Origin of the sequence: Neisseria oralis, assembly GCF_045062685.1 — a bacterium.
GTDB classification, from domain to species: Bacteria; Pseudomonadota; Gammaproteobacteria; order Burkholderiales; family Neisseriaceae; genus Neisseria; species Neisseria oralis.
The window spans coordinates 1-54,056 of the sequence record NZ_JBJGEB010000012.1 but is presented as its reverse complement, the minus strand read 5'-3'; the positions used below and the strand labels follow the sequence as shown (position 1 = coordinate 54,056).

Genomic DNA, 54,056 nt, shown 5'->3' with positions numbered 1-54,056 from the left:
GGGGGGGGGAGGGCGGTTTGACGAACCGGATTCTTATTCCTGTCGATGGGTGTCGGTGCATGATTGTTTGTTGCGGCAAAGCTGCCTCCCCGTTTTCCGCAACGGATGGCGGGGAGGCAAAATGCGGCGGCGGATAGGCCTGAGGCCGTCTGAAAACCGCTTTAATCCGCCTTCGGCCTGATATACGCCTTTTCCGAACCGCTGCCGAATTTCAATTCGGGCAGGCATTTTTGTTGCAGACCAAGTTTGGCTAATACCTCTTCGCTACGAGAGGTAGTACGGAAACGGTAACGGGTTTGTTTTCTGCCGTTTTTGGTTTCCTCAGTCATTGTTTCAAAGCCGTCCACTTCGTACGCGCTGACAACAGCGTTTTGCAGCCCGGTATGAACACCGATAACGTATTTCACTTTTGAAGCGACGTCTTTACCGATAACCCAGTTGCCCAACGTACGCGATTTGAGGTTTGCATCGTCTTGGTTGTTGAAACGGTAGTCTAATTCTTCGTCAGTGTCTAAATCGAAAGCATTGTGGATTTTGATGACGAGAATCAGCTCGTTGGAGTTGATCTCATCAAGTGGGAGAGGGGAGAATCCAAAGCGGCGATCCAGTTTTTCTACGCTAATACCACCCGGACCATGTCCAGCAATTTTATTTTTGAGTTTTTTACCCAAGACAGATTTAACAAAATGAATTAAGGTAGATTCGGCGGCTAGCGCTTCGACTTCAGTCAGATGATAACTGATGATATAGCGACCGAGTTTCTTGCATTTGGAAATGGCTTTGAGTTTCCGATCGACAATCTCGCCGGAGACTGGGTCTTGTGAACGACTAGCAACCCATTCATGCTCGAAGATACGATTACCGCAGCCTTTGCCGATGTAGAGGATTTTGTCTTTTTTTAGGTCGGTCAGACAATAGACGTAAAATCGACGCTCGCCGTTATTTAATACGGAAAGGGTTGAATCTGAAAATTTTTTTATTTTTGCAGCCATTTCAAGTATCTCCTGTGTCGGTTACAGCAAGTCGGATTTTTCAGACGACCTGTCTGACGGAAAGCCGGCAGGCCGTCTGAAACCATTGGTTTCACTCCTTGTTTACCACGCTGCCGAAGGCTTGGATAATCGGCTCCAGCAGCGCGTGTTTGGTTTTCAGCGCGGCTTTGTTGACCACCAGCCGGCTGGAAATATCGGCGATGTGTTCGACCGCTTCGAGGCCGTTGGCTTTGAGCGTGTTGCCGGTGGACACCAAATCGACGATGGCGTCGCTCAGGCCGACCAGCGGCGCGAGTTCCATCGAGCCGTACAGCTTGATGATGTCCACATGCACGCCTTTGGCGGCGAAATGCCCGGCGGCGATGTCGGGGTATTTTGTCGCGATGCGCAGGCGGCTGCCGGGTTGCGAGGCGGCGGCGTAATTGAAACCTTTGCGGACGGCGACCATCATGCGGCATTTGGCAATCTGCAAATCCAGCGGCTGATAAAGCCCGCTGCCGCCGTGTTCGATTAAGACGTCTTTGCCCGCAATGCCGAAGTCTGCCGCGCCGTATTGGACGTAAGTCGGCACGTCGGTGGCGCGGACGATGACGAGGCGGATGTTGTCCCGATTGGTGCCGATAATCAGTTTGCGCGATTTTTCAGGCTCCTCGGCGGGAACGATGCCCGCGGCGGCCAAGAGCGGCAGGGTTTCTTCAAATATGCGCCCTTTGGACAGGGCGATGGTCAATGCGTTTTCGGTCATGTTCTATCGCTTCGGGACAAATGTCGGAAAAAGAGGGCGGTTGTCAAACAGGCCGTCTGAAACAACGAAGAAGGTTCGTTTTCAGACGGCCTGTTCAAAGTCAGAGCAGCGTTTTGATGTCGGCGGCAATCGCGGCCGGTTCGCTGCCGTAGGGTTCGAATACGGCGACATCGCCGTTTTTATCGACCAGATACGCCCCCGCCGTGTGGTCGACCAGATAAGTATTGCTGTCCGCACCCTGATTCACTTTGGCCGACACCACGCGGTACTGCTGTTTGATGACGGGCAGGCTTTGGTCGCCGGTGGCGGTCAGTCCGATAAAGTCGGGATTGAACTGCTTGGCGTATTTGCCGATGACTTCGGGCGTGTCGCGTTCGGGGTCGACGCTGACGAAGGCCACTTTCACGTCTTTGGCTTGGTCGCCGAGCTGCTTCAACACGTCGTTTTGGGTCAGAAGCTCGGTCGGGCAGACGTCGGGGCAGTTGGTATAGCCGAACGACAGCACCACCACCTTACCTTTCAAATCACTCAGGTTAAACGGTTTGCCGTCGCCGTCGGTCAGCGTGAAATCGCCGCCGATGTCTTCTTTGCGCAAATCCGTACCGTGGAGCTTGCCGTTGGCGGCGGGCGCCGCAGGAGCGGAAGCAGAGGGGGCGGACGATGCCGACGTACCGGATGCGGCGGGCGCGGCGGCATCCTGTTTCGGTTGGCAGGCCGCCAGAGCGGTTACGGCGAAGACGCCTGCAAGTAAATTTCGGACTGTGATCTGCATGGGTTTCTCCTGATAATGTTCAAAGGGGAAATACTACTGAATAATTAGTCGGTAAGACAGTGTACCGCTTTTATGGAATCGATGCAGTGATTATGCTGTTTTTTCTGAAAAAGATACAGCGTTCCACGACATGCGGGAAAAATACCTGTTTACCGGTCGGCTGGGAGGTGGAAAAAAATTTTTTAAAACACGCGGATACAATAAAATTCTAAAAAATGGCGCAAAGCTCTTTACAACGCTGCGGATATGGCTATAATAGCGTCTTCTTCACCTGCCCAGGTGGCGAAATTGGTAGACGCAGGGGACTCAAAATCCCCCGCCGCAAGGTGTGTCGGTTCGAGTCCGACCCTGGGCACCAAATTCTAAAAAACGGCTGCTTTTTTGGCAGCCGTTTTTTATTGCCTTTCGCAACCACCCACCGTTCCGACAATGGGGAACATTCGAAAGCAGGGGCGGTCTGTGTTTATCATCGGCGGCCGGCTGTTGGACATGCCGTCTGAAAACGGAAGATTGGTTAAAGGATTCGGCTGAATGCAGGAAAGAAAATTGTTCGGAAAATTCAGACATGCGGCGAAACTGTCGCTGGCCGCGGCGGCTGCGGCCGTCATGTTGGCCGGTGCCGGATGCGACCCTGCCGTCGTCAAACCCGAAAAACCGTCGAATCGGGCCGAAGGTGGGAAAGACGGGGCGGGCAGGGGGCGGATTCCTGCCGTTGCGGGTAAAGACAACGGTTTGATGCTCGATATTGCCCGCCATTTCTATTCCGTACAGGTGATTAAGAAATTTATTGATTCCGTCGCGGATTCAGGCGGCCGTTTCGTTCACCTGCATTTGTCGGACGATGAAAACTATGCTTTGGAAAGCGCAATATTGGGACAGACGGCGCAAAATGCGTTGATTTCAGACGGCATTTACACAAATCCTCACACGGGCAAACCGTTTTTAAGCGACGCACAGCTTGGCGAAATCGTCCGTTATGCGCATTCCCGCAATGTGGAGCTGATTCCGGAAGTGGACAGCCCCGCGCATATGGCGGCGGTGTTCAGGCTGCTGGAACAATACCGCGGCAAGGCGTATGCGCGTTCGTTGAAATCGAACGGCGCAGATGCCGAAATCGATATGGACAAACCGGAAAGCATCGCCTTTGTCGAGTCGCTGATTGGGGAAGTTTCCGGAAAATTCAAATACGGCAAACGCTTCCATATCGGCGGTGACGAATTCGGTTACAGCAGGGACAGTAATTCTGAATTTGTCCGCTATGCCAACCGTTTGGCCGGTTTCGTCCAGTCCAAAGGATTGCGCGCTCAGATGTGGAACGACGGTATCATCAAGCCGACGATGAAAAAATTGAACCACAATATCCAGATTACGTACTGGAGCTACGATGGGGATACGGAAAATCCGACGGCGAAAAAATACCGTAGAAAGCTGCGGGCAAGTATGCCCGAACTGATAAACGAAGGTTTCAGCGTATTGAATTACAATTCTTATTACCTGTATTTTATACCCAAGGAAGACCTGCCGCGTTCCGGAGACGGAAGGTTTGCCGCCGAAGATGTGCGGAAAAACTGGCATCTCGGCGTATGGGACGGTGATAACCATCAAAACGCCATCCGCAATCCGGATAAGGTGCAAGGTGCGGCGGTGGCAATTTGGGGCGAAGACGCACCTGCTTTGAGCGGGGAGGCGATTTTCGAGCACACGCAGGATTTGCTGCGGGCCGTGATGACCAAAGCGAATAAGGCTTCGGCTGAAAAGCAGTAAACAAGCCGAACGGTTCGGTGAGGCCGTCTGAAAACCGTGTCCGGACGATACGGTTTTCAGACGGCCTTGTTGTTACTGCCGCTTTATTTGGCATAGGACATGTGCCTTCACATGCAAAATGAAACAGTAACCGTTGCGCGGAATGTTGACAATCGTAAGCGGGGCTTGAAATCCGTATTTAAAATTATCCTATAAAAATCAATGCATAAAATTCATATTTTAAAAATATTGTTAAAGGATGAAAGTTTTTGCCTTGATTGGGAAGGCCGTTTGCGTTATCGTTGAGACTCCTTTTTCGATAAACTCTGAGTGTTCACTCCAATTGTCCGGGCTTCCGATTGTCACCGTGTTCCCGCAATGCGCGTACCCTAAACCGCTGCTTGCCGGACTTGCATTACAGGTGCTGTGGTGAGGCGGCTGCCCCTCTTGGTTTGATACCGTACAAAAGAGGTTGATATGCAATTATCCGGCGCACAAATCATCGTGCAAAGTCTCAAAGCCGAGGGCGTTGAATACGTTTTCGGTTACCCGGGCGGCGCGGTTCTCGAAATCTACGACGCAATTTTCCAACTCAATAAATTCAAGCACATCCTGGTACGTCACGAGCAAGCGGCCGTACATGCGGCGGATGCCTATGCTCGCGTCAGCGGCAAGGTCGGCGTGGCGCTGGTAACGTCCGGTCCGGGTGCGACCAATGCGCTGACCGGTATCGCCACAGCGTATTCGGATTCCATCCCGCTGGTTGTGATTACCGGACAGGTCGGCACGCCGTCCATCGGTACGGATGCGTTTCAGGAAGTGGATACCGTGGGCATTTCCCGCCCGTGCGTAAAACACAATTTCCTCGTAACCGACATCAACGAGCTGGCGGTTACCTTGAAAAAAGCCTTCCAGATTGCCGCCAGCGGACGTCCGGGACCGGTGGTCATCGATGTTCCGAAAGACGTTACGCAGGCGATGGCGAAATTCAGCTATCCGCAGGAAGACATCTTTATCCGTTCCTATCAGCCGGTTGTCAACGGCCATACGGGGCAAATTAAGAAAGCGGTGCAGATGTTTGCTTCGGCCAAGCGGCCGGTGGTGTATTTCGGCGGCGGTATCGTTTTGGGCAATGCAGCACAGGAATTGACCGACTTCGTCCGTATGACCGGCGCGCCCTGCGTGGGTACGCTGATGGGGTTGGGTGCCTATCCTTCCAGCGATCGCCAGTTCTTGGGTATGTTGGGGATGCACGGTACTTATGAAGCCAACCTTGCGATGCAGAATGCGGACGTGGTGCTGGCGGTCGGTGCGCGTTTTGACGACCGTGTGGTTTCCGTTCCGTCCAAATTTTTGGAAAAAACCAAAAAAATCATCCATGTCGATGTTGACCCTTCCAGCATTGCCAAGCGTGTGAAAGTGGATATCCCGATTGTCGGCAACGTGAAAAACGTGTTGGCCGAAATGAACGGCCTGCTGAGCAAACGGGAATCCGCCGCCAACCGCGACGGTTTGGACAAATGGTGGAAAAACATTGAAAAATGGCGCGCGCGCGACTGCCTGTGGTTTGACAACGACAGCGAAATCATCAAACCGCAATATGTGGTGCAGAAACTGGCGGAAATCACCGGCAATTCGGCCATCATCACGTCAGATGTGGGTCAGCACCAGATGTTTGCCGCCCAGTATTATCCGTTCCAACGTCCGCGGCAATGGCTCAATTCGGGCGGCCTAGGTACGATGGGTGTCGGCCTGCCTTACGCGATGGGCGCCAAACTTGCTGCACCGGAGCAAGATGTGTTCTGCATCACGGGTGAAGGTTCGATTCAGATGAATATCCAAGAATTATCGACCTGTTTTCAATATCATATTCCAATAAACATTGTAACGTTGAACAACGGTTATCTCGGTATGGTGCGCCAGTGGCAGGAACTGTATTACGGCAACCGCGAATCCGAGACCTATTTCGACTCTCTGCCCGATTTTGTGAAGCTGGCGGAAGCCTATGGCCATATCGGCATCCGTGTGGACAAAAAATCCGATGTGGAAGGCGCGTTGCTCGAAGCCTTGAATCAGAAGGATCGGTTGGTTTTCCTTGATTTCCTGACCGATAAAAAACAGAACGTGCTGCCTATGGTGGGCAACGGCAAAGGTTTGGACGAAATGGTATTGCCGCCGCATATGCGCGAAACCGAGGCCGACAGCGACGTTAACGATGTTAACGACCGCGATTACGATACAAGGAGCGTGCCATGAGACACATCTTATCTATCCTGATGGAAAACGAATCGGGCGCGATGAGCCGCGTGGTCGGATTGTTTTCGGCACGCGATTACAATATCGATTCGCTGGCCGTAGCCGCCACCGAAGATAAAACCTTGTCGCGCATGACCATCGTTACCCACGGCGACGAAACCGTCATCGAGCAGATTACCAAGCAGCTCAACAAACTGGTGGAAGTCGTCAAAGTCGTCGATTTGAATGAAAGCCGTTTCGTCGAGCGCGAGCTGATGCTGGTAAAACTGCGGGCGGCAGGCAAAGACCGCGACGAATTTCTGCGTCTGACCGAAATCTACCGCGGCAGCGTGGTGGACGTTACCGACCGCAGCTACACCATCGAAATCACAGGCTCGAGCGAAAAGCTGGATTCGTTTCTGGAAACGGTGGGCCGCGCCCAAATTCTGGAAACTGTGCGTACAGGTGCGGCCGGTATCGGTCGCGGCGAGCGCATTTTGAAAATTTAAACAAACCTTTCAGACGGCCTTCAAGCATGTCGAGGCCGTCTGAAAAAATGGGAAATCATTAAAAGTTAAGTAAGGAGAGTTTTATGTCCGGCATAAAAATTGTCGCACTGGTTACCGTCAAACCCGAATACACAGAAACACTGGCAGCCCAGTTTAAAGAGCTGGTGAAAGCCAGCCGTGCGGAAGCCGGCAACATCAGCTACGATTTGCATCAGGAAATCGGCAATCCCAACCGCTTCGTATTCGTGGAAAACTGGAAGTCGCAGGCCGCGATTGACGAACACAACGCCAGCGAACATTTCCAAGGCTTCGTCAAAGCCATCGACGGCAAAACCGACAATCTGGAAATCGTATTGATGAACGAACTCTCCGTTTAATTGACTTCAAACCTATTCTTCACTAAAGGAAAAACAATGCAAGTTTATTACGATAAAGACGCCGACCTGTCCCTGATTAAAGGTAAAACCGTCGCCATCATCGGCTACGGTTCGCAAGGCCACGCCCACGCTGCCAACCTGAAAGATTCGGGTGTGAAGGTGGTAGTCGGCCTGCGCCAAGGCGGTTCTTGGAAAAAAGCCGAAGCGGCCGGTTTCGAAGTATTGTCCGTGGCCGATGCCACCAAAAAAGCAGACGTGGTGATGATTCTGTTGCCCGATGAAAACCAGCCTGTTGTGTACAAAAACGAAATCGAGCCTAACCTGAAACAAGGCGCGGTACTGGCTTTCGCCCACGGCTTCAACGTCCACTACAACCAAATCGTGCCGCGTGCCGATTTGGACGTGATTATGGTTGCTCCCAAAGGCCCCGGCCACACCGTGCGCAGCGAATTCCTGAAAGGCGGCGGCGTACCTTCCCTGATCGCCGTTTACCAAGATAAAAGCGGCAAAGCCCGCGACATCGCACTGTCTTACGCCGCAGCCAACGGCGGTACCAAAGGCGGCGTGATTGAAACCAACTTCCGCGAAGAAACCGAAACCGACCTCTTCGGCGAACAAGCCGTATTGTGCGGCGGTGTGGTCGAACTGATCAAAACCGGCTTCGAAACCCTGACCGAAGCAGGCTATGCGCCCGAAATGGCCTACTTCGAATGCCTGCATGAAATGAAGTTAATCGTTGACCTGATTTACGAAGGCGGCATCGCCAACATGAACTACTCCATTTCCAACAACGCGGAATACGGCGAATACGTTACCGGCGTGGAAGTCATCAACGACAAATCGCGCGAAGCTATGCGCAACGCCTTGAAACGCATTCAAACCGGCGAATACGCCAAAATGTTCATCCAAGAAGGTGCCGTCAACTACGCCAGCATGACCGCCCGCCGCCGCCTGACTGCCGACCACCAAATCGAAAAAGTCGGCGCGCAACTGCGCTCCATGATGCCTTGGATTGCCAAAAACAAACTGGTTGATTTGGATAAAAACTGATTTTGGATTAAATCTGCTTGAAAACCTGTCCGAATATTCGGACAGGTTTTTTTGTTTGCAGCAAGACGACACGGATAAAGTGTCAGGCCGTCTGAAAAGTAAATCGGGGGATTTTCAGACGGCCTGATAACGTTTGTTTTGGCATAACGTTTTGCTCAATAACGAAAAGAATACAGAATAATTTAAACAAATAATGAAACTTTTCCGATTAATAGCGTTGAACTTAGATTCATGTAATCATTAAGTATTATTGCAAAATTCGGAATAGGCCTTAAGCTTTATCAGATTGATTTATATCAAATTATGGAGAATAGATGATTCATATAATAAGATTGTCAAGAGTATCGATTTATCGGGAACGATTATGTCCTGTTGGAAGATGGGCGGCATTAAGGGCCGTTTGCAGCATGTCGTAAGCACGTTGCTGGCGGTGTTGGGGCTGTTGGTATGTTGCGTACCCGCCTACGCAGAGCGACTGCCTGAATTTTTGAACAAGGTACAGCCGTCGGAGATTTTCCCGTCGGCCGACCGTTACGGCAAGCCGGAAGGTAAGCCTATGGTTGCGCGTGTCTATAAAGGAGACGAGCAACTGGGCGTGGTATTCATTACGACGGACGTAGTCAATACCCGCGGCTATTCCAGCAAACCGATTGATACGATGATCGCGCTGTCGAACGACGGTACGATTGCAGGCGCCAAACTGGTGGCGCATAACGAGCCGATTATGTTAATCGGCATCCCGCAATCGCGTGTCGACAAGTTTATTTCCAACTATGTCGGCCTGAATTTCCTGAAAACACCGCCGAAACCCGGTGTCGCGCCTGCCGACATTATCAGCGGCGCGACCGTAACGTTGATGGTGATTAACGACAGTATGCAACGGTCGATTAAAGCCATTGCACATCAGTATAAATTAGGTACGGCTGATGCCGCCGTATCCGCGGCTCCGGCAGAAGCATCGGGTGTCCAGCAGGCGGCTGCTTCGCAAGCGCAAGTACAGACCCGCCCGCGCCGCGCGGTTAATATGGACAAGCAGGACATTCAGTCATGGCAGGCATTGCTTGATCAGAAAGCCATTGCCAAACTGCATATGACCGTAGACGATGTCAATAAACTGTTTGCTCAGAACGGTAAACAGGGTTCGGCCGAACATGCGGAGCCCGGTCCGGGCGACGACATTTTCATCGACATGTATGTGGCGCTGGTCAGCCAACCTTCCATCGGTAAAAGCCTGTTGGGAGAAGACGGCTGGCAGAACCTGCAAAGCCGTCTGCAACCCGGGCAACAGGCCATTATGGTGGCCGGCGAAGGTCGGTATTCTTGGAAAGGTTCGGGCTATGTGCGCGGCGGTATCTTCGACCGCATCGAAATCATACAGGGTGAAACCAGCTTCCGTTTTGTCGATTCGCAGCACGAACGCCTGATTGATTTGGCTGCCGAAGGCGCGCCGCATTTTAAAGAAGTATCGTGGTTTGTCATCCCTGAAGGCGTAGAGTTTGATGCTGCGGAACCTTGGCGTATCCAACTGATGATTCAGCGCGTGCTGAGTGTGAACGACAAAGCGTTCGTTACCACTGATTTGGATTACGAACTACCCAAAGGCTATTATGTTGACGATCCCAAAGCGCCTCCGGTAGAAATTGCCGCACCGGTCGAAACACCGGCGGCTCAGGCTGCTTCAGGCGTAGAACCCGGCGCGGGTATTGCTGAGGCGGCAGCCGATGACGGTGTGTCCAACCAATTATGGAAACAGATTTGGGAGGCCAAGCGCGGACAGATTGTCGTCGTGGGTATTGCATTGACGATTTTGCTCTTGGTGTTCTTATTCCAAGACGTCATTGTGCGCTACGAAAAATGGTATGACCGTTTCCGCCTGTGTTTCCTGACTTTCACATTGTTTTATATCGGTTGGTATGCCCAAGCTCAGTTATCGGTGGTAAATACACTTACCCTTTTTTCGGCGATTCTGACCGATTTCCATTGGGAGTTTTTCCTGATGGATCCGATAGTGTTCATCCTGTGGCTGTTTACTGCGGCGACCATGCTGTTATGGAACAGGGGAACGTTTTGCGGTTGGCTGTGCCCGTTCGGCGCATTGCAGGAACTGACCAACCGTATTGCCAAAAGATTCGGCGTGAAACAAATTACCGTGCCGCATCTGCTGCACACCCGCCTGTCTGCCGTCAAATACGTTATTTTCTTCGGACTGTTGGCGATTTCACTGTATGACTTGGGCGTTGCCGAGCATTTCGCCGAAGTGGAACCGTTCAAAACAGCAATTATCCTGAAGTTTGTGCGTGACTGGTGGTTTGTGTTGTTTGCCGTGATTTTGCTGGTGGCAGGGCTGTTTATCGAACGCTTCTTCTGCCGTTATCTGTGCCCGTTGGGGGCGGGAATTGCCATTCCTGCGCGGTTCCGCATTTTCGACTGGCTGCGCCGTTATAAAATGTGCGGTAATCCCTGCCAGATATGTACTCACGAATGTCCGGTACAGGCGATTGCGCCGGAAGGAGACATCCATCCGAACGAATGTATCCAGTGTCTGCACTGCCAGGTTATGTACCATCACCAGACCCGCTGCCCTCAGGTAGTGGCGACGAATAAGAAAAAACAGAAACAGGCTGCTGCCAAAGCCGATTCAAAAGAGCAGCAGGAGCCGGAAGAGCAGGTGGTTCAGTTTGTGAAACCCTCTGCCAAGAATATAGCAGTAGATAATTAAGAATTTTTATCCACAACGGTAGGCAGTCTGAAAAAAGGCCGATTACCGAATTTTATCCAAGGAGAGTTGTATGTCAGACGAAAAATTAGAACAAAATGGTTTAAGCCGCCGTTCATTTCTAGGCACGGCCGCAGCTTCCGGCGCCGGTCTTGCCGGTGCGGGCCTGCTGGGCCTTGCCGGCTGTTCTAAAAACGAGGGTGGCGACAAAGGCGCGGCTTCAGGTGCCGCATCTGCCGCCAAAACAGAATCACACGGAAAACCCGGTGAGCAGACTTCCGAAGTCGGTCCGGGCGAACTCGACCAATACTACGGTTTCCTGTCGGGCGGTCAATCGGGCGAAATGCGCTTGATCGGCGTACCTTCCATGCGCGAACTGATGCGTATCCCTGTGTTCAATATGGATAGTGCGACCGGTTGGGGACGCACCAATGAAAGCCTGAAAATCCTGAATGCGACAAATACGCCGGAAACTAATCAGTTTCTGAAGGACAGCGGTTTGCGCTGCTATCCTAACGGCGACCTGCACCACCCGCATTTGTCGTTTACCGACCAAACTTACGACGGCCGCTACGCCTATGCCAACGACAAGGCCAACAACCGTGTCTGCCGCATCCGTCTGGATTTCATGAAAACCGACAAAATCACCGAAATCCCTAATGTTTCCGGCGTACACGGCCTGCGTCCGCAACGTTATCCGAAAACCGGCTATGTCTTTGCCAACGGCGAACACATCGTGCCGGTAAGCGGTGTCGGTACTTGGAACGACCCGAAAACTTGGAATGCCGTTTATACCGCAATCGACGGCGAAACCATGAATATCGCATGGCAGGTATTGGTGGACGGTAACTTGGATAACGGCGATGCCGACTACCAAGGCAAATACTCCTTCTCCACCTGCTACAACTCCGAACGCGCCCTGACCGTACAAGGTGCTTCTTCCAACGAGCAGGACTGGTGCGTAGTCTTCAATCTTGCCGCCATCGAAGAAGGCATCAAAAAAGGCGACTTCAAAGAAGTCAACGGTGTGAAAATGCTGGATGGCCGTGCCGAAGCCAAATCCCCTTATACACGCTACATCCCTGTTCCGAACTCTCCGCACGGCTGTAATGCCTCCCCTGACGGCAAATACATTATGCTCAACGGTAAACTGTCCCCGACCGTTACCGTCTTGGACGTGAGCAAGCTGGACGACCTGTTCGCCGGTAAAATCAAAGAGCGCGATGTCGTCGTGGCGGAACCGCAGTTGGGTTTAGGCCCGTTGCATACTGCGTTTGACGGACGCGGCAATGCTTACACTACGCTGTTTATCGACAGTCAGATGGTGAAATGGAATATCGACGACGCCATCAAAGCCTACAAAGGCGAGAAGATTGATCCGGTCAAACAAAAACTGGACGTTCACTACCAGCCGGGCCATAACCACACTACGATGGGCGAAACCAAAGAGGCTGACGGTAAATGGCTGGTGTCTTTGAACAAATTCTCCAAAGACCGTTTCCTGAACGCCGGTCCGTTAAAACCCGAATGCGACCAGTTAATCGATATTTCCGGTGACCAAATGCGTTTGGTACACGACAATCCGACGTTTGCCGAACCGCACGACTTGTGCTTGGTTGCAGCATCCAAAGTTCATCCGAAAAAAACATGGGACCGCAAAGATCCGTGGTTCTGGGAAGATGCCGTGGAACAGGCTAAAAAAGACGGTGTGGAATTGGAAAAAGCTTCCAAAGTCATACGCGAAGGCAACAAAGTCCGCGTGTACATGACCGCCGTCGCGCCTGCGTACAGCGTCCCGCAATTCGAAGTGAACCAAGGCGACGAAGTAACCGTATATGTAACCAACGTCGAAACCATTGAAGACCTGACCCACGGCTTCACTTTGGAAGGCTACGGCATCGCGATGGAAATCGGCCCGCAGGCTACCCAGTCGGTAACCTTCAAAGCCGTCCGTCCGGGCGTGCACTGGTACTACTGCCAATGGTTCTGCCATGCACTGCATATGGAAATGTCAGGCCAGATGATTGTTAAGCCCAAATAATTCCGGTTTGCTGGCTTAAACAAGCAGGCCGTCTGAAAAGACTTGGATTTTCAGACGGCCTCTTTATAGTAAAGCCGTTTGGCAACAGGCGGTTTTGCTATAATGCCGACGCTTTTGAGAACGCGCTTATCGGTTCGGCCGTAATGAAGCCTACCTTTGTGTTGCGGTATCTGCCTGAGGCCGTCTGAAAAACAGAGAAACTATCTATGCACACACCATCCTGTCTCCACCTACGGCAACGTACCGCCTTGATATTTATGCTCGGCGGTCTGTTTCAGACGGCCTCTGCCGCAGTCGTCTCCGTTCCGACCGGCAGCAATCTGGCAGAAGCCGTAGCCCAAGCCCAAGCAGGCGATATCCTGAAACTGGCTTCGGGTGTGTACAAAAACAAACTTTATATCGACAAACCCCTGACCATCGAAGGCCCTGCCGACCGCTCCGCCAAAATCCAAGGCGACCGCAGCGGCCGTACCATTGCCGTACACGCTCCCAACGTTGTTTTGCGCAATCTGACCGTTACCCAATCCGGCCTCAGCCTGCCCGCAATGGATGCAGGCGTATATCTTGAAGAAACTGCTGCCAATGCCTTGGTGGAAAACAATAATATTCTGGAAAATTCGGTAGGCGTGTACCTGCATGGCCCGAAAAACGCGATGGTGCGCGGCAATAAAATCGTCGGCGACACCAAATTGCGCGTGGCCGAGCGCGGCAACGGCGTAACCGTTTGGAACGCGCCCGGTTCGCAGGTGGTCGGCAACGATATTTCGCAGGGGCGCGACGGTATTTTTTCCAATACCAGTACCAACAATACCTATAAAAACAACCGCTTTTCTCACCTGCGTTATGCCGTGCACTATATGTACACCAACGATAGTGAAGTCAGCGGCAATATTTCCGTGGGCAACAACATCGGCTATGCCCTGATGTTTTCCGACCGCCTGAAAATATATGGCAATATCGCCGTCGGCAGCCGCGACCAAGGCATCATGCTCAACTATGTCAACTATTCCGACGTTGCCGACAATGTGATTTACAAAGCTGACAAATGCGTGTTCGTGTATAACGCCAACTACAACAACCTGCACGGAAATTATTTTGAAAACTGCAATATCGGCATCCATTTCACCGCCGCCATCGAAGGCACGAAGCTGACCGATAATTCCTTCATCAACAACGAAAGTCAGGTCAAATATGTCAGCACCCGCTTTCTCGACTGGGGCGAAGGAGGCCGAGGCAATTACTGGAGCGACAACAGTTCGTTCGACCTAGACGGCGACGGCTTCGGTGACAACGCGTACCGTCCGAACGGGGTTACCGACCAAATCATTTGGCGCGCGCCTGTTGCGCGGCTGTTGATGAACAGTCCGGCGGTCAGCATCGTCAAATGGGCGCAGTCGCAGTTTCCCGCCATCCTGCCCGGCGGCGTAACCGACAGCAAGCCGCTGATGAAACCGTTTGTCAATAAAACCATGACCAAGTATCAGGCAATGAAAGACCGGTTAGTCAAGGAAGCACAGTCGCAGAAATCGGAATGGAATAGCGCAGGAAACGGCGCAATCAGCGGCGGCGGAATGTAGCTGCTGCGGCGCAACATCCGCACGCCAACCAGTCTTTGCTTTCAGACGGCCTGAAGGCCTGCCGGGGCCGTCTGAAAAAACAATCCATACACAAGGAAACATTCATGAGCACCAACCACGTCGAGTTGAGAAACGTTACCAAGCGTTTCGGCGAACAACGTGCCGTCAACCAAGTCGATTTGGTATTGAAGGCAGGGGAGAGCGTGGGTCTGGCCGGACATAACGGCGCAGGCAAATCCACCATCATCAAGCTGATTCTCGGTCTGATTACGCCGAACGAAGGCGAGGTCATGCTTTTGGGCGAGCGTACGGGCAGCAAGGCGGGCGCGCAGGTGCGCGCCCAGATCGGTTATCTGCCCGAAACCGTCGCGCTGCATCCTTCGCTGACCGGCATCGAAACGATGGCGTTTTATGCCAAACTGAAAAAACAGCCGCTGGCGAAAAACAGGGAGCTGCTGGAGCGCGTCGGTATTTTACAGGCCGCAGGCCGCCGCGTGGGTACCTATTCCAAAGGGATGCGCCAGCGTCTGGCGTTGGCACAGGCCCTGCTTGGCGAACCGAAAGTATTGTTGTTCGACGAACCGACCACCGGCCTCGACCCTGCTTCGCGGCAGATGTTTTACGAAGTCGTGCGCGAACTTAACGGCAAAGGTGCGACAGTATTGCTCAGTACGCACGCGCTGGCGGAATTGGACGGCCATGCCGACCGCATCGTGGTTATGAGGAACGGCGTCAAAGTCGCCGACGGCAGCATGGACGAATTGCATATCCAAAGCGGGCTGCCGCTCACCGTAACCGTGCGCCTGAAAGAGCAGATGCCGCTGTCTGAATGCTGGCAGCATTCAGACGGCCTCCTCTACCGCGCGCAGTGCAAAGCGGAAGAGCGCATGGCGCTGTTGGGCGAACTGGGCGATTTGAGCCGTCTCGACTATATCGACATCCACACGCCGACGCTGGACGATATGTATGCACAATTATTGAAAAGGGAAGAAGTATGAACCCCGTTTGGATTATTACCGGCAAAGAAGTGCGCGACAGCCTGCGCAACCGCTGGGTGTTGGCCGCCACCATGCTTTTGGCCGCGCTGGCATTGTCGCTCGGTTTTCTGGGCAGTACGCCGACCGGTTCGGTTAAAGTCGACCCGCTGACCGTAACCGTCGTCAGCCTCTCCAGCCTGTCGATTTTCCTGATACCGCTGATTGCCATGCTGCTTTCCTATGATGCGCTCATCGGCGAAATCGAACGCGGCACGATGGCGTTGCTGCTCAGTTACCCCGTGTCGCGCGTGCAGATTCTGGCCGGAAAGTTCATCGGCCACATCATCATCCTTACCCTCGCCACCGCAGCAGGCTACGGCTTGGCGGGCATCGCGTTGCAACTGGCCAACGGCGGCATCGACATCGCCGCATGGAAACCCTTTGCATTGCTGATAGCCGCCAGCGTCGTTCTCGGCGCGGCGTTTCTGGCGATGGGCTATGTTATCAGTGCCAAAGTCAAAGAACGCGGCACGGCGGCGGGTGTCGCTATCGGCGTATGGCTGTTTTTTGTGGTGATTTTCGATATGACCTTGCTGGGCGTTTTGGTGGCCGATAGCGAGCAAACCATTACCGCGCCCGTGGTTGAAGGTATTTTGCTGCTCAATCCGGCCGATATTTACCGCCTGCTTAACTTGACGGGTTACGAAAATACCGCTATGTATGCAGGTATGGCAGGGTTGAGCGAACAAATCAGCCTGACTGTCCCCGTTTTGTTGGCTGCACAGGTACTATGGGTTTTTGTCCCGCTGGTTCTGGCGGCATGGATTTTTGGAAGGCGACAGATATGAAGAAAACCTTATCGGCACTTTTTACCGCATTGCTGCTGGCGGCCTGCGGCGGCAAAAGCGAAAATACCGCGCCGCCCGCACCGCAGCAGATTACCGATGCTTCGGTCGGTCACTACTGCACCATGAACCTTTCGGAACACAACGGCCCGAAAGCGCAGATTTTCCTGAACGGCAAACCCGACCGGCCCGTCTGGTTTTCCACCATCAAACAGATGTTCGGTTATACCAAACTGCCCGAAGAGCCGAAAGGCATCAGCATGATTTATGTAACCGATATGGGCAAAGTTACCGATTGGACAAATCCGAACGCCGACAACGCATGGATAGACGCGAAAAAAGCCTATTATGTGATTGAAAGCGGTTTTGTCGGCGGTATGGGGGCGGAAGACGCGCTGCCGTTTGCCGACAAGGCGCAGGCCGAGAAATTTGCGCAAGAGAAAGGCGGCAAGGTCGTCAGTTTCGACGAAATGCCGGAAGCCTATATCTTCAAATAGGCCGTCTGAAAACGCGAAAGCCATGCTGGTTCCAGTCATGGCTTTATGTTTTATGGTCATGCGGCCGTATCTTTGCATTTTGAAAATTTAAAACGGAAAACCGATGAACACTCCTTTGACCCGCCGCCGTTTCTTTGCCATCGCCGCCTTTGTCGCGGGCGGAGCCTTGCTGCCGTTCGTATGGAAGCGACGGCAACAGGGACATGGTGAAACCAAACCGGCCGAAGACGGAGAACCAATCGTTTGGAAAGGCATTGCCTTGGGTTCGGGAGCGGAACTGCGTTTGTACCATACTAACCGGAAAACCGCCGAACTGCTGGTCGGCAAAGTGTTGGCAGAAGTGGCGCGTTTGGAAAAAATATTCAGTCTCTATCGGGACGACAGCCTGATTAGCAAGCTGAACCGTGAAGGCCGTCTGAACGATCCGCCCGCCGATATGCTGGCCTTGTTGAGCTTGAGCAGCGATATCCATAAGATGACTAAAGGCGCGTTCGATCCGACTATCCAGCCGTTGTGGGACATGTATGCCGGCTATTTCCGCCGCCATCCGAATACGGAAACCCCTCCGCCTCAAAGTGAGATTGAGAAAGCATTGGGTTTGGTCGGGTTTGATAATGTCCGTTTCGACAACCGGACTGTTGCGTTTGCCAAAAAAGGCATGGGCTTGTCGCTCAACGGCATCGCACAAGGCTATATCACCGACAAAGTCGTCGAGTTGCTGAGGAAAAACGGCATCAGGCGCGCGCTGGTCGATATGGGCGAAATCCGCGGATTTGATTTGGATAAACGCCATACTTGGCAGGTCGGCATCCGCAATCCGTCGGATGAAGAAAAAGTATTGCTGACCGTACCGCTGCAAAACGAAGCCTTTGCTACGTCGGGCGGTTACGGTACGACGATGGACGAAGCGGGCAGGTTCACACATCTTTTTGACCCGCGCACAGGTGTCAGCACGCCGCGTTACCGCAGCATCAGCGTAATGGCGGCGACGGCGGCGACGGCGGATGCGTTGTCTACCGCGTTTTCAATAATGAATGAGGCGGATATTCAGACGGCCTCCCGAGCGGCGGGAGCAAAAACCTGGCTGGTTATGCCGGACGGTTCCCTGCAAACTATAGGTTGACCGAAGGCGGAAAGCGGGGCCGTCTGAAAATTGAGTTGTCAGACTGCCCCAATACTGTTTTCCCTGTTTAATTGCTGGTAAATTCGAGTTAAACGGGCTTGCCTGTCGAAGCGCATATTCATAATAATGTTCGACAGATTATCTGTATGGTACAGGTAACGTTTACAGGAGCGAATACATGAAAGTAAAAGCTTTACTGGCGATTGCCGCCGCCTTGGCCTTAAGTGCCTGCGTGGTAGCCGACGATCCGTATTACGACGATTATTCGCGTGAAAACAGCGCGCGCGATTACGACCATTACGACCACGGCCCGCGTTACCGTGACAGAGACGATAGGGACTATCGCGATTACCGTGATGACCGACGTTCCCGCAGAAACAGCCGGATTGATTCGAAATTCAATTGCGAAAACGGCCTTTCCGTCCAAGTCCGCAGCCTGAGTCCCGACCGTATCGAATTGCGTCTGGACGATAAACGCGCCGTATTGTCTTCGGACGTATCCGGTTCCGGCGAACGCTATACCGCCGGCAGAGGCTTGTTCGGCAAAGGTGCGGAATGGCATCAGAAAGGCGACGAGGCCTTCTTCTCGTTTATCGATCCGTACGGCAACAAAGTGGACACTTCCTGCCGGGCCCGTTAATAATATCGCTTTGGACGCTTAGGCCGTCTGAAAAGGAAAAGCACTTTGCAGTTTGCTGCGGAGTGCTTTTTGTATGCCTGCCGTTTGTTAGATGATGTGAGACCGTGTCGTATATCGGTACAATCCGGCAACAAAAACCCCGTACGGCTTGCTCCGTACGGGGTTTGCTGTTATAGCGGCTTCAGCAGCAGCGGCCGTTGCCGTTGCTCTTTATCCGGCAGTAGTCTACAAATTGGCTCCTCGTCATGACCGGCGCGTTCGGATTGTGTTTGCGCTGTTGCGCGACGTAACGGTCATAGTCGGGGATGCCGGCCATGTAGTTGGCGGCGATGCAGGCGTTGCGGTAGGCCTTTTTCAGACGGCCTACCAACGGATGTTTAAGCAGCCGTTTCATTGTTCTGTACCTCGTCGCGGTAGACTGCGGGGATTTCTTTGGCTGTCGGCCATGCAACTTTGCGGGCTTTAAGGGCAACCACCAAACCGTAGATGGCGACGAACAGCACCACCAGCATGAAGGCGGCGCACAAACCGGAGTTGACATAATCGTTCAGCACGATTTGCCCCATCTGCGAAATGTCTTTGGCAGGAGACAAAACTTGTCCGGCTGCGGCTGCCTCGCGGTATTTCGCGGCATGTGCCAAGAAGCTGACGCGCGGATCGTCGTCAAACAGTTTTTGCACGGAAGCCACGGCAGTAGTAACCAGCAGGCCGATGGCAGGGATGATGGGAACCCAGATAAAGCGTTCTTTTTTCATCTTCACTAAAACTACCGCCGCCATAATCAGCGCGATACCCGCCAGCATCTGGTTGCCGATGCCGAACAAAGGCCAGAGCGAATTGATGCCGCCCAACGGGTCGGTTACGCCGGTGTAGAGGAAGTAGCCCCACGAACCGACGGTCAGCAGGGTGGCGATTACGTTGGCGGGCATACCGCCGGTGGTACCCAGCGATTTGGAGAATGTGCCCAGCAGGTCTTGGAACATAAAGCGCGAAGTACGGGTACCCGCGTCAACGGCAGTCAGAATGAACATGGCTTCAAACAGCAGCGCGAAGTGGTACCAGAAGGCCATCATTGCTTCGCCCGGAATCAGTTGGCTCATGATGTGCGCCATACCTACGGCCAGAGTCGGCGCACCGCCCGCACGGGACAAGATGGTGTGTTCGCCCACTTCTTTGGCGGTATTCAGCAGGGTAGCCGCATCGACCGGAACCTGAAGCTGGTTGGTAATCACTTGGGCTGCGTTTGCGGCGTCGGTACCGATTAAGGCAGCGGGGCTGTTCATGGCGAAGTACACGCCGGGCTCCAGCACGCAGGCGGCCGACAGGGCCATAATCGCCACGAAACTTTCCATCAGCATACCGCCGTAACCGATAGCGCGGACGTGGGTTTCGTTTTCAATCATTTTTGGCGTCGTACCCGAAGAAATCAGCGCGTGGAAGCCGGATACCGCACCGCAGGCGATGGTAATGAACAGGAACGGGAACAGTCCGCCTGCAAATACCGGGCCGCTGCCGTCTATGAAGTGGGTAACGGCAGGCATTTTCAGCTCGGGGCCGACGATGATGATGCCGACGGCCAAAGCCAGAATCGTACCGATTTTCAAGAAAGTGGCCAGATAATCGCGCGGGGTCATCAACAGCCATACCGGCAGCAGCGAAGAAATGCCACCGTAAAGCATGATGCCGATGGCAAGCTGCACGCCGTCCAAATTGAACCAGTTGCCGATAGGGCTTTGGGCGACATGGTTACCGAAAATCACTGCGCACAAAAGGCCGGCAAAACCGAAAATCGAAATTTCGCCGATGCGTCCCGGACGGATGAAGCGGGCGTAAACCCCCATAAACAGCGCGATAGGCACGGTTGCCGCAATGGTAAACGTACCCCACGGACTGTGGGTCAGTGCTTTCACCACAATCAGGGCCAACACGGAAGTGATGATGATCATAATCATCAGGATGCCGATGGAGGCGATGATGCCCGCAGTCGTTCCCAACTCTTGTTTGATGATGTCGCCCAGCGATTTGCCGTCGCGGCGCATCGAAATAAACAGCACCATCATGTCCTGAACCGCACCGGCCAGAATCACGCCGAAAATAATCCACAGCGTACCCGGCAGATAACCCATTTGCGACGCCAGCACGGGGCCGACCAGCGGACCCGCACCAGCAATGGCCGCAAAATGGTGGCCGAACAAAACTTTTTCATTGGTCGGAACATAATCCACACCGTTGTTGTGGCGTTCCGCCGGCGTCATGCGCCGCGCATCGAGTTCCAAAATGTTTTTACAGATATAGAGGCTGTAAAAACGGTAGGCGATGCAATACACCGAAACCGCAGCGACGACCAGCCATACCGCACTGATGTGCTCGCCGCGGCTCAAGGCCAAGGTGGCGAAGGCGATTACGCCCACCAGCACCACCAAGCCCCATATCAGAAACGATTTCAACGCTTTCATGATAAGTCCTCTTAAGGGTTAGCAAGTAAATATAAAAATTTAACAAACAGAAAGTTAGGCATATGTTGCAAATGGAAATCTGCATGGATGCAAGATAATATCCCATTTTCTGCAAATGTTAACATATTACGCTGGTAAAAAAGCAATATCAATGCTGGAAACTGAGGAAAGTCAAATTTATACGGGAAACTGTTGAAAACGTTTGCATTTCTTTACGATGTGTGATTACGGACGGTTACAGCGTTTCAGACGGCATCGAAGTAAGGCTGGCTGTTATAATGCCGTCTGAAATTTATATGGAAGACGCCAAACCATGTCCCGACTGCCTCTCCGCCGCCTTTCCGTTGCGCCCATGCTCGATAGGGGGTATATATATATTAATATGTTTTTACTCAAATACTTGTAAATGCACTTTTATATATGGTGGCAGTATGGGGCATTACAAAAAAACTTTCATGATTGAGTTAGAGTATCAAAATTCTGAAAATCTGATTAGCAAACAAAATAGCGCATCTTGAATGATGCGCTATTTATTCTTCTGTTTCTTTCATATCTGGCGTTCTCTAGATTTAGATATTGCCTCTATCATTTTTGCCGTCCGCAAAGTATCAATTGCTCCTTCCATGAATTTTTTCTGGTCTTTTACTGCGTCATTAGACATGCTTTGAATAAATTCAAAAGTTAATGCCGCCATCAAGTCTGGAAGGGTGGAGTCGTTATTAAGATTGATTGAAGGTAATTCTACTTTCATACTGCCGTCGATCACACTAATTTTGAAAACGTATTCTTTCATTTTATTCATTCCTCATTTATTGATTCATCTTTTTCCAGTTTTCTTGCGCTTCTTGTTCGCGCAGGTCGAGCCATTCGGCGATGGCAGCAAGACTGACGAACAGGCCGCTTTTCTGGCTGTCTTCGCTGCTGATAACCGGCCACGGCAGGGTTTGGGTTTTTGCGCGGCGTTTTGCGCGTTCGATATTGATATGCGGCATCCAGTCGGCGACAGCTTGTTCAAGCGTGATGTGTGTTTTACCGTAAATAAGTAATAGACGTTGTTGTGTCGGTAGGTTTTCCATTTGCTTTACCTTCGTTTCTGATTTTCTCTGCGTATTCTGCGGCGGATTCTTGCGTTTTAAATTCTTGCAGGACTTTTCCCTTACGGCGGAATCCGGCATTCATTTTCGTCCAGTGCTTCTTGTTGTATTGCGGAAGCATATATTGGATGACTTGCCATTTTCCGTCTTTATATCGGTAGCCGATGTTGGGCTGATTCACGGTATCTGCGTAATGTATGCGGTGGCTTAAACTCATTTCCCGAATTCCTTTTGAGTATATTTATAAAGTAGTTGTTTGATGTCGGCGGGTAAATCTGTGTTGATATGGTTCATTCGGATGCGCTCGATTTCTTCTTCGTTTTCGATTTCGAGTATGTCTGCATTTTTGCTGTATATCGCGCATTCGTGCGGTACCAGCGTTTGCATGATTTCTTCCGCCAGCGGGTTTCCCAGTTGTTTGCGGTTGTACTCAAGCTGGGAAAACCGTATCGGACATTGGAAATTGAGCTTGCAGGTTGCGCATTGGCTGTCGAACACACTGCCTTCTGTGCTGTTGGCGAAGTATGCCATGTCGTCCCCCTAGTCGTTGTATTCGGTTAACGAACTGCCGCAATCAGGGCAGCCACATTCTGCTCTCGGACGATTCATTGTGCTGCACATCTCAATTTTTCTTGTGCACTCCCATTTCACAATATGACGTACTTGTCCGTTTTTCTCATCGTCCCAGCCGTTTTCTTTTATTTCGTAACATCCGACGCGGTATTGAGAAATGCCAGTGATAGTCCCTTTCTTCATTGCACCGTACATATATTCAACTTCTGTTCCTATTTCTAACGGCGGCTGGATATTGTTGGTTTTAATCCATTCTTTTTCTGCATCTTGTAAAGCGTTTCCAATATGAATGTCGAATTCATCCAATAATTGAACGGTTTCAGCAGTAATATCCCAGCCTTCACATTCCAAGTCTTTTGCCAACTCAAATCCGTCTTTATGCCTTGCAAAATGTTTTACAAGATGTTCAACTAAATCTTCTGATTCAAGGTATTCAGGAAGTGAATCGATGTTCTCTCTTACAAATACTTCTGCTGCTGCTTCGATGATTTGCTTATTAATTTGAGGGCGTGGCGGTTTAAACATTGTTGTTCTCCTTAGTTTGAATTGAATGTTTTTTATGTCCGATCATAAAGTCGAACCCGTTTTCTTCAGCTTCTTCTTCAGGCTGTAGGTAGCCCGCAGGCAGTCTCTGCCGATACTGTCACACGGCATTAAATCCGACTTTTTGCAGGCGCATTCGGCGTGCGGGTTGTATAGGCCGTCGTAGTTGTTTTTTTCTACATAATCGGCAACGATTTCTATCAGTTTCATGATTTTTTGCTCCATTTGAAAAAACGTTTGAACCATCTCACTTTGCCGGGTACCGGCAATTTCATAACTACTTCCCCTTCGTACACTGCGGCGGCCTGCGCCCTGATTTTCCGTTTGGCTTCATCGGGGCTGTCCGCCCAGATAGACGTCGACCACTTGCGGCCGCCGAAGACATAGCTGAATGTGTATTCGTTTTTTGCGCTATTCATTCAAATCTTCCTCGTGTTTCAATCTTGACTTGTTTTGATTTCGTTAATAAATATTGGATGGAAATCCAAAAGAGTTTGAACTTCTACCGGATCGGAATCAGCAGTTTTAATCCAAAATGAGATTCCCTCCGTCTCCCATTCTTCAACACGTTCCCAGCCATCCTACTCGTTGTAGTAGTGCCTTGCGGCAATTTCAGCAAGATATTCAGGGGTAGAATCAGTTGTTTCATAGATATCCAATTCAATTGCGCTATCTTCTTCAAATTCTCCATGCTTAGATGGCATATATAAAAGTTTCATTCTTTCCCTCCGTTGGTTGTTTCAGGCGGCATTAATCATCATCTCGGTTTAAAAATTCTAGAATTTGGTTGATTCGCTGTTGTACTAAAATTTCGGTGGTTGTGATGATGACAGCGGCCAGCAGAAAAATAATTAATGCAGCGGCGGCGACGGTGGTAATTAATTCCATTTTAAATATTCCTTTTGGTTTTATTCATAAACAATCCCGCGCATACGTTCTTCGTCGGTCATGCGGGCGTAGGTGTTTTCAAGTTCGATAACGGCGAAGTCGGCGGCGTCTTGTTGCTCGCGTATGATGCGCTGGGCTTCGGTCTCGTGTTGATATGCAGGTTCTGTTTCGGTGGTGCAGGCTGGCAGTATGACTGCCAAGGCTGCGATGAGTAATGATTTCATTGTTTTCTCCGTAGGCCGTCTGAGATTCAGACGGCCTTTATTACTAGCAAGCGTTAAAACTCTTTGCGGCGGCAATCGAAAACGGGGCGGCTTCTAAAACTGAATCGCTTAGGGTTTTGTTTTCGGCTTCAATGCGGAAATCGACCATTTCTTTAAATTTTCTTAAAACGTGCTTTCTGGCAGATTCCAGTTCTTTAATGGCGTTTTCCATGCCGATATGCTTTGCCCGCTCTTTATCAACCGTCATTCTTGCGACTGCGTCGAATACTGCTTTTCGGGCGCGGCTTGCTTCGGGTTTCAGATATTGGGCAACTTGGTTTTGTTTTTTCATGATGGTTTCCTTTTGGTTTGTTGTTTCGATGGGTGTATTTAAACATATTGTTTAATATAAAGCAACATAATGTTTATATATTTTGTTTAAAAATTTTAAACATATTGATTTTAAATAGACTTTATTTTCACAGGCACAAAAAAACCGCCTGAATGGCGGTTTGTCATGAAAAAGAAAACCGCCCTAGGGCGGTTCGGTATTGTTATGAGTGGTAAGGAAGCCAAGTAAAAAACAGAGGGTGGCTCTCGGAGATAATATGGCTGTGCGTTTTCATTCTTACATAAATACGGTCGCCGTCTGAAACGGGAAGGCCGCTAACTGTTTGGTGCAGCATGAATGAAACGTTTTCTCCTGTACCGCCGCCGTCATACGGCGGGATTTCAAATTCGGAAATTACATCGTCGTTGCGAACAATTTCTAAAAAGGTTGGTTGGGTTTGCAATGCTTGCATGTACCCGCCTTCGGCGGAAAATGAAATGGACAGGCATAGACGACCTAAAATGAATTGTTGTGTCGGAATATGGCATTCGTCGGTAAAAATTCCTATTAGGCTGTATTTGTCATTTTCCGCATGGCGGATGATTTCATCGCAATAGTGGACATTTAGGTGGATCATGCCTGCTCCATGTATTCGTACTGCTGTTCGAACGCCGCACGAACCTCAAGCGGGGAAACGCCTAATGCGTTTGCCAGTTTTTGTACAGTCTCATTATGCAGGGATTGTTTGCTGTTTTCGATGCGGGACAGATAGGGTTGACGCAATCCTGCGGCGGCTGCCAATTCAGACTGGGTAAACCCCTTTTTCATCCTCAGGCTGACAAATGTCTCCCCGCCTGCTTTGCGGGTTATTTTATCGGCAATTTTCGCCGCCGCCCTGTCCATCGCTGCTTTGCGGCGCGGATTTTTCCGCACATGTTCAATATGCTCTGCGGCGGGGGTAGTGTTGGGGCTTATCGGTTTGACGCATTTAATCTGCCCGTTTATACGCAGGCAGTTTATGTGGGTAACGGGAGTGGCAGGTGTTGGTGTTGATACTATACATGCGGCAACAGCAATGGTAAGAGTTGCTCCCATTGGAACCCACGTGCCGTTAGTTTGAGTATAGTTCTTCATAGTCTTTGATGATCCGTTGTGTAATGGGATGGTCTAACTGATAGTTGAATTTGTCTGTATTCTTATTTACAACAGCCAATATATCTATGCGGCGGATATATGCGCCGTTTGGCTGTTTTTCATGGCATGGTGCGTAAATTATTCTGTATCCGGCTGCTTCTTCGCTGCCAAATCGGACGCGCAAAACTTTGATGTCTTTTTTCCATAATGACAATATGGGTTTTACTTCCAAATCAAGCGGGCCTATGGGTTCGCCATATTCTCTGAAGTATTTGTTTTCGTATAAGCCATCAAAAATAGCAGAGTTCGCCTGAATCATCTCAATGACGGCATCGAGATAACCGACCGCTTCTTCGTCTTTTTCAAAAAAACGGTCTAAATCCTGCTCGGCGTTAAAGTGGACGGTCAGCTCCATGCGTGCCCTTTTGTATATATTATATCTTTTTAGTTATACCGCGCAATACGCGGTAAAAAATCAGTCGTCCAAGTATCTTAATCCATCACACTCCACCAGAAAACGCGGCCGATGATGTTTATATCGGCCGCGTCCGCCTCTTCGTCGGGGTAGGCCTCGGCATTGTAACTTCTGATGCGTATTTTGTTGCCGGGCAGCTTCTGAAGAATCTTTGTGCGTAACAGCCCGCCGTGGTTGACGGCGTAGATTTTCCCGTCTTTTACGGTTTTGTCGGCGGTATTTATACCCAATGTTGCGCCGTCAGGAAATACAGGCTCCATGCTGTCGCCGTCGGCGCAGACGCAGATCACGGCGGCGGGGCTGATACCGTGCCGCCGAAGTGTTGCTTTTGAGAAACGCAGCTTGTAGCCGTTGTAGTCTTCGATGTCGTCTGAAAAGCCGTTGCCCGCCGCTAAGTGGATGTCTTTGTAGAAAGGGACTTCGCAATCGTCGCCTGATAGCGGGGTGCGGCTGTCCCATGCGTCCACCGTGCCGATAACGGTTGCGTTCGATTCGGGTGTATGTGAGCCGTCCATAGAACCGGTTCCTGTTTCAAGCCATTCAACTGAAGCGCCTATTGCTTTTGCCGCTTCTATTAGCCCTTTTGATGATACTCCGCGACTTTCCCAGTTGTTCAAGGTTTGCGGCGATGTGTTTAAAAATCTGGCTAAATTTGATTGTCCTGTGATTCCTTTAAGTTTTTCGGCTGCTTCGTAGAGTCGTGCGGTTTTTTCGTTCATTTCAATCTCCCAATGGCTGTTTATTTTCCAACATTTAAACAAAATGTTGTTACACAACACTTGCTTTTTTTCTAAACGTAGTGTTTAATATAAGAGTGGATTTTAAACAAAGAGTTTAATATGAATAAGAAAAAACAGATTGAACATGACAAAAATCTTTTGAAATCAATAGGTAGTTGTTCATCAATAGCTAAACGGCTAGGGATAAGCCAGCAGCGTGTATCGAATTGGAACAGGCGCGGGATTCCTGCGGCTGTAAAGCTGAAGTACCCAGATTTATTTTTAAATTCGTCCCCAGAAAACGGGGTGGAATAGCCGATTTCCTGCCTCTCTGATATTTCCCAGTCAGAGATTTTTACGGCGTTTAACGCCGCCTTTTATACCGCCTGCCTGCCTCAAGGGGGGGGCAGGCCTTTTTGTTGCCTTATAGAACAGGTTTCCAAAATGGAAAACGATAAAAATCAATCACTTTACGAACAGGCCGAACAATGGCTGAAAACGCTTTATTCGGTACATGTAACGGAATCTGCAATCGCGCGGAGGTTCGGTATCGGTATTTTTGAAGCAGCGGCGCTGGCCGAATCGCTGGAAGCTGCCGGAATACTGGGCTACGAATGTCCGCCGTTCGGGCAGCGGGAAAACCGTGTCCGCCGTCGTGGAAAACGTAACAGGAAGGCCGTCTGAAATGAACAAGCTGGATTTTAAAGGTGTGGCCGATGCGGCGCTGAACTCTGTTGACAATTTGTTAAGCGAGTGGCTGCCGGGCGGCAAATACAAAGGTCATGAATTTTTCGCATTGAATCCGACGCGGGCGGATAAATCGTTGGGGTCGTTTGCGGTTAATACGCATTCGGGCGCGTGGGCGGATTATGCAACCGGCGACGCGGGCGGCGATTTGGTCAGTTTATACGCTTATTTGTTTTGCGGCGGCAAACAGGGTGATGCGTTGCGTCAGGTGGCCGAACGGCTGCGTATCGGCGGATTTGAGCCGGTAGCGCGTACGGAATGGGACGGCAGCCCCAAAACGGGCGGCAAATCGAAGCGGAACAGTTGGACGCCGATTGCACCGTTTGCGGAACACTTGTTGCAGAATTTGAACGGCGCGAAGGTATATCGTTACTGCAAAAAAGACAGTGTCGATTCGCTGCGGGCGGTGTATCGAGATGCGGCGGGCAGGCCGTTGTGTGTGGTACAGCGGTTTACCGACGATACCGGACGGAAGTCCGACTTGCCGTTTGTGTGGGCGAAAAACAGCGAAGGGGTTGAACAATGGTGTAACCGGCGGTTGCAAGACCCGCAGCCGCTGTTCGGGCTGGATGCCTTGGCGGCGAAGCCGTCGGCGCGGGTGCTGATTGTTGAGGGCGAAAAGTGCAAGATGGCTGCCGAAAGTTATTTTGACTTGAAGGACTGGGCGGTCATTTCATGGCTGGGCGGCTGCAACGGTTGGGGAAAGGCCGATTGGTCGGCGGTATCGGGCCGTGATGTACTGTTGTGGCCCGACTGCGACAGCCAGCGCGAGAAATTGAGCAAGGCCGAAGAGGCGGCGGGCGTGAAGCCCGAAGACAAGCCGTATCTGCCGCGTTCTGAGCAGCCGGGTATGAAGGCGATGCTGGGTATTGCGGAAAAGCTGCTTAAACAGGACTGCACGGTGCGGATCGCAAATATTCCCGACGCGGGATATTGGCCGTCCGGCTACGATATTGCCGATGTGATTCAGGATACCGAACCGCTGGTATCGGTGCGCGAGATGTTGGATACCGCCGTGCCGTATCCGTTTACGGAATCTTCTTTGGAATCTTCTGTGCCTATGGCGTGTGATTTTTCACACGCGGCGGAATCGGGGGATTCGGGGGTGGAAATGCCGTCTGAAGACGATGATGGCAATCCGACAAAACGGCTGGCCGCGCTTTTGGAAGGGTATGCGCAAATCGGACTGAAGCAGAAAGTCTTGAATCTTGATACCTGCGAAACATTTACGGTAAAGCAGCTTGAAAAGCTGTTTGGCAAAACGGCGGTGGCGACTTGGTTTAAGTTGGACGCGCGCAAGCAATTGGGCGATGTTGAGGCGGATATTTATCTGAAACGCAAAAAGCTGGAAATTTCGGCGACGGTGGACGATGAATTTAAAGACGCGCTGAACCGTTATATTTATCTGGACGGCACGACCGATGCGTTCGACCGCAATCTGAAGCGCATCGTGTCGCTGGCGGCGGTCAATGCGGCGATACCCGACCGTTATCAAGACTGGGGCAAGTCGCCGCTGCGGCTGGTCTGCCCTATGAGCAATTACCATTTCGACCCGGCAATCGAACAGGGGGTTGTTATGATGGATGACGGCAGCGGCGTGAAGCATATCAATATGTTTAACGGACTGCCGGTAAAAGTGGGCGAGGTTGATAAAAGCCTGAAGGGAAAATCGATTGGTTATCTGATTGAGGCGTTCCCCGAATGCCGCAACATCATCGGGCTGATTTACCATTTATGCAGCGGCAACGGCGACGATGGAACCAATGCGCGGGCGGCGGAATGGGTATTGAACTGGCTTGCGTGCCGTGTCCGCCAACCTGCCGAAAAACCGGCGACGGCTTTGGTGTTTATTTCTGAAACGCAAGGTGTGGGTAAATCCACATTCGGCGAAAAAATCGTTAAAGCCTTGTTTGGGGAATATACGCGGCAGCTTGACCAAAACGCGCTGGAATCACGCTTCAATTCTGCTTTGCTGTTTGCCTTGGTAACGATTTTTGAAGAAATCAGCCCTTCCGACGAACGGCTGAACGTTATCGGCAAGCTGAAAAATATGATTACGTCGGATGTGATCATGGTGGAGCGCAAGGGGCGCGATGCCGAGAAACACGGCGATTTCAATTCGTTTATCATCTTCTCCAACGATGAGCGTTCCATTCCCATCGAAAGCAACGACCGCCGCTTTATGGTGGTGAACTGCAACAAAAAATTCAGCGATGCGCAATACGAAGCGTTGCAGGAAGAACTGGACAACGGCGGCATCCGTCATTTTGCCGAGTTTCTGCACGCGCTGCCGCTGACTTATCAGGAAGACGGCGAAGAACGTAAATTCAGCCCGCATACCAAACCGCTGATGACGCCGATTAAAAAGCGCATGATTAGTTTGAACAAGCCAAGTTGGGAGGCGTTTTTGGACGACTGGCGCGAGGGGGATTTGGATGTGCCCTATGTTACCTGCGCCGCGACGGACTTGTGGGCGGTGTACAAACGCTGGGCGCACAATACCAAGACGTTTCACTTACAGCAAAAAAACTTTTATGCTAATATCGGCAAACGTTTGGAAGAAAAGCGCAGCGATGTTGCTTTGCGTGATGGCTGGAAAAAAGTACGGTTTTTTATCGTACCGCACGAACAGCTTTCCGAAGCCGCCCGTAAGAAGTACCCGCCGCCGACCACCGACAGGGCGGAGCGCGGTTCTCAAGGCAGTGTCAATAAAGCGGATTATTACGGCAGGCAGATAAGCGATTTCCGCATTGCTGCCGAATCGGCGGAGTTTTAACCGTTTCGACAGGGTGGGGGAAAATAAAAAATCCTTTAAAATCAAGGTTTCGACATATTCGGACATGGCAGAGGTTGGAAAATTTCCCTTTAAAATCATCGTTTAGACCGTTTCGACCGTTTCGACAGGGTATTTATCCCGTTACGCGAGATAAAAAAATAATTCCGCAAAATATGACATGTTGTATAAAAATATACAGCATGTCATATTTTTTTATATTCTTCGTTTTTTTCCCTCGCGTGCGTATTTTTTACCCTGTCGAAACGGTCGAAACGGTCTAAACGATGATTTTAAAGGGTTTTTTTGAGGCATCAAAAAATCATGCCCTGTCTAAACCATGATTTTAAAGGTTTTTTTTATGATGTGGATTGTTTTTTGAATGTGGTAAGATACGAATAAGGAGATGAAAATGAAAAAACAGCACTTATATGCCCTCTTGTTTGGTATAGGTTCCCTGTTGAGTCTGTATCATCCTGCTAAAGCTGCCCCCAAAGGAAGTCAGGCGGAAGACCTCAAAAATATCGGCGGGGATTTCCAGCGTGCCATGCAAAGGGTGGAGAAATGACCGTTTCCGACGAAAACGCGGCGCAACAGGTGGTTGATACCGTCGTCAAATCTCCCGAACTTGTCGAACAAATCCTATCCGACGAAAACGTACAGGTTATGATTGCGCAACGCTTCCATTCGGGACCGCTGCCGTCCCCGTCTGATTTGGCGCAATACAACGCCATTATCAGCAACGGCGCCGACCGTATTATGACGATGGCTGAAAAAGAGCAGGAAGCGCGTCATGCAAATAGATTGCAAATCCAAGCATTCAATATGCGCGGGCAGATATACGGCTTTATCAGTGTCATCATGATATTGCTGTTTGCGGGATTTCTCGTATGGCGAGGACACCCCACTGCTGCCGTTTCGCTTGTTTGCGGGACGGTGGTTGCCTTGGCTACTGTTTTCGTTATCGGCAGGCGGCAGGGCTGAAACAAAAACGCCGTCTGAACTTCCAGACGGCGTTTCTTCAACGGCTTTTCAAGCAAGGCGGATTTCAAGCTGTTTGCCCAGTTGCGCCAAAGCGCGGACGACCGTATCGATTTTGGTTGCATGGTGCAAGCCGGTAATCCGCTGAACCTCTTGCGGCGTGGTTTCCAGACGCCTTGCCAGTTCCGATTTGCTTACATCCTGCGCCAGCATTTCATTGAGCAGCAATACTTTCGAATAAACCGACAAGGGCAGCGCGACCAAGCGTTCGCCTTCTTCGGGGGCGGACGGCAAGGGCGCGGGGCGTTGGTCTTCAAAGTAGAAATCCATTGCGGACTGCAACACGTCTTCCGCCATTTCGACCGCTTCGGTCATGTCGTCGCCCTGCGTAATGGCTTCGGGAATATCGCGGAAGGTAACGACATAGCCGCCTTCCTCGGCGGGGGTAAATTTTGCGGGATAGTACATCTTTCAACCTTTCTGCAAGCCCTTGCGGGCTTGCCCTTATTTTAAACCGAGCTGTTTTTTGATTCCTTCGACCAAGCCCGTTTTTAGCTCTTTGGACGGGTGGCGGGGCAGATGCGACTGTTTGCCCTTGTAATACAGCTTGATGTGCCGCGTGCCGTCTTTGGTTTCAACGCCTTGGGCTATCAGCCATTTTAAAAATTCGCTCTGCTTCATCTCATTGCCTGCTCCTGTTGTTCGGATAGGTGTTATTATAAACAAAAATGTTTAAATGGCAAGTCTTTTTTTAAACATTTTTGTTAAAATTTGCTCATGCAGTGGGCAAAACAAAGGCCGTCTGAATATTCAGACGGCCTGACAAATACTCAATCTATTGCGGTAACAACCTTGGCCTGCGATACGGACCGGAACTGATACGGAACAAGTTTTCCCGCCCCTTCACAATTTTCTGTGTTTCGACAGCAGGGGCTTCATTCATGCCGCACAGCATTCTGCCGTCAGGGTCTTTGGTAACTGCCATCGGCCATTCGCCTTCCGGTAGGTAAAAAACCGCCTTTTCCGACGGTGCAAACCGCGCCAAAACCGTTTGCCGATACATCACGCCCAAATAACAACCACTGCCAAGAAAACCTGCATCTCTGATGATTTCGACTTTTGCGTAATCGGGATTGGGCGCACCGTAGGCCAAAATCCTGTCAGGCGGCACTTCTTTTGCCCGTCCCGAATCTACCGGAGCAGTCGCACAACCCGCAAGCACCACGACCATTGCAACTAACAATATTTGTTTTTTCATTTTAAACTCACTTATTTGCAAAATGAGCAAAAATGTTATATTTTTGTAAATTATTTGACAAGCATTTTCTTTCTGTTTTACATTCCGTTTCACGAGGCGTCGAAAACCTCTTCCTACACGGCATTCACCCCGTCAGCGTGAATTTTTTACGTCTATAGAATCTCGGTTTCCTTGTTGTTTGTTTCGATACCGAAGTTTTATGGCCGCGAGGGCTGCGAATACAAGACCCGCTTTCAGCGGGGAATAAGCACGGCTCTTGTAGGGAGTTTTCGAACCTCGTGGCCGCCCGTTTCGGGCAACTTCGAAATCAACCTACAGGAAATCATCATGAACGCAGCATCTCTTTCTTTTAAAAATACTCATTTCCAAATTACCGACATCAACGGTCAGCCTTGGCTAAGGGGCTTCCAAATTGCCAGTGCCTTGGGCTATAAAAATCCATCATCAGATATAGCAAAAGTCTACGACCGCAATGCCGACGAGTTCACCGACAGCATGACCCGCGTCATCGAACTGACCACCGCAGGCGGCAAACAGCAGGTGCGCGTATTCAGCCTGCGCGGCGCACACCTTTTGGGTATGTTGGCGCGAACTAAAGCAGCCAAAGAGTTCCGCCACTGGGTGCTGGATGTACTGGAACGGGAAAGCAACCGCGCTACCCCGTCCGTCAAAGACCAGCTTCCGACCCGCGACGAACTCATCCAAGTCATCTACATGCTGGGCGACCGCCTGCGCGAAATCCACGGCTGGGGATGGGGCAACTTTGACGACCATCTCTCCGCCAAATTCAACAAAACCCCGCGAGAAGCGACGTATAGCGAACTTATCAACATCATCCGCTGGTTGCACAAACAGACTCAAACCGTAGCCGGCCGCCCCATCGTCGCCGGCGTAAACTGCCCCGTCAAACCCTTCGGCCTCGGCGCATCCCTGTCGCAACAGGCTGAAAACCTGCCCGCAATACTGGCGGCAGAGGAGAAAAAGCAACTCCCCGCGCCTGTTGTGGTCAAAGCTGCCGATTCAAGCGATGCCCAATGCAGAAAACGCGAGATTGCGGAAAGCCACAATTCCGCCATCGCCCGCCTGCTGACATACGACGGCGATACGTCGGAAATCGGGCTGGCGGAATGCGGCGCGGCAACCGAAATCGTCAACCTGACCAAAATAGTCAGCGATGCCTATGAGAACTTTATGTTCTGCAAGGAAAACCAAAACCAAACCGACGACAATTTCAAATGTGCGATGCTTGAATTGACGCGCCTGCAAAATACGGTAATGGAACTGATCTGCTGCTGATTTTTTGCTGTCCGATTATGCCGTCCGATAGGTTTCAGACGGCATTTTTGTTATAATATGTGCTTCAAAATTAAAGCCCTGCGGTACGCCGACGGGGCTAGCAGCTAACTGTTGGGAAAGATTCGATGTTATGAATGACGATAGACGATTTGTTGGAACGCTGGGCAGTTTGGCGTTCGGTTCGAACGGACAACGGGCTTGGTTATGCGGAAAGTGCATTAAACAGGCTGATGAGCGGTGCGGTCAATACGGGCGGTGCGCGTCCGTCTTCGCTGCCCTACGGGGTGGATGCGGATTCGGTGTTTACTTTGGTGGATTCGGCGGTGATGCGGCTGCCAAGGTTTCATCGGGAAGTGATAAAGGTGCATTATTCCGACGGTTTCAATAGCCGCCGTACAAAAGCGGCGGAGTGCGGGTGCAGCGGCGCTTCGTTTTACCGCTATCTTTCCGATGCGGAGGCTATGTTGGCCGTGAGTTTGCGGGATAGTGAGGCAAGCCGGCTGTTAAATGATTTTTAAAAAAGACTTGCAATCTTGAGACTGAAATGTTTAAATTATGGAAAACTGCGGTTTCGTGCGCTTAGGGCGGATGTGCCGCAGTTTTTTTCTATCGTTTCATTCTGTTCCGAAGGCCGTCTGATATTCAGGCGGCCTTTGCTTTTGGTGGCCTTATGTCTTGTATTGCTGTTGATTTGGGCGGCGTGTTCGCGCATCTGGACGATGTGGCGCGGCGTCAGATTCCGTTTGCGGCGAAAAATACGGTAAACAAACTGGCTGCAAATGTCATTGAGGCGGAACAGGCTGAAATGGCGTCGGTATTCGGCAATCCTAGGCAGTGGACGCTGAACAGTCTGTTTGTCCGCCAGTATGCGGATAAACATAATCTGACTGCGATAGTGGATTTTAAAGACAGTGCGTCAAATAGAAGCGCCGGAAAGTATCTGCAAGCGCAAATTTACGGCGGCACGCGCAAAACGAAAGGTATAGAACGGTTTTTGGTTTCGCGCGGCTTGATGCCCGCGGGTTTCCGTATCGTGCCGTCGGATTCGGTCAGGCTTGACCAATACGGCAACATCACGCTGGCGGCGTTTCGTTCAATGTTGCGCGGCATTAATGACGGCAGGAACTTTGCTTTAACCCGAACAAGAGGCCGTCTGAAGCCCGGCATATACAGGCGAAACAAGAAAGGCGTTCGGGCGTTGGTTATGTATGTATCTTCGGCGGAATACGAAAAGCGGATGCGGTATTTTGAAACGGCACGGCAGGCAGTCGAACGCAACAGCGGACAAATTGCAGCCGCCGAACTGGAAAACGCACTGCGAACTGCGCGTTAAGGTACTTCCCAGCCCATAACCCACGCGGGTGATTCGAGCCGCGATTTCTGTTAAGCGACAGGTTTGTATGGGTTGCTTGCTGGGTTAATGAGGAACTGACATGAAAGTGAATAAAAGACAGCTTGCCGATATTGTCGGTGTTACGGAACAGGCTTTGACCAACTGGCAGAAAGAAGGTCTGCCGGTGGCGGCCTATGCAGATAAAAACGGGCTTGCGAATGAATACGATACCGTTGCGGTTATCCGCTGGCTGTTGCAGCGGGAACTGGAACGGCTGAACAAGGAAAAGCCGCGCGACCGGCTGGACAGGGTGAAGGCTGAATTGGCTGAATTGGAGCGGGACGAAAAATTAGGACAGCTTGCGCCAGCCGCGATGTTTGAGCGCGCATGGGGCGACCATGTTTTAGCGGCGCGGACGGAATTTTTAACGATGCCCGAGCAGTTGGCGGCTGAACTGACGGCGACGTCGGGCGTGGAAATAGACCCTGACACCATTGCGGCGTACATCAACAGGGCGCTGGAAAAATTATCGAATTACGGAGCAGAAAACAATGGAGATGACAGCCGCAACCATGCAGGCGCGGATGGCTGAAACGGTGGCGCGGGTGTTGCGGCAGGCGTGCCGGAAATGGGCACCGCCGCGCAAAATTAAAACCCGCGACTGGGCGAACAAGTACCGCTATCTTTCCAGCATAGAGGCCGCCCGACCGGGCAAATACGTTTTGGACGTAACGCCGTATCTGGCATGGGAAAACAGCCCGCTTGATGCGCTGGACGACCCGTCCGTGCAAGTGGTTGTTTGCCAGAAATCGGCGCAAGTGGCGTGGACTTCGGGTGTGCTGGGTAACTTTTTGGGCAAATCCATCGATGCCGAACCCAGTCCGATACTGGTTCTGTTCCCGAAAGAGGGGGCGGCTAAAGAGTACATGGACGAAAAATTCGTTCCGATGGTCGAAGCGACGCCCGCCTTGCGCGAGAAAGTCGATACCCGTATCCGTGCGCAAGGGCAGCGGCAGTTGTTCAAAAAATTCCCCGGCGGTTTTCTGAAGCTGGTGGGCAGTAACAGCCCTGCCAGTGTGAAATCGTCGCCGGTACCGATTGTGTGCGTGGAGGAGCCGGACGACTGTAACCTGAACCTGCGCGGTCAGGGCGACAGTATCAAGCTGGCGAAGGAGCGAACCAAAACCTACCGCCGCCCGAAAATCGTATTAGGCGGCACGCCGACTATTGCGGGCGTCTCGACAATCGCCGCCGAAATGGAGTTGTCGGATAAGCGCGTCGGCATGGTGCCATGCCACGAATGCGGCGAAGCCCATGTGTTGAGCTTCGATTACCTTTCCTGCGACGAAGACCCAAACGGCAACCATCCCGTTTTTGGCAAAAAGCTGCCGGAAACGGCGCATTACACCTGCCCGAACTGCGGCGCGGTGTGGAACGACATGCAGAAAAACCGTAATGTGCGTCGCGGTTGGTGGCAGGCGACCGCGCCTTTTCACGGCACGGCAGGTTTTTACCTGAACGAGCTATACAGCCCGTTCCCCGGCAGTGTGTTTTCCGAACTGATGAAAAAATGGTTGACCGCGCAATACGAAGCGGACAACGGCGATATATCGCCGATGATTGCTTTCGTCAACTCGTCCATCGGAATCCCATTCGAGATGACCAATGACGGCGTGAAGGAAGACGAACTGGCAGAACGCGGCGAAGACTACGCCGAAAACACCGTTCCGCGCGGCGGCCTGATTCTGACTATGGGCGTGGACGTGCAACATGACCGGCTGGCCGTCATCATCCGCGCATGGGGGCGCGGCGAGGAAAGCTGGCTGGTTTGGTGGGGCGAAATCCACGGCAACACGGTGGACGTCAAATCTGACGTGTGGCGTAAACTGGCCGAGATGATTTTTCAGACGGCCTACAAACACGAAACCGGCGCGGGAATGAAAATCGCGGCGGTATCGATAGACAGTTCGGACGGCAATACCTCCGACGCGGTGTATCACTTTGTGCGCGGCTGCCGCGGCGTGAAAGCGGTGAATGTGATGGCGGTCAAGGGCAGCACCAACCCCGATAAAGAAATTTTCAGTCGGGCGCGGGCGATTGACTTGAAGCACAAAAACACCAAGGCCGACAAATTCGGCGTGCAGGTGTACAGCGTCGGCGTATCGCGGGCGAAGGACTTGTTGATAGACGAGCACGCGCGCATCAATCTGGAAGGAAGCGGGGCAGGGCGGATGCACTTTTACAAAGATGTCCGCGCCGATTACTGCGGCCAGTTGTTGAGCGAAGTCAAAGTACCCAGTCGCATGAACAAGCACAAAAAGGTTTGGCAGAAGAAGGTCGGCGTACGAAACGAGGCATTGGACTGCGAAGTCTATGCCCTGCACGCCGCCCGCTCGGTCGGTACGCATACTATGTCGGCGGCAAAATGGGCGTTATACGAAAACGCGCTGTTGCAGTCGGAACTGTTTGCCGAGCCGAAACCCGCCGAACAGGTGCAGGAAAAACCGAAGGTCGACAATGGCGGCGGTTATACCGCCAACCGGCGGCGCAAGGGCGGTAACTTCGTTACCAATTATTGATTCAGGCCGTCTGAATAGATGGCTATCCAGCCGGTTAAGCGTCAACCGGACGTCAGAAAACGCTTTTCTGCTACATTTCAGATTAGGGCTTGATACGACGTTGCCCGACGTTAGAGCGTGCGGCCAAGGTTTGCGGCCGTCTTTTAAGTGCAAACCAAGACAAAGGCCGTCTGAACAGCAGATTTCAGACGGCCTTTATACGGCTACAACCATGAGCGAAAAAGAACAGGTTTTATCCTACATTGCGGCGCATCCGGGCTGCACATCAACCGGCGTTGCCGATGTGGTGTACGGAAAACAAAAGTGGAGCGGCTGGATTTTTGCCCGCCGCGATATTGATACGCTGATTGATAAAGGTTTGGTGGAAGAGCGTTTCGACCAAGGCGTCAGCAAATTTTATGCAAAAGAGGCCGTCTGAAAATGGAAAAGCAAGACAACATTAACCCGCCGCACTATCGAAGCCGCGCCGTGGAATGTATTGAATTTACCGAACGGCTGAATTTCTGCATGGGCAATGCGTTTAAGTACGTTTGGCGTCATCGGGAAAAGAACGGACTGGAGGATTTGAAAAAAGCGCAATGGTATTTGCAGCGGCAGCTTGATTCCGATGCGCCGATGTATCTTTTAGAGCCTGAAGAATACGCGGATTTAATGGAAATGCTGGAAAAATGCAGGTTGGACGATCTGATGCAGCATGTGCTAGAAGAAATCCTGTATTGCGCGCTTTTTGAATCTAAAGAAATCCTGAATGAGGTGATGAGCGGCGTATCTGAACTAATGAAGGAATACGGCGATGAGCGGACATGACTATGCGGTAGAGCTTGAAGAGGCGCGAGAGATTCTGAACAGCCTTCGGAAAGCCTACAAGGAACATGCGGCAGGCAGGGGCATGACCAAGCGGTACAAAATCAAAGACCGCGAAATGGAGTTTTCCAGCCTTGCCGATTTGTTGAAGCAGATACGGTTCTGGCAGCAGGAAATTACGCGGCTGGAAGCGGCGGCGGGTATTTCTCCGCGCCGTTCAGGCCGTATCATCACGCGATTTTAGGATGAGATATGGCAAAACAATCAAATGCCGCGCCGCAAAAGCGCGGTTTTTTTGCGCGGTTGTTCGGCAGGCGGGATTCCGTCCCGCAAACCGCCCGCCGCAACTTTGCCGGAGCGCGTCCGGTCGGGTCGCTGGCTTCGTGGCAGCCGCAGAACTGGTCGGCGGACGCTTTGGCGCGGTCGGACCTTGACCGCCTGCGCGCCCGCGCCCGAAGCCTTGCGCGCGACAACGACTACATGCGCAAGTTTCTGAACATGGTCGAAAGCAACGTTATCGGGCGCGATGGTTTCGCCCTGCAAATGCGTGTTTTGCTGGATAACGAGGATAAGCCCGATACGTTGGCGAACAAGGCCATCGAAGAAGCATTTTCACGCTGGGCAAGGCGCGGGGTGTGCGATGTTACCGGCCAGTTGTCGTTTACCGACTTACAACGGCTGCTGATTCGCGGGGTTGCCCGCGACGGCGAAGTGCTGGTTCGTCATCTTTCGGGTTTCAACAACGAATACGGCTATGCGTTGCAGGTGCTGGATATTGACCGTTTGGATACGGGATACAACGTACCGCCACAAAACGGGCGCAACGCCGTTCGTATGGGCGTTGAGCTAAACAACTATTCCCGTCCGGTGGCGTACTGGCTGCGGACGTCGCATCCGGGCGAAGCATACGGACAGACGAATACCGGCAATTTGCGCGAACGGGTGCCGGCAGAGCAAATCAGCCATATTTTCCTGCACGACCGCCCCGAACAGCGGCGCGGCTTTCCGTGGGTGGCTTCGGCCATCATCGGCCTGCAAAACCTGTCGGGCTATCAGGAAGCGGCCATTATCGCCGCCCGCGTCGGTGCGTCGAAAATGGGTTTTTTCAAACAGACGGAAGACGCCGACAACTTCATTCCGCCGATTGACGGGCAAGAGGTCGATAACGGGCGCGGCGGCATTGATTTAATCGATTCGGTCGAGCCGGGCACATTTCACGAACTGCCGCAGGGTTACGACTTCACGCCGTTCGACCCCGATTATCCGCACGCCAATTATGACGCATTCGTCAAAGCCAGCCTGCGCGGTATCGCCAGCGGTTTGAACGTGGCTTATCACAGCTTGGCGAACGACCTTGAGGGTGTGAACTTTTCCAGTATTCGCAGTGGGACGCTGGAGGAGCGCGATACATGGATGACGTTGCAAAACTGGTTTGCCGAAGCGTTTTTGTATGACGTATTCGACCGCTGGATTGAGGCGGCGTTGCTAATGGGCGCAATCAAGATGCCGTCCGGCAAATCGCTGCCGGCTGGCAAGCTGGACAAATTCAAGGCCTGCAACTGGCAGGGGCGCCGCTGGTCGTGGGTTGACCCGCTGAAAGATATTAACGCGCATAAAGAAGCGGTGGCGCTGTCGGTTAAATCCCGCCGTGATATTTGTATGGAAATGGGCTTAGATTTTGAGGATGTAATCGCCCAAATCGAACAGGAAAACCAAATTTTGGCGGCGAAGGGAATCGCTGCCGATGTCAAACCGCCCCCTGTGGCGGCAGAACCAGAATCGGAGGATGACCCGAATGAAGAAAATAAAGCCTGATAAGGCGCAAATGCAGCAAATGAGCCGCTTTGCCGTGTTTCAGCGTGAAAGCGTGGATGTTGAAAAACGAACGGTCGAAGTGGCGTTTTCCAGCGAAGAGCCGGTAGAACGCTGGTTCGGCGATGAAGTATTAAGTCATGCGGCGGGTGCCGTTGACTTGAGCCGTCTGAACGACGGCGGCGCGGTGCTGTTCAATCACGACTGGGACGACCAAATCGGCGTCATCGAACGGGCTTGGATTGATGCCGACAAGCGCGGCCGTGCCTTAGTACGCTTTGGCAACGGCGCGAAAGCGGCGGAAAAATTCCAAGACGTGCAAGACGGCATCCTACGCCATATCAGCGTCGGCTACCGCGTGGAAGACATGGTATTGGACAATCCCAATGCAGACGATGAGGACTACCGTTACATCGTTACCCGTTGGATGCCTTATGAAATCAGTTTTGTAACCGTTCCGGCAGACCCGACAGTAGGTGTCGGCAGGTCGGCGGAACCATTTATTGAAAACCCTGTAAACCCAACCCCTGAAAAAGGAAACCGAAACATGAATAAAAATCAAATTCCCGCCGAGGCGGAAACTCTCGCTGCTGCAATCCCTGCCGCCGCAGCAACCGATACCAGCAACACCGCCGAACGCGGTATGCAGAACGAACGAACGCGCGTTTCCGAACTGCTGGCCATTGGTCGCAGTTACGCCGCCCACGGCGGTATCGAAGCAGCCGAAAAGGTTATTAAAGAGGGCGGCAGTGAAGCCCAATTACGCGCCGCCATCATGGTAAACATGCAGACGAAGCCGATCGTTACCGCCGATGAAATCGGCATGACTGATAAAGAACAGCGTGAATTTTCCCTTCTTCGTGCCATGTCTGCCGCCGCAACCGGCAAATGGGACAAAGCGGGCTTGGAACGCGAAGTGTCGGAAGAGTTGGAAAAACGGCATGGTCGCGCAGCGGCAGGTTTCTTTGTGCCGACTGATTTGATTGCCCGCGCTTACAGCAAAGGAAATGCGGCAAACGGCGGCAACGTCATCGAAAACGACTTCCGCGAAGACCTGTTTATCGAACTGTTGCGCAACCGACTTGCCGTTGCCCAGTTGGGCGCCACCGTACTGGACGGCTTGGTCGGCGACATCACCATTCCGAAACACCTGACCGGCAACACCGTTCAATGGGTGGATGAAAACGGCAGTGCGGCCGAATCGAACGCCACTTTCGGACAAATGAGCCTGAAACCGAAAACCGTTACCGCCAATACCGAATTGAGCCGCAAGTTCATTTTGCAGTCTTCGCTGTCTGCCGAACAGTTCGCCCGCAACGAATTGTTGAAAGCCATGATGCTGGGTATCGACTTGGCGGCCATCAATGGCAAAGGTACCGGCAACGAACCGACCGGCATCCTGAACACTGCCGGCATCGGCGCGGTGGAAATCGGTGCGAACGGCGGTGTACCCGAATGGAAGCATATCGTCGCTTTGGAAAGTGCCATTGCCGCCGCCAATGCCGACATCGGCGATTTGGCATACATCACCAATGCCCGCGTGCGCGGCCTGCTGAAAACCAAGCTGAAGGCCGACGGCGTATCCGGCTACATCTGGCAGGACGGCGCAACACCGCTGAACGGCTACCGTTGCGCGGTATCGAACCAAATTCCGTCCAACCTGACCAAAGGCACGGCGGCCAACAAATGCAGCCCGCTGATTTTCGGTAACTGGGCTGATTTGATGATTGCGCATTGGGGCGTTTTGGACGTGGTCGTTGACCCGTACACCAAGTCTACTGCGGGCGCGGTACGCATTACCACGTTGCAAGACGTGGATATTGCCGTCCGCCATGTCGAATCCTTCGCCGCCATTAAAGACATCGTGGCAGCATAACCGTTTAACCAAAGGCCGTCTGAGCAACAGACGGCCTGACTATATGGAGTATTAAAAATGGCAAAAATCAAAATTACACCGTTGCGTAGTTTTTTTGACGACGGCAAAGGTTTCTTCGTCGGTAAGAAGTATTCGGTGGACGAAGAACAGGCGGCGGCCTATATCCGTGAAGGCTGGGCGGTTGAATGGTCGGCAGAATCCGACGGCACGGCGCAAACTGACGGCGGCGATGGCGACGATGGTGACATTACCGATGATTTGACCGACGGTCAGGGCGGCGGCGAAGGTTCAGATGGAACAGGTGCCGGCGGTGTTTAATGAACCGCTGTCGGTGTTTACCAACCCCGCCGATTTTGGCGAAACCGTGATGATTGGCGGTAAAGAGGTAAACGCGATATTTGACCGTGAATTTATGACGGATAGCGGGTTTGGCGTTGCCGTTGCCAATGCCGATCCGCAAATCATCGTTACTGAAGACGACCTGCCGGAAGACGTGAAGTCGGTGGTCGTTACCGTGCGCGGAAAACGCTACACGGTGGCGGAGACTGATTTTGACGGCTGCGGCATGGTTGTTGTGCAACTGAGGGCGGTACATGACAAACCGACTTACTGAAATCCGAAATGCAGCGGTAAATGTGCTGAAACAGAAGTTTCAGCGCGTATATTCCGGTCGCGGATTCGCGCCGGCACAATCGCAATTACCGTGTGTTGTGGTTTATGTCGACAGTCGCCGCACCGAACCGGAAACGGTTGATTTTCCGCCTATCTACCGTCAGACGGTGCGACTGGTTACATTGGTTTGTGTTCAGGCCAATACCGGCGCGGACGAATTGGCGGAGGAAATGCTGTCGGTGGTGCAACAGGCGTTTGTCGAACATCCCGATTTGGGAATTGGCGGCTTGGAAAATTTGGTACCTGATTTGCTGAATATTGATTCCGACGACAGCGGAGAAACCGTTACCGTCTACTATCAGCAAGGTTGGCAGGCAGTTTATTTTGAACAGGCCGTCTGAATTTCAGACGGCCTTTAATATGGAGTTGAAAAAATGGCAGTTAAATTACCGAACGGCGCGACCGTTCACATTGCTACCGCCTTGGCGGCGGCAAAAAACGTAACGGCAGCGACCAACGCGGCGGAAGCGGTGCTGACTTCGACCGCGCACGGCTTTGCAAACGGCGATTTTGTATTGCTGAAAAGCGGCTGGGGCAAACTGAATGAACGTGTTTTCCAAGTTGGCGGCGTCGCTACCGATACTTTTAAACTGGTTGGCATCGATACGACCAATACAGATAATTTCCCGGCAGGTTCGGGCGGCGGCACGGTGCAGAAAATTACCGGCTGGACGAATATTTCACAAATCATTGAGTTTTCGACCAGCGGCGGCGAGCAGCAGTACGTTGATTTCGGCTTCTTAGAAGACGACTACGAGCAGCAAATTCCGTCCACGCAGTCGGCCATGTCGATTTCGATCAAGATTGCCGACGACCCAAACCTTGATGGTTACAAGGCGGCGGTCAAGGCTTCTGATGCCGGGACGCAAACGCCGTTGAAAATCGTACTGAAAGGCGGCGGTCAGATTGTATACAACGGCTATCCGAGCCTGAACAAAACGCCGGAGATGACCCGCAATCAGTTGATGGCGGTAACGTTATCTTATGCGGTGTCGGGTCCGGTAAACCGTTATTGATTTCCCGTTAAATCGTTCATTGTACTCCCTTGGTTTTGGCCGTCTGAAAATGGCGGCCGCTTTTTTTGAAAGCTGAAAATGGCAAAACTATCTTTAAAACCTGATGCAACCTTCCGTCATATTGTAAAAATCCCCGTACCCGGCAGCGAACCGGCAGACGTTGAATTTGAATTTAAGCAGCGCGGCAATAAAGCAATGCAGCAGTTCACGGAAAAACATGTAGACGGCTGGAATGCCGATACGGTATTGGATTGTGCCGTAGGTTGGAATTTGGAAGATACATTCGATAAAGAAAATGTCGAATTGATGTTGGATGCGTATCCGATGTCTGTCTTCGCTATTGTTAAAGGTTATATTGACGAAGTCTATAACGCCCGCGAGGGAAACTGACTGCCGCCGCGCGGGCGTTTTATGAAAAATCGCCTGATGCGGCGGAATTGGGTTTGTTCGGTTTTTCTGAAGATGATTTCTCGGAAGAAGAAAAGACGTTCGGCGTATGGCCGTGCAACTGGCAGGCGGTGCAGTTGTTTATCGCGCTGGCGACGCAATGGCGGGTCGGCATGTCAGGCGCAACAGGGCTTGATTACGGTGCGGTAGCGGCAGTGATGGACTGCCACGGCATTAAGCCGAAGAAACGTAAATCCATGCTGCGGAAAATCCGCGCGATGGAGATTGAAGTGTTGACGATGTGGGCGCAAGAGCATGAATAACGAAACCAAGATTTATATCACTGCCGATTCCGAAGGTGTGGACAAAGGCGTAGCGAAGGCGAAAAAATCAATTAAATCGCTGGGCGATACGGCGCAAACTGAAGGAAAGAGGGTTTCAGACGGCCTTGGTCAAGGAGTCGGCGGCGCGTCCGAAACGGCGGCTGCAACGGAGACCGCAACAAAAAGCATGGCGCGGTCGTTAAAATCGTTGGAAAACGCCATTCGCCGCGATATTGCAGTCAAGATAGCCGGCGGCAAGGCAACCCGTGAATATTATGAAGCATTGGCCAATCAGCGCGGGCTTGATGTTTCGCGGCTGAATCCGTTATTGTCCCAGCTTGACCGATATAACGTCAAAACAAATCGTGCGACACTGACGGTAGGGCAGTTCAACAATGCGCTGCGGCAGACGCCGGCACAGATTGCGGATATTGTTACCCAGCTTGCAGGCGGGCAAAGCCCGTTTTTGATTATGCTGCAACAGGGCGGTCAATTGCGTGATATGTACGGCGGCTTCGGCGGCATGTTTAAGGGCTTGTCAACAATCATTACGCCTTCACGCCTTGCCGTTACTGGCCTTGCGGGCGGTGTGGCTGCGTTGGGTTATGCGATGTATCAGGGTATGGAGGAATCCCAAGAGTATCGCAAAGCCTTGATACTTGCCGGAGATGCGGCAGGAATTACCGCAAACCGTATGCAGGATATAGCCGTTTCCGTTGGGAATGCTACGGGCGGTTATGCTGATGCCCGCGCCGCCATTACCGCGCTGGTATCCAGCGGCAAGGTCGGAGCGGAAAATTACGAACAGTTTACCCGCGCTATTACACTTCAAGCGCAGGCAACAGGGCAAAGTATCGACGACTTGGTCAAAAAATACGTTGAGATTGCTAAAGACCCGTTGCAGGCCGTAGTAGCTTTATCGGCGAATTACCGTACCATGACGGCCGATGTATACGCCCAAGTCAAAGCGTTGCAGGCGCAGGGAAGAGAGCAGGAAGCGGTGGCGTTGGTGCAGCGTAAATTCGCCGCCGAATCAGAAGAAATGTCCACGCGCGTATTGGAAAACCTAGGCGCGATTGAGAGAGGCTGGAAAAGTATCAAAGAAACGGCTTCGGCGACATGGGATGCGCTGAAATCTATCGGCAGAGATGAAACCAAAATCGACAGGCTGACAGCGCTGAACAGCACTATCCAGCAAATCGAGGAATCGAAGCGCAATCCGGTTAATTCGCTGTTTTGGAGCGAGCGAGGCGAGCGGCGGTTGCAGGCGTTTTATGCCGAGCGTGCCAAATTGCAGGCGGAAATCAATCGAGAAAATGCCGCGGCAGAGGAAGCCAAGCGCAGGCAGGCGCAGATACAGTCCAGCACCGAAGCATCGGCAAGGCTGGCACATTCGGCGGAAGCAGGTATTCCAAAACGTATATTGCTAGAACGTGAACTGGCGAAGATTGAGAAAGACAAGTTGGAAGCACTGAAAGGTGCAAACGGCGAACTTGCCAAGCGGCAAATCCTGCAAGATGCGGAATATGCGCGGGCGGCGGCGCTGGAGCGGTTCAAAGAGAAAAAGCCGAAGACGAAAAAAGCTGCCGACCCGCTTAGAAGTTTGAGCGACAATCAGAAAAGATTGTACGGTTTGGCGAAAAGCGCGGGCGAAGACCCCGCAAAATGGCTGGCGTTGTATGAAATTGAGAGTGCCAGTGGTCGGCGGTTGGAAAACAAAAAGTCGGGCGCGTTGGGGCATTTTCAGATTATGCCCCAATATCTGCACGATTACGGTATCAGTCGCGCAGGTACTAAGGATTTGGCCACTTCGTTTAATGCGGTGCGGCGTCATCACCGGATCGGCAGTGCATCGTTGCAGCGCGCGCTTGGGCGCGAATTGACAGCGGGCGAATATTATCTAGGGCATCAACAGGGATGGGGTGGCGCCAAAGCCCTGTTGACCAATCTTGATAAGAACGTGGTGGATGCACTGTCAACGATTATGAAGCGCGGCAGGGCAGTGGCGGCGGTAACGCAAAACGGCGGTCAGGTGAGCATGACCGCCCGTCAGTTTGCCGAAAAATGGGTTTCGCAGGCCAATAGATTGCAGGAACAGTTCGCGCAGAAAGGATTCGGCAGTTTGGATGCCGGCGGCGGTGCGTATTTGCATGATTTAGCGGAGACGGCGTTTGATAAGTGGCAGCAGAAATTCACGGAGGGGCAGGAAAAAATCCGCGTGCAGGCCGCCTTGACGGCCGCGCATGTGGGCAAGTCTTTCAAGTATCAGCTTGAATTGATGAGCAATCCCGAGTTTGCCAATTTCACGGAAACCCAGCGGCAAACCGCTTTGGAGATGGCCAAGGCGGCAGATGCGCAGGAAGATTTGACCGCTGCGACCAAGAAATATGCTGATATTTCCAAGGAAATGAGCAAAGACACCCGCGAAAAGTTGGAAGACAAACTATTTGAAATATCACTAATCGGCAAAACCCGTGAAGAAATTGAAAAGCTGACGTTGGCGCGTTTGTGGGACAAGCAAATCGCGCAAGCGCAGAAAGACGGTGCGCCTGCTGCGAGTATTGCACAGTTGGAGCGCGGCAAGGCTGATTCTATCGGCAGCCTGTCGCAAATGCAGTCCGCACAGAAAGCCGTTGATAACGACTGGCAGGGCGGCATCAAGTCTGGGATTCAAAGCTATATCGATTCCTTCGGCACGATGCGGCAGAGCATGGAAAACGCCACTGTTCAGACTTTCGACAAAATGGGGGATGCCTTGGCTGATTTTGTGGCGACAGGCAAACTTGACTTCCGAAATCTGACTGTTTCCATCTTGCAAGACTTGTCGAAAATGCTAATTAAAATGGCGATTGTAAACGCCATGAAGTCAGCATTGGGCGGGTATGCCGACGGCGGAGTCGTCAGCGGCGGTACGCAGTTTGACGCACTGTTTTCGGGCGGCGGCTATACCGGTGCGGGCGGCAAGTACGAACCGGCGGGCATCGTCCACAAGGGCGAAGTTGTGTTCTCGCAGCAGGACGTGCGCAACCACGGCGGCGTTGCCGCTGTCGAACGGCTGCGGCTGAAAGGCTACGCCGACGGCGGCGCGGTCGGGTTGCCGCCCGTATTGGCTGGCCGCTTCGGCGGGGCAGGCGGCGGGAATATGCAGGTCAACATTACCATCAACCGCAGCGGCGCGGCGGAATCTTCGGCGGAAGGTGATACCGAAATGGCTAAAAAGCTGGCCGAAGCGCTGCCGGGAATGGTCGAGCAGTGGTATTTGAAAAATGTGTACCGTGAAAACGGTACTTATCATAAATAGGCCGTCTGAAAGGTAGTGGTATGGCTGAAACATTCCGTTGGAGGGTTACGTCGGATGCCAAGGCGACGCATAAATTTAATGTCCGTTCAGTCCAGTTTGGCGACGGTTACGAACAGCGGCAGTTAAAATCGTTGCGTCCGAAGTTGAGGAGTTGGGATATTAAAGTGGTAGGTCAAAAGGCTTTGATTGGTGAAATCAAAGCCTTTTTTGATGCCCGCGGCGGCGTTGAGCCGTTCAACTGGCGGCCACCGGAAGGTGGTACGGCGCTGGTCAAGGTGTCCGAATACACGGAAACGTCTAAGGGCGGCAAAGTGTATGAATTGGGTTGTACGTTTGAAGAGGTGCTGGCATGAATCCGCGTATTAAAGCAATGTCGGGTGTGATGTTACAGGCGTTGAGTGCGACGCAGCAGGACGTGCTGGTCGATTTGTGGCAGGTGGATTTCCGCGAATTTGGCGGCGAGGTGTTTTACTATTGCGGTCAGGTAAACGAACTGAATAAACCTGTCGTCTGGCAGGGGCGGGCGTATGAGCCTTTACCGATAAAGGCCGAAGGGTTTGAAACCACTTCGCAGGGTGCGGGCAACCGTCCGACGCTGACTGTTTCGAATATTGCAGGATTCGTAACTGCGGCGGCGGAACAGTTCAATCAAATGACGGGGGTAACCATTATCCGCCGTCAGACTTATGCCAAATTTCTGGACGCGGTCAATTTCCAGTCGGGAAAGAATCCAACGGCTGATGCGACGCAGGAAGTTGTAAGTAAGTATTTGGTAGAACGGCTGTCGGCACTGACCGCCGAAACGGCAACCTTGGAACTGGCCGCGCCGTCCGAATCGGACGGCTCGGTTGTTCCCGCGCGGATCATGCTTGCGAATATCTGTTGTTGGAAATATCGCGGCGAAGGTTGCGGTTATACGGGGCGGGCAGTTGCAGATCGTTTCGATATACCGACTGACGACTCGAAAAAAGATATGTGCAGCGGCACGTTGACCGGTTGCCGTGCGCGCTTTGGCGCGACGGCTGTGTTGCCGTTCGGCGGATTCCCGTCCAGTGATAAGGTGAATACATGATGGACTTAGAAGTTTTGAACGATGACGTCCGGCAGATGATTTTGGATTGCGCCGAGGAAGAGCGGCCATCTGAAATGTGTGGGGTCGTTGTTTTTAATTATGACGGCTTTGAATTCCTGCATCTTAAAAATGTTGCGGATAAGCCGTCTGAAACTTTTGAAATTTCCGCCGATGCATGGCTTGCGGCGGAACGTGCCGGCGAAGTGGCGGCGGTGGTACATTCCCATCCGGCTGGAGAGCCGTTTTTGTCTGGGGCGGACAGACAAATGCAGGTTCATACCGGCCTGCCGTGGATATTGGTTACAGAAGGCCGTCTGAAACTGTTTCGGTGCGTGCCGCATTTACGCGGGCGGCAGTTTGAATACGGCAAAACCGACTGTTTCACGCTGATACGCGATGCGTTTCATCTGGCGGGGATTGATTTCCGCGACCACGAACGAACCAATATAGACCGCGATGCGGCGGCGGATTCGTTTGTCCGCAATCTGCCCGACGGCGGGTTTTCCAGAGTGTCGGACGGAACGTTGCAGGCTGGGGATGTGATTTTAACCGCTACCGGCGGACATGCTTCCCATGCCATGCTGTACTTGGGTGGCGATTGGATTTTGCATCATGCCTATAATCAATTAAGCTGCCGTGTGCCATATACGAACTACTGGGCGCACGTTACCCATAGCGTTTGGCGTCATCGGGATTGGCAGCCGGAAATGATTGCGGCTATTGAGAATGATTTGTTGCATAGGGTGGAACCATGATTACCGTTTGTTTATACGGCGGCCTTAGAGAATATGGCCGCCGTTTTTCTTTGCACGCTGAAACCCCTGCCGAGGCGTTGCACGCATTGTTTACCCAAGTCAGGGGGCTGAAACAGAAAATCAGGGACGGCGTATATCAGGTGCGGTTCAGTGGTGAAGACCAAAGCGAAGAAACGATAGCCGATGTTTTCAGACGGCCTGCCGCGGGTGTGCTGCATATCGTGCCGAGGGTTTCCGGCGCGGGTAAAAACGGCGGGATTATTCAGACGGTGCTGGGCATCGTCTTGATTGTTGTCGGTGCATATACAAGCTGGGCTGGCGGCGGCAGCCTTGTTGCAGCCGGTATCGGAATGGTTGCCGGCGGTGTTGCCCAAATGCTGACTAAGCAACCGAAACTTCAGACGTCAAAAGGTATTGAGGACAGCAAAAACACGGCGTTTTCAAATCTGGCGAACACGTCAGCGCAGGGTAGGCCTGTTCCGCTGGCATACGGCTTGTGTTATTGCGGCAGCCGCGTTGTTTCGCAAGGTGTCCAGTCCCGCCGTATCGACCCTGCCGAAACGGCGGCATCTTCGGGCGCGGTGGCCGAGATTGGGCTGTCCAAAACATTTACGGCGGGCGTGGCGGCAGAAGCGCCGAACGGACAAAAGTACAACACAGATTTTTCGGACGACAGCGTAAGGGCACGTAATTATACGGCGTCCTTTAGTAAAGTTTAATTCATTTTAAATCAATAGGTTATAAAAATGGGCGGTAAATCAGGAACAGGACAGGTTACACCGTATGAAGCGCCGAATACATTATCCGGTGCGCAGTCTTTGCGGATTATCGACGCGATTGCCGAAGGTGTAGTTGCCGGTTTTGCCAACGGCGACGATGCGCCGTTTAAAAGCGTGTATTTTGACGACACACCCGTTCAAAACCCTGACGGCAGTTTCAATTTTAATGGGGTTACGGGTTATTTTCAGCGAGGCGAACAAGACCAGTCGTATGTACCGGGCTTTGCCGCGTCTGAACGTACGGTTCCGGTGTCTGCCGCAGTGAAGCAGGGGACGCCGGTTGTCCGTGCCGTTACCGATTCTTTAATCAGCCGTTTGCGGGTTACGGTTGCCGTAGAACGCAATGCGCAGATAAAAGACAACGGCGATACTGTTGCAGCGGAAACCGTTTTGAATGTGGAGCTTGTGAACAGCAAAGGTCCGCAGGCGGTGAAGCAAGTGCGTTTTTCCGAAAAATCAAGCGGAACATATTATCAGGACGTAGAGTTTGATACGCTGCCCGCCGTGCCGTTCAATGTGCGCGTTGCCCGTATTACGCCCGATTCTTCGACAGATAAAATCAGCAATAACACATATTTTTCGTCTTACGTTGAAGTCGTGGACGCAAAATTGAGTTATCCGCATACCGCCATTGCCGCCTTGGCTATCGATTCCGCCCAGTTCGGCAACAGCGTACCGCGTCGAAATTACCTGATGAAAGGCCGTTTGGTCAAAGTGCCGTCCAACTATGACCCTGAAAAACGGGTTTACGGCAACGGGACTTGGGACGGCAGCTTTAAAACCGCGTGGACGAACAATCCCGCATGGGTGTTTTACGACGTACTGACCCAGCCGCGCTTTTCTACGCTTGCCCGCCGTCTGAATTTGGGTGATGTGGATAAGTGGAGCCTGTATCAAATCGGCAAATATTGCGACGAACTGGTGGATGACGGTTTCGGTGGCAAAGAGCCGCGTTTCGTATGTAATGCCTACATCACCGACTTGACGCAGGCAGGCGAATTTTTACTGAATCTAGCTAGCGTGTTTACCGGCCTGCCGCTTTGGAACGGACAGCAGGTGTCCGTCGTCATGGACGCCGATTCCGACCCCGTAGCGCAGTACAACAATGCCAACGTTAAAGACGGCCTGTTTTCTTATTCCGGCGCGGCGTTGAAGTCGATTCATACTGCCGTACACGTTCAGTATGTGGACAAATACGACGGCTACCGTGCGAAAACGGAATACGTCGCCGACAATGAAGCCATTGCTCGTTACGGCCTGAATATAAAGCAAGTTACCGCGTTTGGCTGTGATTCGCGCGGTCAGGCCGCCCGGTTCGGCGCATGGACGCTGCAAACCGAGTTGAGGCAACAGAACGCTGTTTCGTTCACCGTCGGACGCGAAGGTTTGAAACATCTGCCGTACGATATTGTTCAAGTGATGGACAATCAGTACGCCGGTGCGGAACTTTCCGGCCGCGTGGCGGCGGCCTCCGGCAGTGTGTTGACGCTGGATCGCACTGTTGCCGATGCCGTGGGCGCATTGTTGTATTACATGGATTCAGACGGCCTCAAATCGGCCAAAGTTACGGCAGCGGCGGGCGATAAAATTACGCTGGAAAGAGCTGTCCCGCTGAACGCGGGCGACAGTTGGATACTGTCGGGCAAAGTGAAGGCGCGGCTGTATCGCGCCATCGGCATTAAAGAAAATACCGATGAAGGCACCTACACCATAACCGCCCTGCTGCATGACCCGAAAAAATATGCGGCGGTGGATAACTTTGCCGTGTTCGACCGTGAAATTACAACCCTGCACAAGCTGGCCCCTGTGTTGACTAACGGCAATATCACGACCGACGGCGGCGTATTGACGCTGACTTGGGAGAACCTGACCGCCGACGGGCAGGTGCTGACTTACGATATAAAAATTTATCGGAATAATCAGCTTTTCCGCCACGTGCCGGACGCGGCAACCGCAGAAGTCCGCCTTGAAAACTTACCCAACGGCGATTACCGCGCCGAAATTCGAGGCAGGAATGCGCGCGGGGTATTGTCCGAACCGCTGGTCAAAGCGTGGAGCATCGACTACACCGTTACCGGCCTGCGGGCGACGCCTAGAACCTTTGCGATAGAGTTGGCGTGGACTTTGCCGCAAACCGTAGTTTCCGAACTGGTCTCGGAATTGTGGTATGGCAGGGAAAACAATCTTCAGACGGCCTCAAAACTGGCCACCCTGCCTTACCCCCAAAACGGCTACACCCTAACGGGCGTCGGCGTTGCGGATGAATTTTTCTTCTGGGTTCGGGTGCGCGATGCGGCGGGGAATACGGGTAATTTTACCGCCGCCGTTCATGGTGCGGCGGATAAAGACCCTGCGCCGATTGTGAAGCAGCTTCAAGGCGCGATTACCAAGTCGGCATTGAGCAATGATCTAATCAAATCCTTGAATGACGACATGGCCGCCGCAGGCTCGAAAGCGGCTGCCGCCATGCAGACCGCAGCTATCGAAGAGGTGGCGCGGAAAATCGCCGATGAAGCAACGAACCGTTCGAATGCGATACAGGCTGAGGCACGGGAAAGGACATCTGCAATTCAGGCGGCGGCTGATAAAGCTGCTGCGGATTTGACTGCAAAATCCCGCGAAATTGGAAACAAGATTGCGGAGGTAGAGCAGGTCAATACCCAGCAGGCACAGCAAATCAAAACCGTAACCGCAGCACAGCAAAACACTGCTGCCGCGTTGGAAGCGGAAAAAACCGCGCGGGCGCAGGGGGATAATGCCGAAGCAATGGCGAGGAATACCCTTGCAGCGCGTGTGTCCACAGCAGAAGGCAGTATTGCCAAGGAAGAGGCAGCGCGCATTGAGGCGGATAAAGCCCAAGCGGCAGAAACTGCCGCCTTGAAAACCAGCGTTGGCAATACGGAAAGTGCCATTACCGCCTTGCGGGAAACCGTAACCCGTCAGGATTCGGCGCGGGCACTGGAAATCAACACGCTGACGGCGAAGCTGGACGGGATGAGGGTCGGCGGGCGGAATCTCATTCGGGATTCGGCTGCCG

The 54,056-nt window shown here is 52.2% G+C and carries 64 protein-coding genes, 1 tRNA gene and 1 pseudogene; 42 read left to right on the top strand and 24 right to left on the bottom strand.

The window, feature by feature from the left end; translation table 11 throughout:
* The coding region (locus ACI43T_RS10490) for a hypothetical protein (protein ID WP_405386954.1) at positions 1-181 on the top strand (181 nt) is incomplete at its 5' end.
* Here ACI43T_RS10490 and ACI43T_RS10485 read toward each other — a convergent pair.
* From ACI43T_RS10485 to ACI43T_RS10475, 3 genes are all read right to left on the bottom strand, one after another.
* The gene (locus ACI43T_RS10485; protein WP_405386952.1) at positions 162-992 is read right to left on the bottom strand and encodes an LEM-3-like GIY-YIG domain-containing protein; all 831 of its coding nucleotides are present in this window, start codon (positions 990-992) and stop codon (positions 162-164) included. The genes ACI43T_RS10490 and ACI43T_RS10485 overlap by 20 nt on opposite strands.
* A gap of 91 nt (positions 993-1,083) precedes the next feature.
* Positions 1,084-1,737, bottom strand: a complete 654-nt coding sequence (hisG, locus tag ACI43T_RS10480) for an ATP phosphoribosyltransferase (protein WP_405386950.1) — start codon at positions 1,735-1,737, stop codon at positions 1,084-1,086.
* A 100-nt stretch (positions 1,738-1,837) separates the two neighbouring features.
* Positions 1,838-2,509, bottom strand: a complete 672-nt coding sequence (locus tag ACI43T_RS10475) for an SCO family protein (RefSeq protein WP_297954381.1) — start codon at positions 2,507-2,509, stop codon at positions 1,838-1,840.
* 273 nt (positions 2,510-2,782) lie between these two features.
* Between ACI43T_RS10475 and ACI43T_RS10470 the strand changes: the two genes are divergently transcribed.
* From ACI43T_RS10470 to ACI43T_RS10405, 14 genes are all read left to right on the top strand, one after another.
* A tRNA-Leu gene (locus ACI43T_RS10470) sits at positions 2,783-2,867 on the top strand.
* A 173-nt stretch (positions 2,868-3,040) separates the two neighbouring features.
* On the top strand, positions 3,041-4,273 hold the full coding sequence (locus ACI43T_RS10465) for a family 20 glycosylhydrolase (protein ID WP_405386948.1): 1,233 nt from the start codon (positions 3,041-3,043) through the stop codon (positions 4,271-4,273).
* A 456-nt stretch (positions 4,274-4,729) separates the two neighbouring features.
* A complete protein-coding gene (gene ilvB / locus ACI43T_RS10460) occupies positions 4,730-6,508 on the top strand; it encodes a biosynthetic-type acetolactate synthase large subunit (protein WP_405386946.1) in 1,779 nt (592 codons plus the stop codon).
* Complete coding sequence (ilvN, locus tag ACI43T_RS10455; RefSeq protein WP_009174555.1) at positions 6,505-6,996, top strand: acetolactate synthase small subunit; 492 nt, start codon at positions 6,505-6,507, stop codon at positions 6,994-6,996. The genes ilvB and ilvN overlap by 4 nt, the downstream gene beginning before the upstream one ends.
* An 83-nt stretch (positions 6,997-7,079) precedes the next feature.
* Entirely contained in the window at positions 7,080-7,373 is a 294-nt protein-coding gene (locus ACI43T_RS10450) for a putative quinol monooxygenase (protein WP_009174554.1), read from the top strand.
* Between the two features lie 36 nt (positions 7,374-7,409).
* Positions 7,410-8,423: a ketol-acid reductoisomerase gene (gene ilvC, locus ACI43T_RS10445; RefSeq protein WP_107812911.1), complete on the top strand. Its 1,014-nt coding sequence runs from the start codon at positions 7,410-7,412 to the stop codon at positions 8,421-8,423.
* A gap of 364 nt (positions 8,424-8,787) precedes the next feature.
* Entirely contained in the window at positions 8,788-11,142 is a 2,355-nt protein-coding gene (locus ACI43T_RS10440; protein WP_377080287.1) for a 4Fe-4S binding protein, read from the top strand.
* A 70-nt stretch (positions 11,143-11,212) separates the two neighbouring features.
* On the top strand, positions 11,213-13,180 hold the full coding sequence (gene nosZ / locus ACI43T_RS10435) for a TAT-dependent nitrous-oxide reductase (RefSeq protein ID WP_405386942.1): 1,968 nt from the start codon (positions 11,213-11,215) through the stop codon (positions 13,178-13,180).
* 206 nt (positions 13,181-13,386) lie between these two features.
* Positions 13,387-14,757: a nitrous oxide reductase family maturation protein NosD gene (locus tag ACI43T_RS10430; RefSeq protein WP_405386940.1), complete on the top strand. Its 1,371-nt coding sequence runs from the start codon at positions 13,387-13,389 to the stop codon at positions 14,755-14,757.
* Positions 14,758-14,861: 104 nt separating this feature from the next.
* The gene (locus ACI43T_RS10425; protein ID WP_405386938.1) at positions 14,862-15,755 is read left to right on the top strand and encodes an ABC transporter ATP-binding protein; all 894 of its coding nucleotides are present in this window, start codon (positions 14,862-14,864) and stop codon (positions 15,753-15,755) included.
* Entirely contained in the window at positions 15,752-16,582 is an 831-nt protein-coding gene (locus ACI43T_RS10420; RefSeq protein ID WP_009174548.1) for an ABC transporter permease, read from the top strand. Before ACI43T_RS10425 ends, ACI43T_RS10420 begins: the two co-directional genes overlap by 4 nt.
* A complete protein-coding gene (locus ACI43T_RS10415; protein WP_405386936.1) occupies positions 16,579-17,076 on the top strand; it encodes a nitrous oxide reductase accessory protein NosL in 498 nt (165 codons plus the stop codon). Before ACI43T_RS10420 ends, ACI43T_RS10415 begins: the two co-directional genes overlap by 4 nt.
* Positions 17,077-17,179: 103 nt before the next feature.
* Positions 17,180-18,199, top strand: a complete 1,020-nt coding sequence (locus ACI43T_RS10410) for an FAD:protein FMN transferase (protein ID WP_405386934.1) — start codon at positions 17,180-17,182, stop codon at positions 18,197-18,199.
* 178 nt (positions 18,200-18,377) lie between these two features.
* The gene (locus tag ACI43T_RS10405; RefSeq protein WP_297954360.1) at positions 18,378-18,839 is read left to right on the top strand and encodes an MliC family protein; all 462 of its coding nucleotides are present in this window, start codon (positions 18,378-18,380) and stop codon (positions 18,837-18,839) included.
* 181 nt (positions 18,840-19,020) lie between these two features.
* On the opposite strand, the gene ACI43T_RS10400 is transcribed toward ACI43T_RS10405, so the two are convergent.
* The 18 genes and pseudogenes from ACI43T_RS10400 to ACI43T_RS10315 form a co-directional block, all read right to left on the bottom strand.
* The gene (locus ACI43T_RS10400) at positions 19,021-19,209 is read right to left on the bottom strand and encodes a CstA-like transporter-associated (seleno)protein (protein ID WP_372338388.1); all 189 of its coding nucleotides are present in this window, start codon (positions 19,207-19,209) and stop codon (positions 19,021-19,023) included.
* Between the two features lie 7 nt (positions 19,210-19,216).
* On the bottom strand, positions 19,217-21,295 hold the full coding sequence (locus tag ACI43T_RS10395) for a carbon starvation CstA family protein (RefSeq protein WP_009174543.1): 2,079 nt from the start codon (positions 21,293-21,295) through the stop codon (positions 19,217-19,219).
* Positions 21,296-21,842: 547 nt separating this feature from the next.
* The gene (locus ACI43T_RS10390) at positions 21,843-22,088 is read right to left on the bottom strand and encodes a hypothetical protein (RefSeq protein ID WP_405386931.1); all 246 of its coding nucleotides are present in this window, start codon (positions 22,086-22,088) and stop codon (positions 21,843-21,845) included.
* Between the two features lie 16 nt (positions 22,089-22,104).
* Positions 22,105-22,371 (bottom strand): pyocin activator PrtN family protein, encoded by a 267-nt coding sequence (locus tag ACI43T_RS10385; RefSeq protein WP_138627936.1) that lies wholly within the window; start codon positions 22,369-22,371, stop codon positions 22,105-22,107.
* The gene (locus ACI43T_RS10380) at positions 22,325-22,606 is read right to left on the bottom strand and encodes a hypothetical protein (protein ID WP_405386929.1); all 282 of its coding nucleotides are present in this window, start codon (positions 22,604-22,606) and stop codon (positions 22,325-22,327) included. Before ACI43T_RS10380 ends, ACI43T_RS10385 begins: the two co-directional genes overlap by 47 nt.
* Positions 22,603-22,920: a hypothetical protein gene (locus tag ACI43T_RS10375; RefSeq protein ID WP_405386927.1), complete on the bottom strand. Its 318-nt coding sequence runs from the start codon at positions 22,918-22,920 to the stop codon at positions 22,603-22,605. Before ACI43T_RS10375 ends, ACI43T_RS10380 begins: the two co-directional genes overlap by 4 nt.
* 9 nt (positions 22,921-22,929) lie before the next feature.
* On the bottom strand, positions 22,930-23,487 hold the full coding sequence (locus ACI43T_RS10370) for a hypothetical protein (RefSeq protein WP_405386925.1): 558 nt from the start codon (positions 23,485-23,487) through the stop codon (positions 22,930-22,932).
* Between the two features lie 42 nt (positions 23,488-23,529).
* Positions 23,530-23,715: a hypothetical protein gene (locus tag ACI43T_RS10365; RefSeq protein ID WP_405386923.1), complete on the bottom strand. Its 186-nt coding sequence runs from the start codon at positions 23,713-23,715 to the stop codon at positions 23,530-23,532.
* On the bottom strand, positions 23,712-23,924 hold the full coding sequence (locus ACI43T_RS10360; protein ID WP_405386921.1) for a hypothetical protein: 213 nt from the start codon (positions 23,922-23,924) through the stop codon (positions 23,712-23,714). Before ACI43T_RS10360 ends, ACI43T_RS10365 begins: the two co-directional genes overlap by 4 nt.
* 162 nt (positions 23,925-24,086) lie before the next feature.
* Positions 24,087-24,224 (bottom strand): hypothetical protein, encoded by a 138-nt coding sequence (locus ACI43T_RS10355; RefSeq protein ID WP_405386919.1) that lies wholly within the window; start codon positions 24,222-24,224, stop codon positions 24,087-24,089.
* Positions 24,225-24,255: 31 nt separating this feature from the next.
* Complete coding sequence (locus ACI43T_RS10350) at positions 24,256-24,393, bottom strand: hypothetical protein (RefSeq protein WP_405386917.1); 138 nt, start codon at positions 24,391-24,393, stop codon at positions 24,256-24,258.
* A gap of 20 nt (positions 24,394-24,413) precedes the next feature.
* On the bottom strand, positions 24,414-24,617 hold the full coding sequence (locus ACI43T_RS10345) for a hypothetical protein (RefSeq protein WP_405386915.1): 204 nt from the start codon (positions 24,615-24,617) through the stop codon (positions 24,414-24,416).
* A gap of 43 nt (positions 24,618-24,660) precedes the next feature.
* Complete coding sequence (locus tag ACI43T_RS10340; protein WP_405386913.1) at positions 24,661-24,948, bottom strand: hypothetical protein; 288 nt, start codon at positions 24,946-24,948, stop codon at positions 24,661-24,663.
* A 202-nt stretch (positions 24,949-25,150) separates the two neighbouring features.
* Positions 25,151-25,564 carry a hypothetical protein gene (locus tag ACI43T_RS10335; RefSeq protein WP_009174533.1) on the bottom strand — a complete coding sequence of 138 codons (414 nt, stop codon included), beginning with the start codon at positions 25,562-25,564 and terminating at the stop codon, positions 25,151-25,153.
* The gene (locus ACI43T_RS10330) at positions 25,561-26,022 is read right to left on the bottom strand and encodes a helix-turn-helix domain-containing protein (RefSeq protein WP_009174532.1); all 462 of its coding nucleotides are present in this window, start codon (positions 26,020-26,022) and stop codon (positions 25,561-25,563) included. The genes ACI43T_RS10335 and ACI43T_RS10330 overlap by 4 nt, the downstream gene beginning before the upstream one ends.
* 16 nt (positions 26,023-26,038) lie before the next feature.
* Complete coding sequence (locus tag ACI43T_RS10325) at positions 26,039-26,476, bottom strand: hypothetical protein (protein WP_009174531.1); 438 nt, start codon at positions 26,474-26,476, stop codon at positions 26,039-26,041.
* A 77-nt stretch (positions 26,477-26,553) separates the two neighbouring features.
* The gene (locus ACI43T_RS10320) at positions 26,554-27,051 is read right to left on the bottom strand and encodes a S24 family peptidase (RefSeq protein WP_254654932.1); all 498 of its coding nucleotides are present in this window, start codon (positions 27,049-27,051) and stop codon (positions 26,554-26,556) included.
* Positions 27,052-27,060: 9 nt separating this feature from the next.
* Positions 27,061-27,255, bottom strand: a pseudogene (locus ACI43T_RS10315) (helix-turn-helix domain-containing protein); the annotation flags it as partial.
* Positions 27,256-27,375: 120 nt separating this feature from the next.
* Between ACI43T_RS10315 and ACI43T_RS10310 the strand changes: the two are divergent.
* The 5 genes from ACI43T_RS10310 to ACI43T_RS10290 all read left to right on the top strand — a co-directional run bounded on the left by ACI43T_RS10310 (position 27,376) and on the right by ACI43T_RS10290 (position 31,759).
* The gene (locus tag ACI43T_RS10310; protein ID WP_083774612.1) at positions 27,376-27,570 is read left to right on the top strand and encodes a hypothetical protein; all 195 of its coding nucleotides are present in this window, start codon (positions 27,376-27,378) and stop codon (positions 27,568-27,570) included.
* A 129-nt stretch (positions 27,571-27,699) separates the two neighbouring features.
* On the top strand, positions 27,700-27,939 hold the full coding sequence (locus ACI43T_RS10305) for a hypothetical protein (protein WP_009174529.1): 240 nt from the start codon (positions 27,700-27,702) through the stop codon (positions 27,937-27,939).
* A 1-nt stretch (position 27,940) separates the two neighbouring features.
* The gene (locus tag ACI43T_RS10300) at positions 27,941-30,778 is read left to right on the top strand and encodes a DUF5906 domain-containing protein (protein WP_405386909.1); all 2,838 of its coding nucleotides are present in this window, start codon (positions 27,941-27,943) and stop codon (positions 30,776-30,778) included.
* A 409-nt stretch (positions 30,779-31,187) separates the two neighbouring features.
* Positions 31,188-31,343, top strand: coding sequence for a hypothetical protein (locus ACI43T_RS10295; RefSeq protein WP_405386907.1), 156 nt, complete (start codon positions 31,188-31,190; stop codon positions 31,341-31,343).
* A complete protein-coding gene (locus ACI43T_RS10290) occupies positions 31,340-31,759 on the top strand; it encodes a DUF2335 domain-containing protein (protein WP_405386905.1) in 420 nt (139 codons plus the stop codon). The genes ACI43T_RS10295 and ACI43T_RS10290 overlap by 4 nt, the downstream gene beginning before the upstream one ends.
* A gap of 48 nt (positions 31,760-31,807) precedes the next feature.
* Here the strand turns inward: ACI43T_RS10290 and ACI43T_RS10285 are convergent, their stop codons facing one another.
* From ACI43T_RS10285 to ACI43T_RS10275, 3 genes are all read right to left on the bottom strand, one after another.
* A complete protein-coding gene (locus ACI43T_RS10285) occupies positions 31,808-32,224 on the bottom strand; it encodes a type II toxin-antitoxin system HicB family antitoxin (RefSeq protein ID WP_107842571.1) in 417 nt (138 codons plus the stop codon).
* A gap of 36 nt (positions 32,225-32,260) precedes the next feature.
* Positions 32,261-32,437 carry a type II toxin-antitoxin system HicA family toxin gene (locus ACI43T_RS10280; protein ID WP_314764467.1) on the bottom strand — a complete coding sequence of 59 codons (177 nt, stop codon included), beginning with the start codon at positions 32,435-32,437 and terminating at the stop codon, positions 32,261-32,263.
* Between the two features lie 154 nt (positions 32,438-32,591).
* On the bottom strand, positions 32,592-33,107 hold the full coding sequence (locus ACI43T_RS10275; protein ID WP_405386901.1) for a hypothetical protein: 516 nt from the start codon (positions 33,105-33,107) through the stop codon (positions 32,592-32,594).
* Positions 33,108-33,341: 234 nt separating this feature from the next.
* Between ACI43T_RS10275 and ACI43T_RS10270 the strand changes: the two genes are divergently transcribed.
* The 22 genes from ACI43T_RS10270 to ACI43T_RS10165 all read left to right on the top strand — a co-directional run.
* Complete coding sequence (locus ACI43T_RS10270; protein ID WP_405386899.1) at positions 33,342-34,310, top strand: BRO-N domain-containing protein; 969 nt, start codon at positions 33,342-33,344, stop codon at positions 34,308-34,310.
* 134 nt (positions 34,311-34,444) lie between these two features.
* Positions 34,445-34,828 carry a molecular chaperone DnaJ gene (locus ACI43T_RS10265; RefSeq protein WP_377079690.1) on the top strand — a complete coding sequence of 128 codons (384 nt, stop codon included), beginning with the start codon at positions 34,445-34,447 and terminating at the stop codon, positions 34,826-34,828.
* Positions 34,829-34,980: 152 nt separating this feature from the next.
* Positions 34,981-35,643, top strand: a complete 663-nt coding sequence (locus ACI43T_RS10260; RefSeq protein WP_039850959.1) for a hypothetical protein — start codon at positions 34,981-34,983, stop codon at positions 35,641-35,643.
* 100 nt (positions 35,644-35,743) lie between these two features.
* A complete protein-coding gene (locus ACI43T_RS10255) occupies positions 35,744-36,235 on the top strand; it encodes a terminase small subunit (RefSeq protein ID WP_096111790.1) in 492 nt (163 codons plus the stop codon).
* On the top strand, positions 36,195-38,222 hold the full coding sequence (locus ACI43T_RS10250) for a phage terminase large subunit family protein (protein WP_377079688.1): 2,028 nt from the start codon (positions 36,195-36,197) through the stop codon (positions 38,220-38,222). The genes ACI43T_RS10255 and ACI43T_RS10250 overlap by 41 nt, the downstream gene beginning before the upstream one ends.
* 211 nt (positions 38,223-38,433) lie before the next feature.
* Complete coding sequence (locus ACI43T_RS10245; protein ID WP_405386895.1) at positions 38,434-38,640, top strand: hypothetical protein; 207 nt, start codon at positions 38,434-38,436, stop codon at positions 38,638-38,640.
* Positions 38,641-38,642: 2 nt separating this feature from the next.
* On the top strand, positions 38,643-39,029 hold the full coding sequence (locus ACI43T_RS10240) for a DUF3310 domain-containing protein (RefSeq protein ID WP_405386893.1): 387 nt from the start codon (positions 38,643-38,645) through the stop codon (positions 39,027-39,029).
* Complete coding sequence (locus ACI43T_RS10235; protein WP_314764473.1) at positions 39,016-39,270, top strand: hypothetical protein; 255 nt, start codon at positions 39,016-39,018, stop codon at positions 39,268-39,270. Before ACI43T_RS10240 ends, ACI43T_RS10235 begins: the two co-directional genes overlap by 14 nt.
* A gap of 8 nt (positions 39,271-39,278) precedes the next feature.
* Positions 39,279-40,841 (top strand): phage portal protein, encoded by a 1,563-nt coding sequence (locus ACI43T_RS10230; RefSeq protein ID WP_405386891.1) that lies wholly within the window; start codon positions 39,279-39,281, stop codon positions 40,839-40,841.
* Positions 40,822-42,714, top strand: coding sequence for a phage major capsid protein (locus tag ACI43T_RS10225; protein ID WP_405386889.1), 1,893 nt, complete (start codon positions 40,822-40,824; stop codon positions 42,712-42,714). Before ACI43T_RS10230 ends, ACI43T_RS10225 begins: the two co-directional genes overlap by 20 nt.
* Before the next feature lie 57 nt (positions 42,715-42,771).
* Positions 42,772-43,032, top strand: a complete 261-nt coding sequence (locus ACI43T_RS10220; RefSeq protein WP_405386887.1) for a hypothetical protein — start codon at positions 42,772-42,774, stop codon at positions 43,030-43,032.
* Positions 43,025-43,327, top strand: a complete 303-nt coding sequence (locus ACI43T_RS10215) for a head-tail joining protein (protein WP_009174515.1) — start codon at positions 43,025-43,027, stop codon at positions 43,325-43,327. The genes ACI43T_RS10220 and ACI43T_RS10215 overlap by 8 nt, the downstream gene beginning before the upstream one ends.
* A complete protein-coding gene (locus ACI43T_RS10210; protein ID WP_405386885.1) occupies positions 43,308-43,727 on the top strand; it encodes a hypothetical protein in 420 nt (139 codons plus the stop codon). Before ACI43T_RS10215 ends, ACI43T_RS10210 begins: the two co-directional genes overlap by 20 nt.
* 33 nt (positions 43,728-43,760) lie before the next feature.
* Complete coding sequence (locus ACI43T_RS10205) at positions 43,761-44,402, top strand: phage tail protein (RefSeq protein WP_405386883.1); 642 nt, start codon at positions 43,761-43,763, stop codon at positions 44,400-44,402.
* 78 nt (positions 44,403-44,480) lie between these two features.
* Positions 44,481-44,792, top strand: a complete 312-nt coding sequence (locus ACI43T_RS10200) for a phage tail assembly chaperone (protein ID WP_039850952.1) — start codon at positions 44,481-44,483, stop codon at positions 44,790-44,792.
* Positions 44,793-44,845: 53 nt separating this feature from the next.
* Positions 44,846-45,112 (top strand): DUF1799 domain-containing protein, encoded by a 267-nt coding sequence (locus tag ACI43T_RS10195; RefSeq protein ID WP_314764479.1) that lies wholly within the window; start codon positions 44,846-44,848, stop codon positions 45,110-45,112.
* Positions 45,105-48,413, top strand: coding sequence for a phage tail length tape measure family protein (locus ACI43T_RS10190; protein WP_405386880.1), 3,309 nt, complete (start codon positions 45,105-45,107; stop codon positions 48,411-48,413). The genes ACI43T_RS10195 and ACI43T_RS10190 overlap by 8 nt, the downstream gene beginning before the upstream one ends.
* A 20-nt stretch (positions 48,414-48,433) precedes the next feature.
* Positions 48,434-48,766 carry a phage tail protein gene (locus ACI43T_RS10185; RefSeq protein WP_009174509.1) on the top strand — a complete coding sequence of 111 codons (333 nt, stop codon included), beginning with the start codon at positions 48,434-48,436 and terminating at the stop codon, positions 48,764-48,766.
* On the top strand, positions 48,763-49,485 hold the full coding sequence (locus ACI43T_RS10180; RefSeq protein WP_405386878.1) for a phage minor tail protein L: 723 nt from the start codon (positions 48,763-48,765) through the stop codon (positions 49,483-49,485). Before ACI43T_RS10185 ends, ACI43T_RS10180 begins: the two co-directional genes overlap by 4 nt.
* Positions 49,482-50,240 carry a C40 family peptidase gene (locus tag ACI43T_RS10175; RefSeq protein WP_405386876.1) on the top strand — a complete coding sequence of 253 codons (759 nt, stop codon included), beginning with the start codon at positions 49,482-49,484 and terminating at the stop codon, positions 50,238-50,240. The genes ACI43T_RS10180 and ACI43T_RS10175 overlap by 4 nt, the downstream gene beginning before the upstream one ends.
* Positions 50,237-50,959: a tail assembly protein gene (locus tag ACI43T_RS10170; RefSeq protein ID WP_405386874.1), complete on the top strand. Its 723-nt coding sequence runs from the start codon at positions 50,237-50,239 to the stop codon at positions 50,957-50,959. Before ACI43T_RS10175 ends, ACI43T_RS10170 begins: the two co-directional genes overlap by 4 nt.
* Positions 50,960-50,986: 27 nt before the next feature.
* On the top strand, positions 50,987-54,056 hold a 3,070-nt coding region (locus ACI43T_RS10165), incomplete at its 3' end, for a host specificity protein J (protein WP_405386872.1).

Coding starts and splice junctions, on each gene's coding strand:
- ACI43T_RS10170 (WP_405386874.1), top strand. CDS start 50,237: ATGATTACCGTTTGTTTATACGGCGGCCTTAGAGAATATGGCCGCCGT.
- ACI43T_RS10175 (WP_405386876.1), top strand. CDS start 49,482: ATGATGGACTTAGAAGTTTTGAACGATGACGTCCGGCAGATGATTTTG.
- ACI43T_RS10235 (WP_314764473.1), top strand. CDS start 39,016: ATGAGCGGACATGACTATGCGGTAGAGCTTGAAGAGGCGCGAGAGATT.
- ACI43T_RS10465 (WP_405386948.1), top strand. CDS start 3,041: ATGCAGGAAAGAAAATTGTTCGGAAAATTCAGACATGCGGCGAAACTG.
- ilvB (WP_405386946.1), top strand. CDS start 4,730: ATGCAATTATCCGGCGCACAAATCATCGTGCAAAGTCTCAAAGCCGAG.
- ACI43T_RS10405 (WP_297954360.1), top strand. CDS start 18,378: ATGAAAGTAAAAGCTTTACTGGCGATTGCCGCCGCCTTGGCCTTAAGT.
- ACI43T_RS10320 (WP_254654932.1), bottom strand. CDS start 27,051: ATGGACGGCTCACATACACCCGAATCGAACGCAACCGTTATCGGCACG.
- ACI43T_RS10200 (WP_039850952.1), top strand. CDS start 44,481: ATGGCAAAACTATCTTTAAAACCTGATGCAACCTTCCGTCATATTGTA.
- ACI43T_RS10475 (WP_297954381.1), bottom strand. CDS start 2,509: ATGCAGATCACAGTCCGAAATTTACTTGCAGGCGTCTTCGCCGTAACC.
- ACI43T_RS10360 (WP_405386921.1), bottom strand. CDS start 23,924: ATGAATAGCGCAAAAAACGAATACACATTCAGCTATGTCTTCGGCGGC.
- ACI43T_RS10245 (WP_405386895.1), top strand. CDS start 38,434: ATGAGCGAAAAAGAACAGGTTTTATCCTACATTGCGGCGCATCCGGGC.
- ACI43T_RS10260 (WP_039850959.1), top strand. CDS start 34,981: ATGTCTTGTATTGCTGTTGATTTGGGCGGCGTGTTCGCGCATCTGGAC.
- ACI43T_RS10365 (WP_405386923.1), bottom strand. CDS start 23,715: ATGAAACTGATAGAAATCGTTGCCGATTATGTAGAAAAAAACAACTAC.
- ACI43T_RS10270 (WP_405386899.1), top strand. CDS start 33,342: ATGAACGCAGCATCTCTTTCTTTTAAAAATACTCATTTCCAAATTACC.
- ACI43T_RS10190 (WP_405386880.1), top strand. CDS start 45,105: ATGAATAACGAAACCAAGATTTATATCACTGCCGATTCCGAAGGTGTG.
- ACI43T_RS10220 (WP_405386887.1), top strand. CDS start 42,772: ATGGCAAAAATCAAAATTACACCGTTGCGTAGTTTTTTTGACGACGGC.
- ACI43T_RS10485 (WP_405386952.1), bottom strand. CDS start 992: ATGGCTGCAAAAATAAAAAAATTTTCAGATTCAACCCTTTCCGTATTA.
- ACI43T_RS10280 (WP_314764467.1), bottom strand. CDS start 32,437: ATGAAGCAGAGCGAATTTTTAAAATGGCTGATAGCCCAAGGCGTTGAA.
- ACI43T_RS10230 (WP_405386891.1), top strand. CDS start 39,279: ATGGCAAAACAATCAAATGCCGCGCCGCAAAAGCGCGGTTTTTTTGCG.
- ACI43T_RS10210 (WP_405386885.1), top strand. CDS start 43,308: ATGACAAACCGACTTACTGAAATCCGAAATGCAGCGGTAAATGTGCTG.
- hisG (WP_405386950.1), bottom strand. CDS start 1,737: ATGACCGAAAACGCATTGACCATCGCCCTGTCCAAAGGGCGCATATTT.
- ACI43T_RS10265 (WP_377079690.1), top strand. CDS start 34,445: ATGACGATAGACGATTTGTTGGAACGCTGGGCAGTTTGGCGTTCGGTT.
- ACI43T_RS10395 (WP_009174543.1), bottom strand. CDS start 21,295: ATGAAAGCGTTGAAATCGTTTCTGATATGGGGCTTGGTGGTGCTGGTG.
- ACI43T_RS10335 (WP_009174533.1), bottom strand. CDS start 25,564: ATGATCCACCTAAATGTCCACTATTGCGATGAAATCATCCGCCATGCG.
- ACI43T_RS10325 (WP_009174531.1), bottom strand. CDS start 26,476: ATGGAGCTGACCGTCCACTTTAACGCCGAGCAGGATTTAGACCGTTTT.
- nosZ (WP_405386942.1), top strand. CDS start 11,213: ATGTCAGACGAAAAATTAGAACAAAATGGTTTAAGCCGCCGTTCATTT.
- ACI43T_RS10415 (WP_405386936.1), top strand. CDS start 16,579: ATGAAGAAAACCTTATCGGCACTTTTTACCGCATTGCTGCTGGCGGCC.
- ACI43T_RS10450 (WP_009174554.1), top strand. CDS start 7,080: ATGTCCGGCATAAAAATTGTCGCACTGGTTACCGTCAAACCCGAATAC.
- ACI43T_RS10305 (WP_009174529.1), top strand. CDS start 27,700: ATGGAAAACGATAAAAATCAATCACTTTACGAACAGGCCGAACAATGG.
- ACI43T_RS10310 (WP_083774612.1), top strand. CDS start 27,376: ATGAATAAGAAAAAACAGATTGAACATGACAAAAATCTTTTGAAATCA.
- ACI43T_RS10255 (WP_096111790.1), top strand. CDS start 35,744: ATGAAAGTGAATAAAAGACAGCTTGCCGATATTGTCGGTGTTACGGAA.
- ACI43T_RS10350 (WP_405386917.1), bottom strand. CDS start 24,393: ATGGAATTAATTACCACCGTCGCCGCCGCTGCATTAATTATTTTTCTG.
- ACI43T_RS10375 (WP_405386927.1), bottom strand. CDS start 22,920: ATGGCATACTTCGCCAACAGCACAGAAGGCAGTGTGTTCGACAGCCAA.
- ACI43T_RS10420 (WP_009174548.1), top strand. CDS start 15,752: ATGAACCCCGTTTGGATTATTACCGGCAAAGAAGTGCGCGACAGCCTG.
- ACI43T_RS10240 (WP_405386893.1), top strand. CDS start 38,643: ATGGAAAAGCAAGACAACATTAACCCGCCGCACTATCGAAGCCGCGCC.
- ACI43T_RS10185 (WP_009174509.1), top strand. CDS start 48,434: ATGGCTGAAACATTCCGTTGGAGGGTTACGTCGGATGCCAAGGCGACG.
- ACI43T_RS10370 (WP_405386925.1), bottom strand. CDS start 23,487: ATGTTTAAACCGCCACGCCCTCAAATTAATAAGCAAATCATCGAAGCA.
- ACI43T_RS10425 (WP_405386938.1), top strand. CDS start 14,862: ATGAGCACCAACCACGTCGAGTTGAGAAACGTTACCAAGCGTTTCGGC.
- ACI43T_RS10430 (WP_405386940.1), top strand. CDS start 13,387: ATGCACACACCATCCTGTCTCCACCTACGGCAACGTACCGCCTTGATA.
- ACI43T_RS10180 (WP_405386878.1), top strand. CDS start 48,763: ATGAATCCGCGTATTAAAGCAATGTCGGGTGTGATGTTACAGGCGTTG.
- ACI43T_RS10330 (WP_009174532.1), bottom strand. CDS start 26,022: ATGGGAGCAACTCTTACCATTGCTGTTGCCGCATGTATAGTATCAACA.
- ilvC (WP_107812911.1), top strand. CDS start 7,410: ATGCAAGTTTATTACGATAAAGACGCCGACCTGTCCCTGATTAAAGGT.
- ACI43T_RS10300 (WP_405386909.1), top strand. CDS start 27,941: ATGAACAAGCTGGATTTTAAAGGTGTGGCCGATGCGGCGCTGAACTCT.
- ACI43T_RS10290 (WP_405386905.1), top strand. CDS start 31,340: ATGACCGTTTCCGACGAAAACGCGGCGCAACAGGTGGTTGATACCGTC.
- ACI43T_RS10355 (WP_405386919.1), bottom strand. CDS start 24,224: ATGAAACTTTTATATATGCCATCTAAGCATGGAGAATTTGAAGAAGAT.
- ACI43T_RS10385 (WP_138627936.1), bottom strand. CDS start 22,371: ATGGAAAACCTACCGACACAACAACGTCTATTACTTATTTACGGTAAA.
- ACI43T_RS10390 (WP_405386931.1), bottom strand. CDS start 22,088: ATGAAAGAATACGTTTTCAAAATTAGTGTGATCGACGGCAGTATGAAA.
- ACI43T_RS10205 (WP_405386883.1), top strand. CDS start 43,761: ATGGCAGTTAAATTACCGAACGGCGCGACCGTTCACATTGCTACCGCC.
- ACI43T_RS10225 (WP_405386889.1), top strand. CDS start 40,822: ATGAAGAAAATAAAGCCTGATAAGGCGCAAATGCAGCAAATGAGCCGC.
- ACI43T_RS10285 (WP_107842571.1), bottom strand. CDS start 32,224: ATGTACTATCCCGCAAAATTTACCCCCGCCGAGGAAGGCGGCTATGTC.
- ACI43T_RS10295 (WP_405386907.1), top strand. CDS start 31,188: ATGAAAAAACAGCACTTATATGCCCTCTTGTTTGGTATAGGTTCCCTG.
- ACI43T_RS10340 (WP_405386913.1), bottom strand. CDS start 24,948: ATGAAAAAACAAAACCAAGTTGCCCAATATCTGAAACCCGAAGCAAGC.
- ACI43T_RS10440 (WP_377080287.1), top strand. CDS start 8,788: ATGTCCTGTTGGAAGATGGGCGGCATTAAGGGCCGTTTGCAGCATGTC.
- ACI43T_RS10380 (WP_405386929.1), bottom strand. CDS start 22,606: ATGAGTTTAAGCCACCGCATACATTACGCAGATACCGTGAATCAGCCC.
- ACI43T_RS10345 (WP_405386915.1), bottom strand. CDS start 24,617: ATGAAATCATTACTCATCGCAGCCTTGGCAGTCATACTGCCAGCCTGC.
- ACI43T_RS10250 (WP_377079688.1), top strand. CDS start 36,195: ATGGAGATGACAGCCGCAACCATGCAGGCGCGGATGGCTGAAACGGTG.
- ilvN (WP_009174555.1), top strand. CDS start 6,505: ATGAGACACATCTTATCTATCCTGATGGAAAACGAATCGGGCGCGATG.
- ACI43T_RS10410 (WP_405386934.1), top strand. CDS start 17,180: ATGAACACTCCTTTGACCCGCCGCCGTTTCTTTGCCATCGCCGCCTTT.